The sequence below is a fragment of the Ruminococcus sp. RTP21198st1_G1_RTP21198_201120 genome (genome assembly GCF_040924265.1).
Classification (GTDB): domain Bacteria; phylum Bacillota; class Clostridia; order Oscillospirales; family Ruminococcaceae; genus Hominimerdicola; species Hominimerdicola aceti.
The window spans coordinates 1-57,671 of record NZ_JBCOMH010000018.1; the positions used below are offsets into that span (position 1 = coordinate 1).

General features: G+C 44.3%; 49 protein-coding genes, 1 tRNA gene and 1 other annotated feature (1 of these 51 running past the window's edge). Of the genes, 15 read left to right on the forward strand and 35 right to left on the reverse strand.

Translation table 11 applies throughout. The annotated features are described in order from the left end of the window. Nucleotides 1-206: 206 nt before the first annotated feature. Together AB5627_RS11535 and AB5627_RS11540 are read right to left on the reverse strand one after the other, a co-directional pair. Nucleotides 207-2,540: a heavy metal translocating P-type ATPase gene (locus AB5627_RS11535; protein ID WP_022287120.1), complete on the reverse strand. Its 2,334-nt coding sequence runs from the start codon at nucleotides 2,538-2,540 to the stop codon at nucleotides 207-209. Between the two features lie 39 nt (nucleotides 2,541-2,579). Beyond that, nucleotides 2,580-2,945, reverse strand: a complete 366-nt coding sequence (locus AB5627_RS11540) for a metalloregulator ArsR/SmtB family transcription factor (RefSeq protein WP_022287119.1) — start codon at nucleotides 2,943-2,945, stop codon at nucleotides 2,580-2,582. 687 nt (nucleotides 2,946-3,632) lie between these two features. Here AB5627_RS11540 and AB5627_RS11545 point away from each other — a divergent pair. The 5 genes from AB5627_RS11545 (at nucleotide 3,633) to AB5627_RS11565 (ending at nucleotide 10,718) form a co-directional block, all read left to right on the forward strand. Then, nucleotides 3,633-4,304, forward strand: coding sequence for a hemolysin III family protein (locus tag AB5627_RS11545; RefSeq protein WP_138336294.1), 672 nt, complete (start codon nucleotides 3,633-3,635; stop codon nucleotides 4,302-4,304). A 186-nt stretch (nucleotides 4,305-4,490) separates the two neighbouring features. Continuing rightward, nucleotides 4,491-5,969: a 4-alpha-glucanotransferase gene (malQ, locus tag AB5627_RS11550; RefSeq protein ID WP_038672283.1), complete on the forward strand. Its 1,479-nt coding sequence runs from the start codon at nucleotides 4,491-4,493 to the stop codon at nucleotides 5,967-5,969. 675 nt (nucleotides 5,970-6,644) lie between these two features. After that, nucleotides 6,645-9,026: a glycogen/starch/alpha-glucan phosphorylase gene (locus AB5627_RS11555; RefSeq protein ID WP_368369849.1), complete on the forward strand. Its 2,382-nt coding sequence runs from the start codon at nucleotides 6,645-6,647 to the stop codon at nucleotides 9,024-9,026. 216 nt (nucleotides 9,027-9,242) lie between these two features. Further along, a complete protein-coding gene (locus AB5627_RS11560) occupies nucleotides 9,243-9,797 on the forward strand; it encodes a phosphatase PAP2 family protein (protein WP_022287647.1) in 555 nt (184 codons plus the stop codon). 120 nt (nucleotides 9,798-9,917) lie between these two features. Beyond that, nucleotides 9,918-10,718 (forward strand): polysaccharide deacetylase family protein, encoded by an 801-nt coding sequence (locus AB5627_RS11565; protein ID WP_242989146.1) that lies wholly within the window; start codon nucleotides 9,918-9,920, stop codon nucleotides 10,716-10,718. A 55-nt stretch (nucleotides 10,719-10,773) separates the two neighbouring features. On the opposite strand, the gene AB5627_RS11570 is transcribed toward AB5627_RS11565, so the two are convergent. From AB5627_RS11570 to AB5627_RS11620, 11 genes are all read right to left on the reverse strand, one after another. Further along, entirely contained in the window at nucleotides 10,774-11,763 is a 990-nt protein-coding gene (locus AB5627_RS11570; protein WP_118054330.1) for a TPM domain-containing protein, read from the reverse strand. A gap of 18 nt (nucleotides 11,764-11,781) precedes the next feature. After that, the gene (locus tag AB5627_RS11575; protein WP_302837699.1) at nucleotides 11,782-12,777 is read right to left on the reverse strand and encodes a hypothetical protein; all 996 of its coding nucleotides are present in this window, start codon (nucleotides 12,775-12,777) and stop codon (nucleotides 11,782-11,784) included. A 41-nt stretch (nucleotides 12,778-12,818) separates the two neighbouring features. Beyond that, nucleotides 12,819-13,922 carry a TraB/GumN family protein gene (locus tag AB5627_RS11580; RefSeq protein WP_022287643.1) on the reverse strand — a complete coding sequence of 368 codons (1,104 nt, stop codon included), beginning with the start codon at nucleotides 13,920-13,922 and terminating at the stop codon, nucleotides 12,819-12,821. A gap of 86 nt (nucleotides 13,923-14,008) precedes the next feature. Continuing rightward, a complete protein-coding gene (locus AB5627_RS11585) occupies nucleotides 14,009-15,718 on the reverse strand; it encodes a mismatch repair ATPase (MutS family) (protein ID WP_022287642.1) in 1,710 nt (569 codons plus the stop codon). Between the two features lie 10 nt (nucleotides 15,719-15,728). Then, a complete protein-coding gene (locus AB5627_RS11590) occupies nucleotides 15,729-16,103 on the reverse strand; it encodes a hypothetical protein (RefSeq protein WP_022287641.1) in 375 nt (124 codons plus the stop codon). Between the two features lie 2 nt (nucleotides 16,104-16,105). Next, complete coding sequence (locus tag AB5627_RS11595; protein WP_022287640.1) at nucleotides 16,106-16,846, reverse strand: type 1 glutamine amidotransferase; 741 nt, start codon at nucleotides 16,844-16,846, stop codon at nucleotides 16,106-16,108. 1 nt (nucleotide 16,847) lies between these two features. After that, a complete protein-coding gene (locus AB5627_RS11600) occupies nucleotides 16,848-18,197 on the reverse strand; it encodes a MurT ligase domain-containing protein (protein WP_022287639.1) in 1,350 nt (449 codons plus the stop codon). Between the two features lie 137 nt (nucleotides 18,198-18,334). Beyond that, nucleotides 18,335-19,060 (reverse strand): amino acid ABC transporter ATP-binding protein, encoded by a 726-nt coding sequence (locus AB5627_RS11605; protein WP_022287638.1) that lies wholly within the window; start codon nucleotides 19,058-19,060, stop codon nucleotides 18,335-18,337. After that, nucleotides 19,047-19,739 (reverse strand): amino acid ABC transporter permease, encoded by a 693-nt coding sequence (locus AB5627_RS11610; protein ID WP_022287637.1) that lies wholly within the window; start codon nucleotides 19,737-19,739, stop codon nucleotides 19,047-19,049. Before AB5627_RS11610 ends, AB5627_RS11605 begins: the two co-directional genes overlap by 14 nt. A gap of 68 nt (nucleotides 19,740-19,807) precedes the next feature. Then, the gene (locus AB5627_RS11615) at nucleotides 19,808-20,587 is read right to left on the reverse strand and encodes a transporter substrate-binding domain-containing protein (protein WP_022287636.1); all 780 of its coding nucleotides are present in this window, start codon (nucleotides 20,585-20,587) and stop codon (nucleotides 19,808-19,810) included. A gap of 214 nt (nucleotides 20,588-20,801) precedes the next feature. Continuing rightward, nucleotides 20,802-21,437: a peptidylprolyl isomerase gene (locus AB5627_RS11620; RefSeq protein ID WP_302837700.1), complete on the reverse strand. Its 636-nt coding sequence runs from the start codon at nucleotides 21,435-21,437 to the stop codon at nucleotides 20,802-20,804. Between the two features lie 231 nt (nucleotides 21,438-21,668). On the opposite strand from AB5627_RS11620, the gene AB5627_RS11625 reads away from it, so the two are divergent. Continuing rightward, on the forward strand, nucleotides 21,669-24,344 hold the full coding sequence (locus AB5627_RS11625; protein WP_368369850.1) for a YfhO family protein: 2,676 nt from the start codon (nucleotides 21,669-21,671) through the stop codon (nucleotides 24,342-24,344). A gap of 126 nt (nucleotides 24,345-24,470) precedes the next feature. Here the strand turns inward: AB5627_RS11625 and AB5627_RS11630 are convergent, their stop codons facing one another. From AB5627_RS11630 to rpsT, 3 genes are all read right to left on the reverse strand, one after another. Continuing rightward, nucleotides 24,471-26,123, reverse strand: a complete 1,653-nt coding sequence (locus tag AB5627_RS11630; RefSeq protein WP_333635131.1) for a glycosyl hydrolase — start codon at nucleotides 26,121-26,123, stop codon at nucleotides 24,471-24,473. 238 nt (nucleotides 26,124-26,361) lie between these two features. Beyond that, nucleotides 26,362-27,207, reverse strand: coding sequence for a glycosyltransferase (locus AB5627_RS11635; RefSeq protein ID WP_022287632.1), 846 nt, complete (start codon nucleotides 27,205-27,207; stop codon nucleotides 26,362-26,364). 170 nt (nucleotides 27,208-27,377) lie between these two features. After that, nucleotides 27,378-27,629 (reverse strand): 30S ribosomal protein S20, encoded by a 252-nt coding sequence (gene rpsT / locus AB5627_RS11640; protein ID WP_022287631.1) that lies wholly within the window; start codon nucleotides 27,627-27,629, stop codon nucleotides 27,378-27,380. A gap of 221 nt (nucleotides 27,630-27,850) precedes the next feature. Between rpsT and gpr the strand changes: the two genes are divergently transcribed. From gpr to ybaK, 5 genes are all read left to right on the forward strand, one after another. Then, entirely contained in the window at nucleotides 27,851-28,720 is an 870-nt protein-coding gene (gene gpr, locus AB5627_RS11645) for a GPR endopeptidase (RefSeq protein ID WP_368369851.1), read from the forward strand. 321 nt (nucleotides 28,721-29,041) lie between these two features. After that, complete coding sequence (locus tag AB5627_RS11650; RefSeq protein ID WP_368369852.1) at nucleotides 29,042-30,457, forward strand: extracellular solute-binding protein; 1,416 nt, start codon at nucleotides 29,042-29,044, stop codon at nucleotides 30,455-30,457. A gap of 215 nt (nucleotides 30,458-30,672) precedes the next feature. Next, the gene (locus tag AB5627_RS11655; protein WP_022287628.1) at nucleotides 30,673-31,302 is read left to right on the forward strand and encodes an AAA family ATPase; all 630 of its coding nucleotides are present in this window, start codon (nucleotides 30,673-30,675) and stop codon (nucleotides 31,300-31,302) included. Between the two features lie 216 nt (nucleotides 31,303-31,518). Then, complete coding sequence (locus AB5627_RS11660) at nucleotides 31,519-32,121, forward strand: AAA family ATPase (protein ID WP_117863873.1); 603 nt, start codon at nucleotides 31,519-31,521, stop codon at nucleotides 32,119-32,121. 29 nt (nucleotides 32,122-32,150) lie between these two features. After that, the gene (gene ybaK / locus AB5627_RS11665; protein WP_022287626.1) at nucleotides 32,151-32,639 is read left to right on the forward strand and encodes a Cys-tRNA(Pro) deacylase; all 489 of its coding nucleotides are present in this window, start codon (nucleotides 32,151-32,153) and stop codon (nucleotides 32,637-32,639) included. 29 nt (nucleotides 32,640-32,668) lie between these two features. On the opposite strand, the gene AB5627_RS11670 is transcribed toward ybaK, so the two are convergent. The 5 genes from AB5627_RS11670 to AB5627_RS11690 all read right to left on the reverse strand — a co-directional run bounded on the left by AB5627_RS11670 (nucleotide 32,669) and on the right by AB5627_RS11690 (nucleotide 36,938). Then, complete coding sequence (locus AB5627_RS11670) at nucleotides 32,669-33,907, reverse strand: chloride channel protein (protein ID WP_368369853.1); 1,239 nt, start codon at nucleotides 33,905-33,907, stop codon at nucleotides 32,669-32,671. 166 nt (nucleotides 33,908-34,073) lie between these two features. Beyond that, the gene (locus AB5627_RS11675; RefSeq protein ID WP_117863874.1) at nucleotides 34,074-34,448 is read right to left on the reverse strand and encodes a RidA family protein; all 375 of its coding nucleotides are present in this window, start codon (nucleotides 34,446-34,448) and stop codon (nucleotides 34,074-34,076) included. A gap of 23 nt (nucleotides 34,449-34,471) precedes the next feature. Next, entirely contained in the window at nucleotides 34,472-35,674 is a 1,203-nt protein-coding gene (ilvA, locus tag AB5627_RS11680; protein ID WP_022287623.1) for a threonine ammonia-lyase, read from the reverse strand. 46 nt (nucleotides 35,675-35,720) lie between these two features. Then, nucleotides 35,721-35,945, reverse strand: a binding site (T-box leader). Nucleotides 35,946-36,378: 433 nt separating this feature from the next. Then, nucleotides 36,379-36,684: a hypothetical protein gene (locus tag AB5627_RS11685; protein ID WP_022287622.1), complete on the reverse strand. Its 306-nt coding sequence runs from the start codon at nucleotides 36,682-36,684 to the stop codon at nucleotides 36,379-36,381. Nucleotides 36,685-36,698: 14 nt separating this feature from the next. Next, on the reverse strand, nucleotides 36,699-36,938 hold the full coding sequence (locus tag AB5627_RS11690) for a hypothetical protein (protein ID WP_022287621.1): 240 nt from the start codon (nucleotides 36,936-36,938) through the stop codon (nucleotides 36,699-36,701). A 73-nt stretch (nucleotides 36,939-37,011) separates the two neighbouring features. On the opposite strand from AB5627_RS11690, the gene AB5627_RS11695 reads away from it, so the two are divergent. Beyond that, nucleotides 37,012-37,722 (forward strand): DUF421 domain-containing protein, encoded by a 711-nt coding sequence (locus AB5627_RS11695; RefSeq protein ID WP_022287620.1) that lies wholly within the window; start codon nucleotides 37,012-37,014, stop codon nucleotides 37,720-37,722. Here the strand turns inward: AB5627_RS11695 and AB5627_RS11700 are convergent. The 10 genes from AB5627_RS11700 to ypeB all read right to left on the reverse strand — a co-directional run bounded on the left by AB5627_RS11700 (nucleotide 37,710) and on the right by ypeB (nucleotide 48,494). Then, nucleotides 37,710-38,315, reverse strand: coding sequence for a nucleoside triphosphate pyrophosphatase (locus AB5627_RS11700; RefSeq protein ID WP_181982644.1), 606 nt, complete (start codon nucleotides 38,313-38,315; stop codon nucleotides 37,710-37,712). The two genes, AB5627_RS11695 and AB5627_RS11700, sit on opposite strands and share 13 nt — an antisense overlap. A 79-nt stretch (nucleotides 38,316-38,394) precedes the next feature. After that, nucleotides 38,395-39,090, reverse strand: coding sequence for a zinc-ribbon domain-containing protein (locus AB5627_RS11705; RefSeq protein ID WP_022287618.1), 696 nt, complete (start codon nucleotides 39,088-39,090; stop codon nucleotides 38,395-38,397). A gap of 18 nt (nucleotides 39,091-39,108) precedes the next feature. After that, nucleotides 39,109-40,542, reverse strand: coding sequence for a SpoIID/LytB domain-containing protein (locus tag AB5627_RS11710; protein ID WP_302837703.1), 1,434 nt, complete (start codon nucleotides 40,540-40,542; stop codon nucleotides 39,109-39,111). A 201-nt stretch (nucleotides 40,543-40,743) separates the two neighbouring features. Continuing rightward, entirely contained in the window at nucleotides 40,744-41,844 is a 1,101-nt protein-coding gene (locus tag AB5627_RS11715) for a cell wall hydrolase (protein ID WP_265290846.1), read from the reverse strand. A 109-nt stretch (nucleotides 41,845-41,953) separates the two neighbouring features. Further along, nucleotides 41,954-43,024 (reverse strand): class B sortase, encoded by a 1,071-nt coding sequence (locus AB5627_RS11720; protein ID WP_022287615.1) that lies wholly within the window; start codon nucleotides 43,022-43,024, stop codon nucleotides 41,954-41,956. A gap of 5 nt (nucleotides 43,025-43,029) precedes the next feature. Beyond that, nucleotides 43,030-43,569 carry a CinA family protein gene (locus AB5627_RS11725; RefSeq protein ID WP_368369854.1) on the reverse strand — a complete coding sequence of 180 codons (540 nt, stop codon included), beginning with the start codon at nucleotides 43,567-43,569 and terminating at the stop codon, nucleotides 43,030-43,032. 352 nt (nucleotides 43,570-43,921) lie between these two features. After that, nucleotides 43,922-45,097: a tRNA uracil 4-sulfurtransferase ThiI gene (gene thiI, locus AB5627_RS11730; RefSeq protein WP_022287613.1), complete on the reverse strand. Its 1,176-nt coding sequence runs from the start codon at nucleotides 45,095-45,097 to the stop codon at nucleotides 43,922-43,924. Between the two features lie 118 nt (nucleotides 45,098-45,215). Continuing rightward, complete coding sequence (locus AB5627_RS11735; RefSeq protein WP_022287612.1) at nucleotides 45,216-46,346, reverse strand: cysteine desulfurase family protein; 1,131 nt, start codon at nucleotides 46,344-46,346, stop codon at nucleotides 45,216-45,218. Nucleotides 46,347-46,533: 187 nt separating this feature from the next. Next, entirely contained in the window at nucleotides 46,534-47,145 is a 612-nt protein-coding gene (gene rbr, locus AB5627_RS11740) for a rubrerythrin (RefSeq protein ID WP_022287611.1), read from the reverse strand. A gap of 17 nt (nucleotides 47,146-47,162) precedes the next feature. Next, nucleotides 47,163-48,494 (reverse strand): germination protein YpeB, encoded by a 1,332-nt coding sequence (gene ypeB / locus AB5627_RS11745; RefSeq protein WP_265290835.1) that lies wholly within the window; start codon nucleotides 48,492-48,494, stop codon nucleotides 47,163-47,165. A gap of 339 nt (nucleotides 48,495-48,833) precedes the next feature. On the opposite strand from ypeB, the gene AB5627_RS11750 reads away from it, so the two are divergent. Further along, complete coding sequence (locus AB5627_RS11750; RefSeq protein ID WP_265290834.1) at nucleotides 48,834-51,374, forward strand: GH25 family lysozyme; 2,541 nt, start codon at nucleotides 48,834-48,836, stop codon at nucleotides 51,372-51,374. A gap of 314 nt (nucleotides 51,375-51,688) precedes the next feature. Here AB5627_RS11750 and AB5627_RS11755 read toward each other — a convergent pair whose 3' ends face one another. The 3 genes from AB5627_RS11755 to AB5627_RS11765 form a co-directional block, all read right to left on the reverse strand. Beyond that, nucleotides 51,689-52,345: an HD domain-containing protein gene (locus AB5627_RS11755; RefSeq protein WP_022287608.1), complete on the reverse strand. Its 657-nt coding sequence runs from the start codon at nucleotides 52,343-52,345 to the stop codon at nucleotides 51,689-51,691. 345 nt (nucleotides 52,346-52,690) lie between these two features. Beyond that, entirely contained in the window at nucleotides 52,691-53,644 is a 954-nt protein-coding gene (locus AB5627_RS11760) for a GTP-binding protein (RefSeq protein ID WP_022287607.1), read from the reverse strand. A gap of 206 nt (nucleotides 53,645-53,850) precedes the next feature. Further along, nucleotides 53,851-53,927, reverse strand: a tRNA-Arg gene (locus AB5627_RS11765). A gap of 357 nt (nucleotides 53,928-54,284) precedes the next feature. Between AB5627_RS11765 and nrdD the strand changes: the two genes are divergently transcribed. Both nrdD and nrdG read left to right on the forward strand, forming a co-directional pair. Continuing rightward, the gene (gene nrdD / locus AB5627_RS11770; RefSeq protein WP_195550835.1) at nucleotides 54,285-56,459 is read left to right on the forward strand and encodes an anaerobic ribonucleoside-triphosphate reductase; all 2,175 of its coding nucleotides are present in this window, start codon (nucleotides 54,285-54,287) and stop codon (nucleotides 56,457-56,459) included. A 256-nt stretch (nucleotides 56,460-56,715) separates the two neighbouring features. Continuing rightward, nucleotides 56,716-57,234: an anaerobic ribonucleoside-triphosphate reductase activating protein gene (gene nrdG / locus AB5627_RS11775; RefSeq protein WP_022287605.1), complete on the forward strand. Its 519-nt coding sequence runs from the start codon at nucleotides 56,716-56,718 to the stop codon at nucleotides 57,232-57,234. Nucleotides 57,235-57,342: 108 nt separating this feature from the next. Here nrdG and AB5627_RS11780 read toward each other — a convergent pair whose 3' ends face one another. Beyond that, nucleotides 57,343-57,671 carry the 3' portion of a cation-translocating P-type ATPase gene (locus AB5627_RS11780; RefSeq protein WP_022287604.1) on the reverse strand. The gene runs 2,245 nt beyond the window's last position, so the window shows 329 of its 2,574 coding nt (coding positions 2,246-2,574); the start codon falls outside the window, past its right edge; the stop codon is at nucleotides 57,343-57,345.

Sequence of the window (57,671 nt, forward strand, 5' to 3'; positions counted from 1 at the left end):
CACTTGTAAGTGATTTCTTCTTTGACATAAAATAACCCCCTTTAGAGTTACACCATTTTATTATTTCATGTGTCTACCCTAAGGGGATTATATCATTCCAGCGTCCGCCTTGTTATTTTTACGTTGTTGTGGATAAGCGGGCGAACACTGTTCGCCCCTACAAGCAAATGCCGTATTTATGCGCATTTGCAGGTCTAAACATAGTTTTATTTTATTCTGCTGCTTCTTAGAGCGTTGAGGATAGCTATTACGGCTACACCTACGTCTGCGAATACCGCAAGCCACATTCCTGCAAGTCCCAATGCACCGAATATAAGCACAAGAGCTTTTACTCCAAGGGCAAAAATTATATTCTCTCTTACTATTGTCATAGTCTTTCGGGATATCTTTACTGCATCTGCTATGCTTGACGGATCGTCGTTCATAAGCACAACGTCTGCGGCTTCAATGGCGATATCTGAGCCTAAGCCACCCATTGCGATACCGATATCGGCTCTTGCGATAACAGGTGCGTCATTTATTCCGTCCCCTGCGAATGCAACAAGTCTGCGGTCGGGGTCTTTTATAAGCTGTTCGACCTTTTCAACCTTGTTTTCAGGGAGAAGCTCACTGAAGAATGTTTTTATGCCCACTTTCTTTGCCACCTTTTCGGCGGTATCTTTCTTATCGCCTGTGAGGAGGACAGTTTCAACGCCAAGATCTCTCAGTCTTGAAACGGCTGTGGCAGAGGTTTCTTTTATCTCGTCGCCAAGGAGTATCTCGCCTATGAACTTGCCGTCAAGGGCAACATAAACTGCCGTTGCGGAGTCTTCTGAGCTTTGTGCGGCAATGCCGTTTGTTTCAAGAAGCGCTTTCTTTCCGCAAAGTATCTCCTTGCCGTCAAGCTTTGCTCTTACACCGTTTCCTGCAATCTCTTCAACATCTGAAAGTCTTGCACCGTCTATTTCCTTGCCGTATCTCTGCACTATGGAGATACCGATAGGGTGAGTTGACATACTTTCTGCATATGCGGCGGCTTCAAGGAGGATATCCTGTGAAACGCCCTGTGGGTTTACGCTGAGGACAGTGAACTTGCCCTTTGTGAGCGTACCCGTTTTATCAACTGCGAGAGTTTTGCACTTCGCCATTGTTTCGAGATTTTTTGCGCCTTTGATAAGGATACCCTTTTTAGAAGCTCCGCCTATTCCTGCGAAGAACGAGAGAGGCACTGAGATAACAAGTGCGCATGGGCAGGATATTACAAGGAACAGAAGTCCTCTATAGAGCCATTTTGAGAACTGGTCAAAGCCCAGAATGAAGCTTGGTATAAACACGAGTGCAAGTGCAGCAATTACTACCGCAGGGGTATAAACTCTTGCAAAACGTGTGATGAACTTTTCGGTCTTGGCTTTTCTTTCGCTGGAGTTTTGCACCATATCGAGAATTTTCGACACCGCAGACTCGTGGAAGGTATTTGTGACCCGAACTTTGAGAAGTCCTCTCAGGTTTGTTGAGCCGCTGAGGACGCTGTCCCCTGCTTTGACCTCGACCGGAAGAAACTCACCAGTAAGTGCTGATGTATCAAGCTCTGATTCTCCTTCTGTTACGATACCGTCAAGAGGTATTCTCTCGCCTGTTTTTACTGCAATCATCTCGTCTTTGAGGATATCCTCAGGAGGAAGCTCGTATGTTTTGCCGTTTCTTACAACTGTTACAGACTCAGGCTTAAGCTCCATAAGCTTTGTGATAGATTTTCTTGACTTCTCTACTGCGACAGTCTGGAAAAGCTCGCCCACCTGGAAGAACAGCATAACGGCTGCACCCTCACGGAAGTCTTTAAGTGCAAATGCGCCAACTGTTGCGATAGTCATGAGCAGAGATTCGTCAAAAGCCTCGCCTTTAACAAGGTTTCTTACGGCGGCGATGACAACGTCAAGACCTGCGATAAGGTAAGCAACTATTGCAAGGCCTGCACTGAGATACTCACACACAGTGCCGTTTCCAAGCTTATCCAAGAGCATTGATGCGATAAAGAACACGATAGCCACAGAAAGCTTGACTATCTCGCCATTATGGTCATTCACAGGCTCCTCCTCTGCTGTCTGGACACCATAATCCTTAACAGTAACGTCAGGCTCAAGCTGATGGACGGTATCTTCTATCATGATACGCAGGTCAGGATTAGAACCGTCTGTTTTGACAGTTAGCTTTTTGCTGATAAAATCAACGTTTGATGAAATAACGCCTGCAAGCTCACCCACACGGTTTGCTATCTTTTCACCGCAGTTAGGGCAATCGAGATCCTCCAGCTTCAGATAGAGAGTTTTCTCAGCACAATCGCCAAGCTCTTTCACGCTAACGTCAGGTTCAAGCTTATGGACGACATTTTCTATCTCGGTAAAGAGGGCGTTTTTATCGCCGTCAAAATCAACTGTGAGCTTTTTATTGATAAAGTCAAGGTTAGAGCTTTTAACGCCTGAAAGCTCGCCCACACGTTTCTCGATCTTTTCCGCACAATGCGGACAATCGAGTTCCTTAAGAAGCAAAGTCATTTTACTCATTTCACATTCTCCTATACTACAAAAAACAGATCATTTTCTTTACTCGCTGATATGCTCGATACCCATATTGAGTATGACAGCGACGTGTTCATCGGAAACTGAATAATAGACTGTTTTTCCCTCACGTCTATACTTCACAAGTCTGGCCTGTTTCAGCACTCTGAGCTGATGCGATATAGCGGACTGTGACATTTCCAACAGCTCTGCAATATCGCACACGCACATTTCGTCCTTTATAAGGGTAAAGAGTATTTTCACTCTTGTTTGGTCGCCAAGGACTTTGAAAAGCTCTGCCACGTCATATATCTCCTCCTCAACGGGCATTGTTTTCCCTATTTCCTCCATTTTCTCTATATTCTTTCCTCCGCACTGTTTATGCTCATGCTTTACTGTATTCTCGCTCATTTATTTTCGCTCTCCTTTTCTTATTATTGTTTTAGTATATTCGATATGGGTCATTTCAATTCATCATATGAATAACTGTTCATATGTTTATTATATCATATATTCATGTTTTGTCAAGGGGGGGGTGAAAATTTTTTTGATTTAAGTTATTGGGGGTATTTTGTTTACATGGTACCGGTTGCATACCATGCGGGCGAACGATGTTCGCCCCTACGGATTATTCGGGCGAGTTTGCTGTGCCGCAAAATCGCTTCGCTCTTTGCGGATTTACGTTGTGCTAAGGGATAGAAAAGCGGTGCAGGTTTATGCTTCGATGTTGGTTTTATTTGATGTTTGGGTTCTATGTGCTTTTTGGATTTGTTCTGCACCGCTTAGTAGGCTTACGCCTATTGAGGCTCTGCCTCAAACTCCGCTAGGGGCTTTGCCCCCAGACCCCCACAATGGGTTTCACCCCTTGACCCTGACCAGGGGCGTGCCCCTGGACCTTTTGCTCGCTTCGCTCGGTGTTGGGGCACAACTCTGGTCAGCTTTGCCCATTCCTAATTCCTCATTCCTAATTCCTCATTCCTCACTCCTCACTTTTTACACCTGTATTTAAACTTGACAAGTGTCTAAAAAAATGTTACTATACTATAGTAATAAAACTTATATGCAAATTCTCGGTCCTATCGGAAAGGAAATGATACTATGTCAAAATCTGTCGAGATCCAATCTCAGGATCTAACCAAAAGATACACCCTCGGCGAGGAGATCTTCAACTCCGTTTCACACGGTGCAGGCGGTCTGCTATCCATTGCCGGCACTGCCGTTCTTATCGTTCTCGCTGCCATTTACTCCAACGCTTGGGGCGTTGTAAGCTCCGCTATTTTCGGAGCTTCTCTTATCATACTTTACACCATGTCAACCCTTTATCACGCTATCACCAATCCAAAAGCTAAAAAATTCTTCAGAATAATGGATCACAACACCATTTTCTTCCTCATCGCAGGCACCTACACCCCTATCACCCTTGTGCCTTTGAGAGGTGCGTTTGGCTGGGTTCTTTTCGGAATCGTTTGGGGTGCGGCTATTCTTGGCATTGTGCTGAACTCCATTGACCTTGAAAAGTTCCGCAAGCCTTCTGTTGTATGCTATATCGCAATGGGCTGGGTAGTTATAATCGCTGTCAAGCCTATGATAGAAAAAGTTTATCCTCTGTCCTTATGGTTTATTCTTATAGGCGGACTTTTCTACACTGTGGGCGTTATTTTCTATGTTAAAAAGAGCAAGAAATATTTTCACTCAATATGGCATTTGTTCACCATTGCGGGAAGTGTTTTCCACTACTTTGCGGTGCTTATGATGATAACACATGACTAAAAGATCATCCCGAGGGTTTGCGTCCTCGGGATTTTTCTGTTTAGAGAAAATATTTCTAAAATGAAATATATGGCGGTTTTTCTATTGCAAAAATGGCTGAAAAGTAGTATAATCATAATGATGTATTATATGTGACTGCACTGAAATTTTCACATGGGTGCGGTTTTGACATGAAAGGAGCATTTTATGCGTAGATCGGGTATTTTAATGCACATATCCTCTCTGCCTAACGATTATGGTATCGGCAAGCTTGGCAAGGAGGCTTATGCTTTTGTGGATTTTCTTGAAAAGGCTCACCAAAAATGTTGGCAGATACTTCCTATATCTCCTACAAGCTATGGTGATTCGCCATATCAGAGCTTTTCTGTTCACGCAGGAAATCCGTATTTCATCGACCTTGAGGCACTTGAGAAAGATGGTTATCTGAAAGCTGCGGAATACAAGAATATTGAGTGGGGCGATGACAAAGGGTCTGTTGACTACGGCAAGATATACGAGGTCATTTTCAAGGTGCTTAGGACGGCACACAAGCGTTTTCGCAAGAAGCCTGAAAAGGCATACTCAAAATTCGTGGTGGAAAACAAAGACTGGATATACGATTACGCTTTGTTTATGTCACTGAAATTTGCCAACAAGGGCAAGGCTTGGTATGAATGGGACGAACCGCTGAGAATGTACAAGCCTAAGGCGATAAAAAGTGCAAGAAAAGAATATGCAAATGATATAGACTTCTGGTGCTTTGTGCAGTATAAATACTTCCAGCAGTGGAAAAAGCTAAAGGCTTATGCCAACGAAAAGGGCATCGAGATAATAGGCGATATCCCCATATATGTGGCATATGACAGTGTTGAGGTGTGGAGTACACCGCAGTATTTCAGCCTTGACAAGGAGAAAAAGCCTGTTGAGGTGGCAGGATGTCCGCCTGACGCATTCACAGCAGACGGTCAGCTTTGGGGCAATCCTCTTTACAACTGGGAATACATAGCAAGAGATAAATTCCGCTGGTGGGTAGAGCGTATAAAGGCGGCTTCTGACACCTATGACGTGGTGAGAATAGACCATTTCAGGGGCTTTGAAAGCTATTACTGCATACCATACGGTGCAAAGAACGCCAAAAAGGGCAAGTGGAGAAAAGGTCCTGACATGAGGCTTTTCAAAGAAGTGAGAAAACAGCTTGGGGACGTGAAGATAATCGCAGAGGACTTGGGCTTCCTTACAAAGCACGTTGTAAAAATGCTCAACGCAAGCGGATACCCTGGCATGAAGGTGCTGGAGTTCGGCTTTGATTCTGACAACACAAACGGCTATCTGCCCCACAATTATAAGACCACAAACAGCATTTGCTATACAGGAACGCACGATAACGAAACCATACTTGGCTGGATAAAGAGCTGTGACGAAAAGACCAGAAGCTACTGCAAGGACTATCTTGGAGTTACAAAAGACGAGTTCGTGCCTTGGGCAATGGTAAGACTTTGTTGGTCCAGCGTGTGTGATACAGCTATCGCACAAATGCAGGATATACTTTGCCTTGACGATAAAGCCAGAATGAATACACCGTCAACAGTGGGAGCAAATTGGAAGTGGAGATTGGAAAGCTTTGATAAGCTTGATGATACTTTGGCGGAGAGATTGGCGAAGATAACAGCGGTGTATGGCAGATAGAGCAGGGATAAATGAGGAATGAGGAATGAGGAGTGAGGAATGTGCATAGCTTATCAGAGTTGTGCACAAGCACCGAGCGTAGCGAGCAATAAAGCGCAGGCTCAAGCCCGACGCTAGAGGGCTTGTGGGGTCAAGGGGCAAAGCCCCTGCGGAGTTTGAGGCAGAGCCTCAATAGGCGTAAGCCTACAAGCGGTGCAGAATAAAACCAAAAAGCACATGAAAGTTTGATATCAGATAAAAGTAATATCGGAGAATTAAATCTGCACCGCTTTTTTATTCCTTAGCGCAACGTAGATCCGCAAAGAGCGACAGCGATTTTGCGGCAGAAGAAAGTTGACCAAAACATTGTAGGGAAACGGCTCAATTTCTGTTTCACAGAAATGCGACGTCCCACTCGAAGTGACAAGGTTTAAATTATCCAGAATTTGTGCAGAGCAACATTGTACGGATAACACAAATAAGATCGCAGTCGAATCGTCGAGGGGTGCGGGACGCCGAGGGCGTCATCCCCTACAGGTGTGATAGGGAAGGTTTTAGTTCTATCCCATAATGTTGTTGCCGTGGGTTTGTTTCTTCGACGGGCGAACAATGTTCGCCCCTACCATACGTTGTGCGGATAATTACAAAGTACAAAATACAATAGAATACATAAAATGCCAGAAAGGATAAAAACCAATGAACAAAGAACTGTTTTACAGCGAACTTAGTAAAGACCTGAAAAAGAAGTTTGGCACGAGCGTTGAAAAAGCTCTGCCTTGGCAGCTTCACGAAAGCCTGTCGGCTACTGTTATGGAGCTTATTGACAGCGATTGGGAGAACAGCAAAAAGGCTCACCTTGACAGCCGCAGAGCCTGCTATCTCTCTATGGAGTTCCTTATGGGCAGAGCCGTTTATAACAATCTCCTTTGCCTTGGTATCACTGACGAGGTGGACGAGCTTTTGAAGGCTCACGGCAGAAGTCTTAATGACCTTGAAGAAATAGAGGACGCTGCCCTCGGCAACGGTGGTCTTGGCAGACTTGCCGCTTGCTTCCTCGATTCCGCTGCCGCTCATGACCTGCCTTTGGACGGCTACGGAATAAGATACAAGTATGGTCTTTTCAAGCAGAAGATAGTTGACGGCTTCCAAAAGGAAGAAGCTGACAACTGGACTAAGTACGGCGACCCTTGGTCTAAGAGATGCGAAAATGACAAGGTAGTCGTTAAATACGGCGACCAGACTGTTTACGCTGTGCCTTATGATATGCCTGTTATCGGCTTTGGCACTAAGAACGTTGGCACACTCAGACTTTGGCAGGCTGAGAGCGTGGAGGATTTCGACTTCGCTCAGTTTGACTGCGGTAATTATGACGGTGCCGTAAAGGCTAAAAATGACGCTGAGAACATTTCAAAGGTGCTTTACCCTAACGATAACTGTGAAGAGGGCAAGATACTCAGACTTAAACAGGAATATTTCTTCTCCTCCGCTTCTGTGACGGATATTCTCAAAAAGCATTTGGCTAAGTTCGGCACTCTTGACAACCTTGGCGACTATATTACTATCCAGCTCAATGATACTCACCCTGTTATCGCTGTGCCAGAGCTTATAAGACAGCTTTGTGCTGAGCATAGCTATGACTTTGACAAGGCTTTTGAGATTGCCCACAAGGTCTTTAACTACACAAACCACACTATCATGGCTGAGGCTCTTGAAAAGTGGGATTGCAGACTTGTGGAAAAGGTAGTGCCTGAGGTCTACACATATATCCTTATGATAAACGAGCGTTTTATAAAGGATATGTACGCTCTCAAAAAGGACAGAGAATATATTTCAAAGCTCTCCCCTGTTGGCGACGGCATGGTAAAAATGGCATTTATGGCTATCTATGTTTCAAGCTATATAAACGGCGTTGCGGCTATCCACACTGAGATACTGAAAAAGGACGCTCTCAAAGACTGGTATGAGCTTTATCCTAAGAGATTTCAGAACAAGACCAATGGTATCACACAAAGACGTTGGCTCGCACTTTGCAACCCTGAGCTTTCCGCACTTATCACAAAGCTTCTTGGCAATGCAGATTGGGTGAAGGACTTGGACGAGCTTAAAAAGCTTGAAAAATATGCTGATGATGAGGCTGTGCTCAACGAGTTCATGGCTGTTAAGGAGGCGCAGAAAAACCGCCTTGCCGCTTTTGTAAAGGAGCATGACGGTGTTGATATCGACCCGAACACTATTTTTGACATTCAGATCAAGCGTCTGCACGAATACAAGAGGCAGTTCTTGAACGCTTTGTCTATACTTTACATTTACTATGGTATCAAGGACGGCTCTATAAAGGACTTCACACCGACAACATTTATTTTCGGTGCCAAGTCTGCACCGGGATATCGCAGAGCTAAAGCTATCATCAAGCTTATTGGCGAGATAAGCAAGCTTGTGAACGCTGACCCTGACACAAAGGATCTTATTAAGGTGGTTTTCGTACAGAACTACAACGTTTCCTATGCGGAAAAGCTTGTTACTGCGGCTGATGTTTCCGAGCAGATATCTACGGCAGGCACTGAAGCAAGCGGTACAGGCAACATGAAACTTATGCTCAACGGTGCTGTTACGCTGGGAACTTATGACGGAGCTAACGTTGAGATAGTTCAGGAGGCAGGCGAAGAGAACAACTACATCTTTGGTGCAAGAGTAGAGGAGCTGGCTGAGATAATGCCAAAGTATGACCCTAGGGAGATACTTTTCTCAAACGACAAGATAAAGCGTGTTCTTGACAAGCTTATTGACGGCAGTCTTTCAGATGGCGGCGTTCCGTCCAACGAGGAGGGCAGCTTCAAGGAGCTTTACAAGGCGCTCACTGACGGTGCAAGCTGGCACGTTCCTGACCACTATTACGTTCTGGGCGACCTTGAAAGCTATGTTCAGGCAAAGCTCAAGGTCAACGCAGACTACAAGGACAAGCTTGCATTCGCTAAGAAGTGCTGGCTGAACATTGCAAATGCAGGAAAGTTCTCTTCTGACAGAACTATCAAGGACTATGCAGAAAACATCTGGAAGATAGAGCCTGTTAAGTTGTAATTGGAAATCAAATTTCTATGCAAATTGAATTTGTTAAGGGTATGACACATGATTTTAAGCTTTTTATACACGAAAATGAACTTATCATAATATTAATTTGCGAAAATATGAACTAAAGCATTAATACACAAAGGACAGGCTCGTTTTTTGACGGGCTTGTCAGTTTTGATGTAAATATATTCAAGGGATAGATTTACATAAATGGCAGGAGGATAAATGTTAGACACCTTACTTAAACTAGACGGCGACATACTGTTATGGATACAGGACAACCTGCGTGCAGGGTGGCTCGACCCCATAATGAAGTTCATAACATATCTTGCAAACGGAGGTGCGTTATGGATAGGCATATGCGTTTTACTTCTCATACTGAAAAAGACTAGAACAACAGGCATCGTGTGTTCATGCTCCCTTGCGGTGACTTTTCTTATAAACAACATCATTCTCAAAAACATTATTGCCAGAACAAGACCTTACGAGGTGGTCGAGGGGCTTAACAGGATAATAGGTGCACAATCGGACTTCTCCTTTCCCTCGGGACATTCGGGAGCTTCCTTTGCAGTGGCGGTGGTAATGTTCATGGAGATGCCGAAAAAATATGGCGTGCCTGCACTTATAGTGGCAACACTCATTGCGTTCTCACGGCTGTATGTTGGCGTACACTATCCATTCGACGTTATCGCAGGCGTTCTAACGGGAACGATATATGCTGTTATCACAGTGGCAATATACAGAAAATTCTTCAAGGACAAGAAACATTCTGAAAAATAAAAGACATTTGACGGGCGGTTTTTGACCGCTCGTTTTTTTGTTGCTTTATCATCAAATTCTATTGAAAATCAAGTGGGAATATGCTATCATAGAGATAATAAATATGAAGGAGAAAATCTTATGAAAAAGGTGATTAAAACTATTCTTATGGGTGCTGTGGCTTTCAGCCTTGCTATGGGAGTGGGCTGTGGGACTGGCGAAAACAGCAGTCTGGAAAAAGAAAGCTCAAAGGCTGAGGACAGTAGTTCACAGAATAAGCGCAGACAGCTTCGTGACAAGTCTGACTACGGAAAAGTGATAGCCCTCACTTTTGATGACGGCCCTAACACTGACACAACTCCCCTTGTTCTTGACAAGCTTGAAGAACACGGCATTGTGGCTTCGTTTTTCGTTATCGGAAACAACATCACAGACGAGAGTGCAGAGGTCATGAAGCGTGCTTACAACATGGGCTGTGACATTGAAAACCACTCTCAGAGCCACCCTGACATGACAAAAATGACCGCAGAGGAAATAAAGGCGGAGATAGACTTTACCTCTGACAAGGTGGAAGAGGCTGTTGGCGAACGTCCACAGTTTTTCCGTCCGCCATATATTGCGGTAAATCAGACAATGTTTGACGTTATAGATATGCCGTTTATATGCGGATACGGTGCAGAGGACTATAACAATGCCATAGGCGTTGAGGAGCGTGTTGAAAAGGTGCTTGCGCAGGCTAAGGACGGGGGAATTATCCTGCTTCACGATATGAACGGAAACGTTCAGACAGTTGCAGCCCTTGATAAGATAATCCCTGCGCTCAAAGAACAGGGCTACGAGTTCGTTACCATAACAGAGCTTTTCCACGCAAAGGGAGTTGCCATTGACCCTGACTCCGAGATAATTTACAGCTATGCTGAGCAGACAGAGATGTACGGCTAAAAATGACAAACAAAACCGCCTGAGAGAAATAGCTTCTCAGGCGGTGATTTTTTTATCAAGTAAATCGTGCCCCAGGCTGATCCTCTGGTGGGATAGGCGCTCCGCAATGAGGACATTCTGTACAAGTGTCTACGACATAGGTATAGCCGCAATATTCGCAGGCTTTTTCCTGAGCTGCGTCAGAACATGGCTTTGCTTTGGCATATTTTCTCGCCTTTGGATTTATACCTATCATAAGGCAGGCGTGCAGACACACAAATGCCAGAATGGCGATCGAAGTAAATAGCATAGTCCAATTTACTTTACTCTTCATTACGGTAGGCGTCAGGTCGTCAAATGATGTGCTGATGGCCGAGGACACTGTATAGCGTGTTCTCGCTGTGAGATTTTTCTGAAGCTCGTCATTGAAGCTGTTCGTTACTGATTTTGTCAGAACATCATCTGTATCATTGCCCTGCATACCCTCCCAATACCAATCCTCAAAGCCGTCAGAGGAAGAATAGCCGTCAGGAGTAGAGTAAACTATGAGCCAATGGCTCTCGTCCGCAAAGTGGTTCACATACAGATCATAGGCATAATTTTCAAGATCTGAATAAACTCCCTGCCAATCTGAATTTTCCACTGTTATGACCGCAGGTGAGATACCGGTGCGGTTATAAAATGCCACCAGCGAGTTTCTAAGCTCTGCGGTGTTGCCAAGGACGTTTGCTTTATCCTCCACAACTATTTTATAATCATAGTTTTGGGGAAGCTTATGAGGGTGATGATAAGCCTCGGCAAACATAGAAAATGTGAATAAAATAAACGGCAGATAGAAAAGCAGCATAAGAAATCTCAAAGGACTTCTTTTTTCGGTTATGTCATAATCTGCATAGACATAGACAGGTTTGTGATGATTATAATATACAAATCTTCTTGCGTCCGGAAAATAGGTGCTTCTTACGTGGCGTGAGCTTCTTCCTGAGCCTCCGTGCGAATGGCTGCTGTGATGCGAGCCTCCGTGTGATCCTCCTCCGTGAGAGCCGCCTCCCGATGAATGTGGCATTTATTATTTACCCCCTTCTTATTTTTTTTCAGCATCTGCGACAGGCTGTTCTGTTTCCACGTTATGTGGTCTGAGCGGTGCTCCGCAGTGTGGGCACTCATGACAAGTGCCGATAACATAGACATTTCCGCAGTATTCGCAGGTGTCCTCTTTTGCATCATTTGCACATTTCACTGCGCTTCGGTAAGCCTTTTTATTCGTGATAAGCGTCTGATATATCTCATAAGCCCCGATACCTGACAAGAGAAGTCCCCATATCACGAACAGCCACTCTACATGACCGTCCATAACGTTTGGCGTAGTTTCATCAAAAGCCGCTGCTATAGCAGAGCTGACATCATAACGGCTGTTGGCGGTAAGATATTTCTGCATAAGATCTTTGAAATCGTCTGCTACATCTACAGTTATGATATTGTCGGTATCATCGCCCTGCATACCCTCCCAGTACCAATCGTTAAAATCAGGGTCGGGAGATGTAGGTTCAGAATAAACCACCAGCCAATGCTCCTCGTCGTCAAATTCCGTCACATACATATCATAGGCAAAGTCCTCTAGCTTTGAATAGCTTCCCTGCCAATCCTCGTTGTTCACTGTCATTACCTCAACAGGTATACCCGTTTCGTCATAGAAATCATCTATTGCGCTTTGCACCATATCGGCATCGTCAATTACCCCTGCACAGTCCACTATCTCACAGCTATAAGAAGGACTTGTATCCATTTTTTGTGGCTTATCATAGCACATGGCAAGAAGCATGATACCAAAGAGCAGGCTGACAGCACTGCCAAGTATACTGAAAAACTTACCTGAAGCGGTCCCCTTGCGAATATCATAGTCAGCATAGACATAGACAGGACGGTAGTTCTCATAGTATACGTATCTTCTTGCCCCAGGAAAGCTTGTGTGCTTTATGTGTTTAGCACTCGACCCTCCCGAGCTTGATGAAGAGCTGGAAAAGCCTGAGCCGCTGTGTGACCCTCCGCTGTGAGAGCCTCCCCCTGATGAATGTGGCATTTATTTTTTACCCCTTTCCCCTATACAAATCTATAAATCCATCAATACTGCACACGCTCGGCTGTGTAGCCGTCTTTTTCAAGCAGGTCGATTATTCCTCCCTCGCCTGCATAGTGTGCCGCACCAACAACATAGAACACGTTCTTGCCCTGAGACATAAGATCCTCGGCAGCTTTTGCCATGTTCTTGTTTCTGTCATAGAGCATTTGGTTATTATAATCCTCGGCGATCTTTTTGTCCTCCTCGGTATAGCCTGCAAGCTCCTCCTCGTTATCTTCCTCAAGGAAGGTTTCGATATCTCCCGACTTCCATGCGGTATAGAGGTCTTCAAGAGCCTGCTTTTGGCTCTCCTTGGTTTCACCCTCGTAGCTTCTGAACATAAGGTCATAGATATCGTCAGAGAAGTTTATGAGCATATTCATCTGGAAATCCACCGACTCAACTTCGTATATCTCCTTGCCGTCTGCGTGGGCAGTGGTAAGAAGGAAGTTATCAAGACCCTTTTCCGTGTCAAAGTCGGAATCCTGAATAAGCAGGGTATCAAGAGTGCTTGAAACAGCCCATGGTCTGTAGACCTCCAGGGCGGAGATATCCATGCCCCAATAGCCGAGATATGTTTGCAGTGCTGAATATGCTTCCTCGGAAATATGCTGGCTGAGCTTTGTGTTATCATTATAAAGCATTTGTTTCATAAGATTTTTCATATACTCGCCGTCCTCGCTTGTGGAGGTTATATCGCACTCCACCGCAAGTATATCAGCATTGTTATACGCATTCGTTACTGCCTCAGGGAGCGGATAGCACTCGTCTTTCAGTGCATGGAAAGAGCCGAGCATCACCATTGTGTTGCCCTCAGGTGAAGTCACTTTCCACATAGCAGGTGTGATACCGTTCGTCTTTGTATCGTCCGTTACCGCTGATGAGCTGTCTGAAACACTGCTGTCAGGTGCAGAAGTGGCAGAAGCTGTACTGCTCGCCTCCCCTGTGGTGGTTGTATCAGCCGTTGTATCGGCTGTTGTAGTTGTGGCTGCCTTTGAGCTGCTGTCGGTCTGTGAACTGTCAGGCACCTCTCCGCATGAGCAGAGAAGTGCGGCGCACATTGCAGCGACTGTAAAAAGGCTCAATGTTCTATGTATCTTTTTCATGGTTTTATCTCCTGTCTTCATAGTTGTATGTTTCAGTATATCACACATCAAAGAAATTTTCAAGTATGGTTACAATTTTGTAATAGTCAGGCTTTATTCTCTCTTATACGCTTTTCTATCGTTTCCATATCTATGCCGTATTGTTTAAGGATAGTCTGAGCGAAGCTGTTGTCACGGGGCATTCCACGGACTATCTTATACTTTCGCTCTCCTGTTTCATCATCTGCGTCGGCGACAATGCTTGCAAGCTTTGTTCTGAGCGTACTGTCTTTATTAAGCTTCACGGTCTTGTATGCGATATCCACAAGATGTGTTGCAAAAACTCCTCTTACGCCCATTTTGCAGAATATCCTCAAAAGCTCGCAGGCGACCTCAACACACTCCCTTGGGGTTGTGCTTTGGATAGACTCGTTCATAAGAAGCAGGCTGTTTGCTGTGATAGTGTCGCTTATTTCACGGAACTCTTTTATCTCTGTGGTGAAACGGCTTGTGTCGATACCTGTTTTTTCCTCTTGTGGGAACTGAGTGTAGATATAGTCCACAAGGGATATTTCACAGTATGAAGCAGGCACATAAAGCCCTGTCTGCGCCATTATCTGACACAGACCGACCGCACGGAGAAATGTGGTCTTTCCGCCATTGTTTGCGCCCGTAAGCACATAAAAGCCCTCGCTGTCACCTCCCATGGTGATATCGTTTGTGACAACGGATTTTTTCTCCTTGTGGTCAAGATTATATATTCTGGCTTCACGGAAATAAACAGGGTCAAAGATATCCTTTATGACGGCTTTTCTCTCACCTGCAGGAAGAATTTTCGGACGGCACATTTTAAGCCCCTGATCTTCGCAGGCTTCTATCATAGCCACTGCGCCCATGTAATATTCAAGCTGATAGTCTATATAGCGCATATCGGCAATGCCTGCTTTCTGATACTCAGCAAGCACCTTGTCTATCATTTTCACAAAAGTATCAGTAAGATCGCTAAGCTCGTCAAAAAGGGTCTTATCCACAGTGTTGATAAGCTTATCGTCAGACACCTCGCTGTCATTATACTTTTTTCTGAGATTTTTCACAACAGCCTTATCGTTGAACTTTGCCCCATGATAAAGTATCCTGTCAACAAGGGACGGTTTTATATCGTAACGCTCTTTTGAAAGCTCTATAATGCCTGCTGAAACAGGAACTAGCCTTTCATCGAGGTTTATGGCGACTGTAACGCTTCGTATGCGGTCATAGAGTGCCTTTTTAAGCTTCTCTATCTCACCCTTCAGGGATATATAATGCTTGTCGCCGTAATGCTCCTCAAAGAACGCAAAAAGCTTTTTTACGCCCTCTGAGCGTATCTTATCTTTCATTTTTCCATAAAAATCGTGCATTATCTCCATGCACCGTATGTAAGCGTCAAAGCCGCTTATGGCATCATCAAGCTGTGAAAAGCTGTCGGGAGTAGTAAGATTATAGATGTTCTTTCTGTCATTTTCCACCATGACGTTTATCACCTTGCGTATGGTGGCAGACAAGGACGGAAGCCTTATGAAATCATCAAGGATATCAAGGCGGTAGTTTATTACCTCCTCATCGTCGCAAACCTCACAAAAAAGCCTCATTACACGATACTGGTAATGGGGCGTGATAAAATCAGCCACCTTTTCAAGCTCCAGATTGTCAACAAACGCTCTGGGGAGCTTTTCAAGGGCGGCAGCTCTTTTTTTCATTGCGTTGTGCTTTTCCACAGAGGGATAAAGCAGGTCAGCCACAGGGGCTTTAATATCAAATTCGTCAAGTTTTGAAGCCATTTTCGTTTCCTCACTGGTCTTTGGCAAGGGCTTTCAGGTCTATTATTATGCCCACCTTTGCAAGAGCCTTTGACATAAGCTCCGCACTTAGGGGGTAGATATCAGTTTTTCCGCACTCGTGGTCATACTCGTATCTGAAAAACTGCACATAATTCTCCTGATAATCCTCAGACGTATAAACTTTTCCCATGATATATTTATTTTTTATGGCATAATAGTTCACAGGCTTGAGCCTGAGAATAGCTTTCGGATCGGCAGACATTTCCGATGCGAGGGTATCAAAGCCCTCGTCAACGTAGTTTATTTTTCTGCACTTCATATCCTTTATTTTCTTTTTCAGAGGCGGCTCGCTCTGAGCCTGCTTCTTTTTGAACAGTGAAAACATTTTTACACACCAAGCCTCTCAAAAAGCTGTTTGCGGCAATCCTCTTCAAGCTTATCGTTTATAGGTGCGGGGATATACTTTTCGCCAAACTTACGGCTCATGCAATATGAAATAACATAGTCGCTGACCTTTGGATTTTTTGACAGAAGCGGACCATGGAGATAGGTTGCGATAACGCTTTTTTCCATATAGCCCTCGGTACTGCTCTCAAACTCGTTGCCGTTGCCTGAGAGGACTTTTCCGAAGGGTGACTTGACGTTGGTGGTCTGTCCGCCGTGGTTTTCAAAGCCTATGACCTTATACTTCTCGCCGTCAAGCTGAGCTTCTATAACGATATTTCCGATACATCTGCATCTTTTATCGGTAGACGCCACAGTATAGTAATCAAAAAGTCCCAATCCCGGCACTTTCTCACCGTTTGAGTCCTTATAATACTGACCCATAAGCTGATAGCCACCGCATATCATCAGGAAAAATGTTCCTGCCTTATAAGCTTCCATGATACTGTCCTTGCAGGAAACAAGGTCATCTGCAAGTATCTGCTGTTCAAAGTCAGCACCGCCGCCAAGATAGATGATATCATACTGGGTGAAATCAGTTTCCTTGTCACCAATAAGATGCTTTGAAACTTCCAGCTCTATGCCACGCATTTTACAGCGGTAAGAAAGCACTTCAACGTTGCCGCTGTCGCCATAGAGGTCAAGCATATTTGGATACATATGAAGAATTTTCAGCTTTTCCATTTTACTTTTCCTCCCCGTTTTCTTTCAGGCTCTTGTATCTTTTTATTGCGGCTCTTGTCGGCTGGATAGCAGTATAATTGGCTATGGCGAACTTATCACCCTTTGTGGAGAAGAGTGACGCTGTTGCTTCGTCAAGGTCAGGATAAACGAATATCTTGTCAGGGTCATAGCCTGAGCATTTTATTCTTATGGCAATATCATATGCCCTCGTACCAGAAGTCACAACTCTGTCAACATTATTGAACACAGAGAAGTTTATATCCCATATCCAAGAAACGTCATGGCCGTCTGCAAGGTTATCGTTAAGGACAAAAAGCAGTTCCTTTGAGCCTGCCTGCTCGTTCATCACACGCAGGGTCATATTTGCGCCAACAGGGTTTTTGGCAAGGTTCACAAGAAGGCTTGAGCCGTCAACCTCAAAGCGTTCAAGTCTGCCGTTATTCACCTCGAAATGCTCGAAAGTGTCATGCAATATAGCCTTATCAAAATTATAGAGCTTTGCGGCGGTATAGACAGCCGCCATGTTATACATATAATAGATACTGTTATGAGCGGTCTTATATGTTTCCCCGTCTGCTTCAAAGGACGGAACAGTCAGGTCAACGTTCTTTATCTCCACCTCAGGCTCGATATTGCCGAAACCACACTTTGGACAATGGAACTTGCCGATATGTGAATACTGATAATAGTCATAGACAAGCTCAGTATCGCAGAAAGGACAGAACTTGCCCTCGCCCACCTCATAAGGCTTATCCGTTGCGCCCTGATATCTGTCAACGCTGAAATAGTGGATATTCTTATTATTGGGGTTAGCAAGTCCAAGTCTTGCCACGTTTGGGTCATCGGCATTGAGAACAACGTTGCCCTCAAATGTTTCAAGGAACTTTTTCACCTTGAGAATGAGTGTTTCCACCTCGCCGTTTCTGTCAAGCTGGTCACGGAAGAAATTCAGCAGAACAAGGGTCTGCAAATTGAGCTTTGAATAGACCACAGGAACGTGTGACTCGTCAGTTTCAAGCACAAGATAATCGGCACGGACTCTTCCCCTCATATCGCAGTGATTGAGCAGGAGGGAGCATATGCCCGTATCAAGGTTATTTCCCTCAGGGTTTGTGATTATCTTCTTTCCACCGCTTGCAAAAATGTGGCTGAGATAGTTTGTAACAGAGGTCTTGCCGTTGGTGCCTGTGACAGCAACGATAGGGCAATCCACCTTGAAAGCCTTAAGGCAGTCTTTATTTATAGTCCACAGCACAAGCCCAGGAAAGTTGCCTGCGTCCCTGCCAAGCAGGTGCAGAGTTTTTACCATAAGCTTGCCGAAAATAATGGTGAAAGCGTTTTTTAAACTCATTTATGTATCTCCTATTAAAATAAAGTCGTATAAAATAATAATAGACCATAACGCCCATAATGTCAAGCATTTTAGACCTTTGCAAACAAAAAAACACCGCACAAAGACGATAGACGCCCCTTGTGCGGTGTTGGCTTCTATATGATTTTTGAGAGAAAATCTTTCAAACGCTGATTTTCAGGGTGTGCAAAGAACTCTGACGGCTTGTTCTGCTCGAGTATTTTTCCGTCTGCCATAAACAGAACTCTTGAAGCAACTTCCCTTGCAAAGCCCATTTCGTGGGTAACGACAACCATTGTCATTCCGTCGTTTGCAAGCTGTTTCATAAGCTCCAGCACCTCGCCCACCATTTCAGGGTCAAGTGCAGAAGTAGGCTCGTCAAAAAGCATTACTTCAGGGTTCATCGCCAGTGAACGTGCAATGGCTATTCTCTGCTTCTGACCGCCTGAGAGCCTTGAAGGATACTCGTCAGCCTTATCAGGCAGACCAACTCTTTCCAAAAGCTCCTCCGCCTTTTTGTCGGCTTCATCGGCTGTCATAAGGCCAAGCTTCACAGGGGCAAGAGTGATATTCTTTTTTATTGTAAGATGTGGGAATAGGTTGAAATGCTGAAAAACCATGCCCATTCTCTGTCTGAGTTTGTTCATTTCATGCTCGTTCGCCTGAGTGATGTTCTCGCCCTCGAAGAAAATATCTCCAGAAGTAGGTCTTTCCATAAGGTTAAGACAGCGGAGAAAGGTGGATTTTCCTGAGCCTGACGGACCAACGATAACGACCTTTTCGCCCTTGTCGATAGTTTCGTTTATATCTTTCAGCACTTCGACCTCGCCGAAAGACTTGCTGAGATGTTTAACGTCTATCACTTTGCGACAGCCTCCTTTCAAGCTTTCCTACCAGATGAGTAAGCACAACTACCATTATAAGGTAGATAAGTGCAACTGTTATAAGCGGCATGAATGCCGAGAACGTCTGAGAACGGATTATATCTCCGCCCTTTGTAAGGTCCTGAATTGCGATATATCCTGCAACAGAGGTTTCTTTAAGCAAAACTATGCACTCGTTTGCAAGGGCAGGCAGAACAGTTTTAAAAGCCTGCGGAAGAACTATTGATATCATTGTCTGACGATAGCTAAGGCCAAGGCTTCTTCCTGCTTCAAACTGACCGTTGTCAACTGACATGATACCTGAACGGACTATCTCAGCCACATATGCGCCTGAGTTCACGCCGAATGCAAGCACAGCCACAAGAGTCTTGTCTATGTTCACACTTCCGAAAATAACAAAATATGTTATAAGGAGCTGAACTACCATAGGAGTTCCTCTTATCACTGTAAGATACACTCTGCAAAGGGCGTTGAGTATCTTCATTTTGCCTGTCTTATCATGAGTAGAGCGGACTATAGCCACAAGAAATCCCAACACAAAGCCAAGTATGACCGCAAAGAAGGTTATGATAAGTGTTGTTTTAAGACCATTGGTAAGATAATGCCAACGGCTCTCGTCCAAAAAATTTTGCTGGAAATCGTCGATCAATTTGTTCAATTCAGCACTTCCTGTTCTTTATCAAAATAATTTCGGCTGCCGCTCTACGACAGCCGAAGTGTGAAAAATTATTTCTTTCTTACGATTATTACCTGACTTGATGATGTGTAAGTGTCAGAGAAAAGAACGTTTTTCTCTCTGTCAGGTGTAACTGTCATACCTGCAACGCCAACGTCTGCCTTGCCTGACTGAACGGCTGAGATGATAGAATCAAATGCCATATCGTCTATCTTAAGCTCATAACCAAGCTTGTCGCAAACTGCCTGCATCATATCAGCGTCGATACCAACGACCTTATCGTTCTCTTTGCTCTCGTATGGAGGGAACTCAGCGTTTGTTGCCATTACAAGCGTACCCTTATCTCTGCTAACATTATCAGGGGACTTGTATGGGTTCTTGCCAGCGTTCTCGCCAACGTAGTTTGCCTTGATAGCGTCAAGTGTTCCGTCAGCCTTAAGCTCCTTGAGCGCACCGTTGACAGCTGTCTGAAGCTCAGTGTTGTCAAGCTTCATAGCGATAGCGTATTCTTCCTCAGCAAAAGGCTCGTCAAGTATTTCAAGATCGTCATTCTTCTCAACGAATACCTTAGCAGGCTCAGCGTCGATTATAACAGCGTCTATCTTGCCCTGCTTCAGAGCCTGAACAGCATCAGCGCCCTTGTTGTATTTTTCTACCTTAGCGTCCTTAACGTCCTCGGCATAGATGTCGCCTGTTGTTCCAAGCTGAACACCGATAGTCTTGCCCTCCAGATCGTCAACGCTGTGAACTGTATTAGCAGGCACTCCGCAGCCTGCAAGCATTGTAACGCTCATTGCCACTGCAATAAGTCCTGCTGCAAATTTCTTCATAACATACATTCCTTTCAAAAATTGATAGCGACAGTCCTCCAATACCGACTGTGCATAAACCTATACCATATATTATAACTGAACACACGGCTTTTTGCAATAGCTTTTATCAGTGATTTGATATATAAATTATGAATTTTTTGTTTTGCCAAACCATTTTAGTAAACAAAAAAAGGTATCCACCCAACGGGGACACCTCTTTGTGAAAATCAGCTTAGAAATTCATTGTGAACTGAACTCTGTGGTTGCCGTCTGCGTCATCATCTATCATTTCAGCCTTTACGATAGTGATAGGCGTAACAGGCTTTGACTGTGCGTTGTCTGAACCTGTTGTTCTCTCAACTTTAAGAAAGTCATCAACAACGTCCATGCCCTCTGTTACCATGCCGAAAGCCGCATACTGTCCGTCAAGGAAGGTATCCTTATCGCTGTAGCAGATAAAGAACTGGCTTGAGGCACTGTCCATATCATTGGCTCTTGCCATTGAAACAACGCCTCTTGTATGGCTCAGGCTGTTTTCAACGCCATTTGCTGAGAACTCGCCCTTGATAGTTTCCTTGCTTCCGCCTGTGCCGTCACCGTTAGGGTCACCGCCCTGTGCCATAAAGCCGTCTACAACTCTATGGAAAGTAAGTCCGTCATAGAACTTTTTCTTTACCAACTTCTCGAAGTTCTCGCAGGTGATAGGTGCGTCATTGGCATAAAGCGTGATAACGAACTTCTTGTCAGTGTCAGCTGCAGAGGTCTGTGATGAGCTGTCACCCTTATCTCCGCAGGCTGTAAGAATTGCGCAGGCAAGCACGCCTGCTGTGCAAAGAGCCAATGCTCTGAATAGCTTTTTAAGTTTCATTTTTATCGTCCTTTCGATCATCATTATGGCATTTCTGCCTTTTCACTAGCCTATTATAGCACCTCCCTGCAAAAAAATCAACATCAGACCATGTTTTTCACATAATTTTCATCATACGAAGCCTAAAGTTGGCTTATTTAATATTGATTTTTGGCTCTTAATGGAGTATAATTATAATGTTTTTTTAAAGAAAAATATAAAAACTATGTTATGTATGGAGGACTGAACAAAATGGATAAGCTGAAAAAAGCCCTGCCCTTTATCTTCCCACCTCTGGCTGTATTGCTCATAATGGGATTTGCTTTTTATCGGCATGGGCTTTACCCTTTTGGTGACGGCACTGTATCATGGTGTGATATGTCACAGCAGGTGATACCTCTGCTCACCGACTTCAAGGATATTTTCACAGGCAAGGACGGAATGTTCCTTAACTTCCACAACGCAGGAGGAATGGACCTGTGGGGCGTTTTCTTCTTCTTTATCGCAAGCCCCTACACCTTGCTTGTGCTTTTTGTTGACAAGGCTGACATCATCTACCTTGTGAACATTCTCACAGTGCTTAAAATGATGACGGCGGCTGTCACGGCGCAGATATATTTCCGCTCCTGTCAGAAAAAGCTCGACCCTTATATCAGTGCTGTACTCAGCGTCATATACGCATTCTGCGGCTATGGAATGTTATATTATCAGAACAACATATGGCTCGACATGATGTATCTTTTCCCTCTCCTTATGGTGGCATTCAGGGAGCTTTTCGAGAAAAAGCGCATTATCCCATACACTGTCATGCTCACACTTATGATGATAGTGAACTACTACATCAGCTACATGATAGTTGTTTTCATAATGATTTTCATGGCTCTTTGCTGCTGGCGTTACCGCAAGGAAGAAAAATACAAGGACGTTCCATGCAGATTTGTTATAGGCTCGCTCCTTGGTGCATTGCTTTCAGCGGTGGTATGGATGCCATGCTTCCTGCAGTTTTTGTCAAGCGGACGTTCTAAATCAGTTATCCAACAGATCGAAACCGCCTCATTCATTACAAACTACAACACCACATTCTGCCTGCTGTTGTCAACGGCTTCGGTGATAGTGATAGTTGCGGTGTTTCTTCTTGACGGCAAAAAGAGAAGCAAGCGTCTTAACACCGACCTTATAATGCTCTTTTTGATGCTCGTACCTATTTTAATAGAGCCTGCGAACCTTATGTGGCACACGGGAAGCTATATGTCGTTCCCATGCAGATACGCTTTCATCACAATATTCTTTGCACTTATCTGCGCAGGATATTTTCTCTCATCGGAAAACTCAGTGGCAAAAAGAAAGAAACACTGCGACCACTTTGTTATTTTCCTGATACTTGCGGCACTTATCTACGGCTTTTATAACTTCTCTGAGGGCTTTGTTGAGAACAATCGTGACGGAATGTCAAAATACACTAAAAGCCTTTGGCAGGACAGCACCGCCTTTGAGCTTTGCCTTGAATTTTTCATTGTGTCGGCGGCTTTCTATACTGTTATCGTTCTGCTGCACAAAAAGGGCTGGATATCAAAGAAGATATTTGCTGTCTTCCTCGCAATGTTCGTTGCGGCTGAGTCATACGCAAACGTGAACATTTATATGGTATCCCCAAGCATGAACAATACTCTCCGTGCGGCTAATCATCAGAAGATAATGGATCTTTCAGACAGGCTTGACGAAACAGAGGGCTTTTACAGAGTAAAGACCGCAAGCAAGCTTTTCGAGGTCAATCTGGTCGGCTCAATGGGCTACAATTCTCTGAGCCACTACACCTCCCTCACAAGCCGTGATTATATGTACATGATGAAGCAGCTTGGTTACTCCTCCTACTGGATGGAGGTAGGCTCATATGGCGGAACGGAGCTTACTGACGCTTTGCTGTCAGTAAAATATCTTATTGAAAAAAGCACAGGCTCGGCTGACGCTGTATATTCAAACGATACCTACGAGATAGTGCCGACAGAATACTATCTCCCCCTTGGCATTGTGACCGACGCTGACCTGAGCGGCAGTGAGGAGCTTTCCACAGGCACAAGAAGCAACGTTCAGAAGAAGCTTTTTGAACAGCTTTTCGGTGGCAACGGTAACGAGCTTATCACAGACTACGAATACTCCACGATCTATGGTGTGCAGGACGACAGTAACTTTAATCCGAACTACACCCTCACTACTACTAGCGATGTAGCCTACATGGACTACAGCATAGATGTGACAGACAAGCAGACACTTTATTTTGACTGCTTCGACAAGCTTTCAAACAGCCTCAGCGAGGATATAAACGGAAGCTTCATGGTAACAGTGAACGGTCAGGTAAAGCAGATGGATTATCCGTCACAATCGAGCAACGGGCTTTTGAAACTTGGGGAATTTGAAAATGAACACGTCAACGTGCGTGTGACCTTGAAGAAAGACATCATAAGCTGCCGTTCCTATGGCGTTTTCGGGCTTCACCACAATGTTCTTGAAAAGGCACTTGAGCAGGCACAGACCGCCGGTCTTACAGACAGTGACGGCAAGCTTTCAGGAAGCGTGAACGCAAAGGCAGGACAGAAATGTGTGCTTCAGATACCATATCAGGAGGGTCTGAAAATAAAGGTCAACGGCAAAGCTGTTTCATATGACAAGGTTTTCGGTGACCTTGTAAGCTTTGACTTGCAGGAGGGCGAGAACACAATAACTGTAACAAGCGTGCCAAAGGGCTTTTATGCAGGTCTTGCACTGACTATCGCAGGCATTGCGCTGACAGCAGGATATTTCTTCATAAGAAAGAAACTGAAATTCGGAGAAACTATGGAAGCCGCTGCACTTGTGGCTGTTATCGGTGCGGGAGCTATAGTGATCATAGTGGTTTATGTTGCACCTTGCATACTGAATATTTATAGCTGATAATAAAATAGGACAGAACAATAATTCGGAACGTCGCATTTCTGTGAAACAGAAATTGAGCCGTTCCCCTACATAACAAAACTGCGGATAGCATTTTGCCGTCCGCAGTTTTTATTTTATCCGAATTTACTTATGCTCCTCCAGATACTTTTCAGTATCCATTGGATAACATTTCAGGTTTGGAAGCTCGTCAAGGGTGAGAACTCTTTCGCTGTTGTAGATCTTGTTCCACTCGTCAAATGTGGTGTACTGATCTGAAAGCTGTTTATCCTTGATACAGAACTCGCCGTTCCATGTACTGAACCACGCCCAGCGTGTGCCGTCGTTGAATGCTCCGTCAGGGTCGAACATCGAGCCGTTCTCTGTCATTGCGATTATCTTTTTTGTGGATGTGCTTGACTTCACAAGGTCATAATACCACTTCTGTGAAGAGCTGTCCTGCTCTGCAGGATAACAGTCATAGCCCATGATGTCAACATACTCATCACCCGGATACCAGTCAGGATTCTGTGCGTTCCATACCCAGATCAGGTTGTTAAGACCATACTCGTTTGTGAACTTGTCATACATAAGTTTCCAAAGCTGGATATAAGCGTCTTTTCCTGCCGAGCCCCACCAGAACCATGCGTTGCCAGGATATTTAGGGTCGCCTGCTGCCTCGTGGAGCGGTCGCCAAAGTATAGGCACGTTTGCGTCTGCAAGCTCTTTAAGTACCCCTGCCATATGGTCAAGGTCGGCTATGATAGAATCGTAGCCCTCTTTGTCCTCGCCACTGAGAGCCTTTGCAAGGTCGAAATCTGTGTATTCAGAATAGAAGCCCTGCCACCATGCTCCGCCGTTCTTTTCCAGGTTTTTCTCAGGGGCATACCAATGCCAGCAAAGTGAAACTATTCCGTTTTCATTGTTGTACCAATCCATAGCCTGCAAAGGTACCATATCTCCGCCGCCTGCGCCATGTGAAAGTGCGCTGTTTGAAAGGTTTGAAACGTCAAGACCAAGTATAGCAGGCGTCTTGCCTGTGTGCTTCTTTATCTCCTTGAACTCACGGCAGTCCTTGCCCTCGTTATCTCCTGAGAACTGACCTGAGATAGTATACTTGCCATAAACGTCCGTAAGGAAGTTATAAAGTCTTTTTGCCTCGTCAGAAGCGTTAGGATTTGAAAGCTGATTTGATACCTCATACTGTGAAAGGTCGATAGCAGGAGCTGGGGTTATCTTTATCTTGTCAATATAGATATGACCATTGTCGCCCTTTATGCCTACCTTATGAGTACCCTCGTCGATAAGCACGTTTTCAGCCACAGTGTCGCCAAACTCTGTTGTGGTTGATGTGAAGTTTGTGAGTGCCGCACCGTCGACAGTGATAAGATTCGACTGACCCTCGCCGTCTGCCGCCATTGTGAGAGTAATATTATAGCTTCCCTTTGCAGGAAAATCTATCTCGAACTCCGCCATATCTCCTGATGAGCCTATAGAAACGAAGCCATCGCCAGAAAACTTACCAAGAAAATTCTTATCAAGCACTGCCGCACCTCCCGAAAGAGTTCCCTCCTCCGCCTCGGATTCGTAGCTGAAATCCTCAGGAACGTCATACTCTGTTGTTACGTCTGAAAGGTCGATGTTGCCCATATCCTCAACGACAGGGGCTGTTGTGGTGGTAGTTTCGCCTGCTGACGAACTGCCTGAGCTGCTGTTTCCTGTGCTGCTGCAGCCTGCCGCCGCACAAGCGATAAGCACTGCCATAACAGCAGCAACTGTTCTTTTCATTATTTCACGCATAATGTTCTCCTTATCATTAATATTTAAAATATTCAAATTTTTATAAAGCCAAGCTTTGCGAAGCTCTCGCCTTTAGGCTTTATATTCCATACTTTTAAATATATCATATAAAAAATCATTGTCAATAGCCATTTTTAATGTTTAACATCATGTTCAAAATTGATAACGTTTACTTTGATTTGAGCTAAAAAATATGAACCCAAATGGCATCGGGTTCATATTTTCATATAGAAATATATTATTTTCTGAGAAACGTTCTGTATACCCAACGGGTGAATTTTCTGGGAAATATAAACAAGCCAAGCTGCAGAGCGCATGGCATGAAAAAGTCACGGAAGCCCGTATACCCTGAACGGTGTATTATCCACCTCACACGAATGAAAGCCTTTGTATGCTCCCAGCTTTTGCGTGTATCCACAGTATTTTCATCTATGCGGTAGCGCACAAGCACCTCGGGTATATTCTGCCCCTTTGCACCATGCTGTAACATTCGTGCGATAAACTCATAGTCCTCGCACATTTTAAGGTCACTGTAACCGCCTATCTTTTCCGCAAAGGACTTGCGAAAAGCCACAGACTGCCTGTTGAAAGGGTTGCGTCGTTTGGAATATGAAGCGATATCCTTATGCATGACAGGCACTTTTTTCACCGAAACTACCTCGTCAGTGTCAGTGTCGAACTCCTCCACATATGTGCCGATGATATCAAGCTTAGGTTTCACCGCAAAAAGGGTCATCTGCTTCAAGCAGCGGTTAGGGAGAGATATATCGTCGCTGTCCATTTTCACGATATAATCGCATTTACACGCCTTTATGCCCTCGTTGTATGCCTTTCCAACGCCCACGTTCTCGTCTATCTGAACGATATGGAAAATATGCTTGAACTCGTCCTGAAATGACTTTACGATAATATTAAGCTCGCAGGTGAGCTTGCCATCGCACACAAGCACGAAGTCAGAGGGAGGATATGACTGCATGAGCATAGACTCAAGACTCTCGTTAAGGTTTTCAGGAAGCTCACGGTCATACACCGACATAAGCACACTGTATTCAGGCAGCGTATATTTTCCAACTCGATACGTCATAAGATCCCTCCCCTGCATTATTATCAACTCAATTATACTATAACAGCTCCAAAAAGTCAACTACGACCAACAAAGTATACTATTTATAAAGTATACCATTTATATAGTACAGACCAACACACAAAAAAGACCGCCCCATTCGGAACGGTCTTGTAAGCTACTTTGAAAAATTAGCCAAGCTTCTTAGCAAGCTGTGATACCTTTCTTGCAGCAGCATTCTTATGCATAATGCCCTTTGTGCAAGCCATATCTACCTTCTTGATAGCAGCTCTTACTACTTCTTCCTTGTTTTCTGCATTCTCAGCTACAGCAGCGTCAGCCTTCTTGAGTGCAGTTTTAAGATCAGACTTTACAGCCTTGTTTCTCATTGTCTTAGTGTTGATAACCTTGACTCTCTTCTTAGCGGATTTAATGTTTGGCATACCGACACCTCCCTCATTCTGTATAAATTTGCACTTATTTGCACAAGCTATCCGCAGACTGAGAGGAAATGCGGAAAGCCCTTTAAACAAGCCTTGTAAAATATTTTACCACATTTCAAAAGAAATTGCAAGGGGGTTTACTGAAAAAAATATAGAAATTTTGCGGTCTAAATTGTAGGAACACACAAAAACTTACACGAAGTCACAGAAAGGTGAATAAAATGAGCATTAGAACGGATATAGCGGCGGAGAGCTTTTCTCAGGCAGGCGGTGCGGAAAAGCTTCAGGGAGTGAAAGTCAAAAACAAGGTTATCGAAAACGCTAGGCTTGAGGTAACGGACATCACCATAGAAACACAGGAAGCCGCCGAAAAGCTTGGCAGACCTATCGGCAGATACATCACCCTTACCGCCACAGATTCAACATTCGATATGTACAGCGACAGTTTTCGTGAGCGTGCAGAAGTCATAGCAAAAGCCATAGGGGAGCTTTGCGGTGAATGTGAACGTTTTTTGGCAGTAGGGCTTGGGAACTATGCCCTGACTTCCGACGCTGTTGGCCCTCTTACCGCTGAAAAGATCTTCGCTACCCGCCACATAAAAAGCCTTGCAAAAGAGATTGATACTGACGATCTGGGCGAGGTCACAGTGATACAGCCAGGAGTGCTTGGAAACACGGGAATAGAATCCTCAGAGCAGGTAAAAGCAATTGCGGAGCGTGTAACACCGCAGGCTATCATTGCCGTTGACGCACTGGCTTGCAGCGAGCTTTCAAATCTTGGCAGGACAATACAGCTTTGCAACACCGGCATTTCTCCGGGAAGCGGAGTCGAAAACGCACGAAAAGAGCTTTCGCTTTCGACCCTCGGGGTAAAGTGCATTGCCATAGGCGTGCCAACGGTCATAGACCTTTGCACTGCCGCACAGCACATTTTCGGTCAGACCGCACCTGAAAGCTCCGAAAACATCATGGTCGCTCCGAAAACTGCTGACAAACTTTCGGAAAACTGCGCAAAGCTCATTGCAATGGGCATAAACCGCGCCGTTCACCCTGCCCTGTCGCAAGAGGACATTCAAGCTCTCACCTGCTGACAAAAGGCAGGTGGTACAGTAATGTAAAACCTGTATACAACAATTGTAAACTTTTTATTAATATGTATGAGTGAAATTGCGAAAACGTTTTCTGAAAACGAATACTCACACAAATTCAACACGCCTTTGTCATAATCAACAAAAACGCTTGAGCTTTATATTGCAAAATGCTGATTGACTAAATTTAAACTTTTTGTTATCATTAGTAAGGACGAAAAATAAGCGTTATGGCAAGCGTTGTCGGGTAACAATGCTTGTCGATCGTAACAGATGAACGTTTTGGGTAAGGAACATTCGTCTATTATCAAGGAGGTTACTATAATGAAAATGGCAAAGAGAATTTTCGCTGCTGCTTGTGCGCTTTCACTGGCTTGCAGCATGGCTGCTTGCGGCAGCTCATCAAGTGACAGCTCATCTTCCAAGAAGGAAGCTAAGGCTATGACAGAAGATCAGAAGGAGCAGGTAAATGCACTTCAGGATAAGCTCCCTGACATCGAGCTTTCAAACAAGACTATCAAGTGGATGGCTCACTATGACATCAACCCTACTGATGGTAAGTCAGAATCACCTGCTATCTCACTTTTCCAGACTAAGTACGGTGGAAAGATCGAGTACGTTCAGACAACTTGGGATAACAGATATACTGATCTTGCTAAGGCAGTTATGGCTAACGACTCACCTGACTTCTTCCCTGCTGACGACATGGACGCATTCCCTAAGGGTGCTATCAAGGCCATGTTCGAGCCTATCGACGATGTAGTTGATTTCAGCTCAGACATCTGGTCATCATCACAGACACTTAACGATTCATTCGTATTCAACGGCAAGCACTATGTAGCTGCTATCGACGTAAAACCACAGTATGTTTGTACATACAACACAAAGACAATATCAGACTTTGGCTATGACGATCCTGCTGAGCTTTACGCTAATGACGAGTGGACATGGAGCAAGTTCACAGAGATGTGCCTTGACTTTGCAGACTCTGAAGCTGACAGATGTGCTCTTGATGGTTACTGGTACGGCGAGGCTCTTAACGATACTTGCGGTTATCCACTTATCGGTCTTGAGGACGGCAAGCTTGTAAACAACATGGGCAAGGCTGAAGTTGGTACAGTTCAGGATCTTATGTACAACCTTGAGAAGAACAACGTTGTATTCGACATGTCAAGCAACAACTGGAAGACAAGAGGTGACGGAGCTAACGGTGAAGGTCTTGGTTCACAGCTCACACTGTTCATTCCTATCGGCACATGGGCTCTCGAGGATACTCCTGAAAAGACTAAGACATTCGGAAGCGTCAAGGACGGCGAGGTTATGTTCGTTCCAATGCCAAGAATGGACGATTCTGACAAGTACTATGTATCTACAGGTGTAAACGGCTATCTCCTCTGCAAGAACGCTCCAAACCCAGACGGCTTCAATGCGTTCGTAAACTGCTGCAAGGTTGCAAACTCTGAGGTACAGAACATCACAGAAGAACAGCTCAAGAACGACTACGGCTGGACAGACGATATGATCGAGATGCGTAAGACAATTTACGATCTGGCTAGACAGAATCCTGTATTTGACTTCCAGAACGGCGTATCTGCTGAGCTTTCAACACTTATGCAGACAGTAAACCAGGCTACAATGATAACAGGCGGCGGAGCTACTACATGGACAGAGTGCGTTGCTGAGAACCAGAAGGCTGTTGATTACATCATCAAGGAAGCAAACGCTAACGTTGCTGAATAATTCAGTATTTCCAAGCGGGACGTTCATTCGTCCCGCTTTTTTTGTTGCCTTTGTATTTGTCACGAATTTGTTAAATATATTTGTACGCAAAATGCACAATATAAAATACATAAATTTGTGCAAGAATTTTACGAATTTTTATGTACAAATCACAAAAAATATGCTATAATAAATACACGTTAAAAAGAATATATCAAAGAAGGGAGATATGTTTTATGAGATCGATTATTACTATCAGCCGTGAATTTGGCAGCGGAGGACGTGAAATAGGCAAGAAGCTTGCTGATGATCTGGGCATACCTTTCTATGATAAAGAGCTTTTGGAAATGGCTTCAAAAGAGAGCGGTATATGTCAGGAGCTTTTTGTTAAGAACGATGAGTCCTATACTAACAGCTTTCTTTTCTCACTGGTCATGGGTAATTACCCTGTAAGTGCAGACGGCAGGATCAATCCTGATATGCCACTGAATCACAAGATATTCTTGGCTCAGTTTGAAACTATCAAGAACATTGCAAAGAAGGGTCCTTGTGTTATTGTAGGACGTTGTGCTGACTATGTTCTGAAAAATGAGCCTAATATTATCGACTTCTTCATTTCCGGCAACACTGCCGAAAAGAAAAAGCGTATCCTTGAGAGATACGATATTGAAAAAAACAAAGCTGAGGACTTTATCCGCAAGACTGATAAGCGGAGAGCTTCATACTATAATTATTACACCGACATGAAATGGGGCGAAGCAAAGAACTATGACCTTTGTATCAACTCGTCCAAAACAGGCGTTGACGGTGCTATCAAGCTTATGAAGGCTTATATCGAAATAAAAGAAGCCAACGCTGATAAATAGGAATTTTTCGTTTTAATTCATTTTACTTTCCTTACTACGAAAGAGGGCTGACCATAGGGTCGGTCCTTTTCCGTTTTATGAGGAGTTTTATTACTCCAGCTTAAACAAAGTGTAACCAATATGTTATTGACAATAACAAGCAAATATATTATACTGTATAAAAGGGCAGAAGTCCGACAAAAAAAATAAAAAACACTGCAAAAGGAGAAACAGAAAATGGCTGAAATAAAAGTTATCACTATCGGCAGACATTATTGCGCAGGCGGTTCGACTATCGGTAAGCTTGTGGCTGAAAAGCTTGGTATCCCATGCTATGACAGAGAGATAATCGACATGGCGGCACAAAAAAGTGGCATTGCAATGAGCGAGATACAAAAATACGAGGAAGCCGCTCTGAGCATTCTCAAAACACCTATAAATCTGTTTTCAAAGGAGAAAGAGTATCCTATAACAGAGAAGATATTCGCCGCTGAAACAGAGGTAATAATGGAGCTTGTTTCAAAGGGAAACTGCGTTATCGTGGGCAGATGTGCAGATTTTATACTGAAAAACAAAGTCAAGACGCTGAATGTCTTCATTAATGCAAGCTTTGAGAAGCGTCAGGAGTGCGCAATTGAGAAGCACAACATCTCCGAGGACGAGGTGGAAGCAAGGCTCAAAAAGTATGACAGAAAACGTGCCGACTATTACAACTCCAACACCAACAAAAAGTGGGGAGATATTTCAAGCTATGATATGTGCCTTGACAGCGGCAGGCTTGGCTACGAAATGTGCGCCGAGATAATTGCTGACACTGTGAAGCTTTCAAGGGAGAAATAGGGGCAATATTTTATTGGGAGCGATAAAAAATGTCAAAGGATAAGGAAGTCAAGACCAACGCCATGCGTATTCTTGACAGAAATAAGGTAAAATACAAGGTCAACACATATGAGTGCGACGAATTTATCGACGGCATACACATTGCAGATATGCTCGGTCAGCCGTATGAAAGCTCGTTCAAGACCCTTGTGACAGTGGGTAAAAGCGGAAATTACTATGTTTTCGCTATCCCTATCGCAGAGGAGCTTGACATGAAAAAGGCGGCAAAGTCTGTGGGCGAAAAGTCGGTCGAGATGCTCCATGTGAAGGATATAAACTCTGTTACGGGCTACATTCGTGGTGGCTGTACACCCCTTGGCATGAAAAAACAGTACATGACGGTAGTTGACAGCTCTGCGGAGCAGTTTGAGGAGATAATCATAAGCGGCGGACGTATCGGGTCGCAGATAATGCTTTCTCCGAAAGACCTTATCAAGGTCACAAGGGGTAAATTCGAGAGCATAACAATGAGTGAATAAACAAAAAAAGAGAGCCGCTTGGCTCTCTTTTATTTTGCATTTATGTTGATATATTCGGGCTTTGTCTTTGAGTACATTATTTTCTGGCTGGAATAAAGTCCGTAATAGCCCGAAAGCATATAGCTTACTCCGCAGGCAACCGCAAAAAGCACAAGCCCACTTCCGCCGAAAAGCTCATAGCTGAGAAGTATGGAAGCCACAGGGCAGTTCACAACGCCACAGAAAAGTGCCACAAGACCTATAGCCGCACCGAATGATGGGTCAAGCCCCAAAAAGCCTGCGGCTGTACAGCCGAAAGTTGCTCCGATAAAGAAGGTCGGGACTATCTCACCGCCCTTGAAGCCTGTATTTATAGTTATGGCGGTGAAAAGCATTTTCAGAGCAAAGGCTTCTGGGTGCGCCTTACCTTTCTCTAAAGCCGCCACGATAACGTCTACGCCTGCTCCGTTGTAATCCCTTGTACCTACAAGCAAAGTCAATGCAATGATCACAACGCCACCGACAGCTATCCTGAGATAGGTGTTAGGCAGATACATCTGAAATCTTGAATGTGAAAACTCCATTACCATGCAAAGGAGTATGGATATTACCGCACAAAGAGCCGCAAGCGCCGCTATCTGGGTCACAGACACAAGGGAAAGCCTTGGTATGCCTGTTATGTTGAACTTTGTTGGCGCAAGCCCTGCCAACAGCGATATTTTATATGCGATAAGAGAGGAAGCTATGCAAGGCACAAGACCCACATAGTATATAACGCCCACGCTTATTACTTCCATAGCGAAAAAAGTCGCAGTCAAAGGCGTGCCGAAAAGTGCGGCAAACACTGCGCTCATTCCGCACATTATCACAAGGCTGGAGTCTTTTTCGTCAAGCTTTAAAAGCTCGCCTGCCTTTGCGCCAATGCTTCCGCCAAGCTGCAAAGCCGCACCCTCACGTCCTGCCGAACCGCCCGTAAGGTGGGTGAGTACGGTGCCTAGAAAGATGAGAGGCGCCATAAGCAGCGGCACTTTGATGTTTCCACGAACAGAGCTTATGATAAGATTTGTACCGGTCTCCTCGTCCACCTTGCAGACACGATAGCTGAAAATGATAAACAGACCTGCCAACGGCATAAGATACAATGTCCAGCTATGACACTCACGAAAGCCTGTGGCAAAGTTTACCGCCATATGGAACAGCGAGCCGACTACTCCCCCTATTACGCCCACTGCGCAGGCGATAAAGACCCACTTTGCAAAGGCTATGGAGAATTTTTTCACCGTCCGCATTTTGCTTTTTATAAACTCACTGCTTATTTTCCTCACCCCTTTTTACAGAAAAACAACGGGCGACATATGCCGCCCGAAATATTTGAAATACAGCTCCACAATAATGGGACGTCGCATTTCTGTGAAACAGAAATTCAGCCGTTCCACTACAAAATAATATGCTAAATTATACCTCAGCGATTACCTCTACCTCAACGAGAACGTCCTTTGGAAGCTCTTTTGCGGCAACGCATGAACGTGCAGGCTTTGATGTGAAATACTCACCGTAAACTCCGTTAAATGCACCGAAATCTGACATATTCTTAAGGAAGCATACTGTCTTTACAGCCTTGCCGATAGATGTTCCTGCGGCTTCAAGAACGTTTGTGAGGTTCTTGCAAACCTGATGTGTCTGCTCCTCGATAGTTGTTGCCTCAACGTTGCCTGTTGCAGGGTCAATTGCTATCTGACCTGATGTGAAAACAAGGTTTCCTACCTTCATTGCCTGTGAATATGGACCGATTGCGTCCGGTGCGTTCTTTGTGTAAACAACTTCTGCCATTTTTATCTACTCCTGTCTTAAAATTACTTATTGACTATCTTAAAGCCTGCGGCTGTAAGAGCCTGTCTTATCTCTCTGATATGATCAAAGTTTCTTGTTTCAAGAACAAGTCTGAGCAGGCAATCTGTGATATCGCTGTCCTCACTTGCTCTCTCGTGGTGAACAGAAACAACGTTTCCGCCAAGCTTTGAGATTATCTCTGAAACATCTCTCAGCTGACCAGGTCTGTCCTCAAGCTGGATAGTAAGAGTATCAGACCTGCCAGACTTGAGCAGACCTCTCTTGATAACTCTAGAAAGGATAGTTACGTCTATATTTCCGCCTGAAACAAGACATACAACCTTTTTGCCCTTGATGTCAGGTATCTTATTAAACATTACTGCGGCAACAGGTGTTGCGCCTGCGCCCTCTGAAACGAGCTTTTGCTTCTCGATAAGGTGGAGGATAGCTGATGATATCTCGTCGTCTGAAACTGTAACAACACCGTCAACATACTTACTGCAATACTCAAAGGTATGCTCGCCAGGCTCTTTTACCTTGATTCCGTCTGCGATAGTGTGAACGCTTTCAAGGCACTCTATCTTGCCGTCTTTAAGTGAATTTACCATTGAAGGTGCGCCTTCAGCCTGAACGCCGTATACTCTAACGCTTGGCTTGAGCTGTTTTACAGTGAATGCAACACCTGAGATAAGTCCGCCGCCGCCGACCGGAACAACGATAACGTCTGCGTCAGCCACCTGACTTAGTATCTCCAGACCGATAGTTCCCTGACCTGCGATAACATTCTCGTCATCGAACGGGTGAATAAATGTATAGCCGTTAGCGTCACGAAGCTCGATAGCCTTTGCATAAGCGTCATCATAAACGCCAGGCACAAGACATACCTCAGCGCCATAGCCCTTGGTTGCCTCTACCTTTGAGATAGGTGCGCCGTCAGGAAGACAGATGATAGACTTTATACCGTTCTTTGTTGCGGCGAGAGCAACGCCCTGTGCGTGGTTTCCTGCTGAGCAGGCGATAACACCGTGTGACTTTTCCTCGTCTGAAAGCTGTGATATCTTATAATAAGCTCCTCTTACCTTGAAAGAACCTGTTACCTGAAGATTTTCTGTTTTCAGATAAACGTCACAATCAGGGTTTACCTTTGGCGCATGGATACACGCTGTTGGTCTGATGACCTCTTTAAGCACGTTTGAAGCGTCAAAAACCTTATCCAATGTAAGCATAAAAAACAACCTCTTTTTTCTATGTAATAAAAAAAGCCCTCGCCTGACTAGAGGCGAAGACATAATATCTCCGTGTTACCACTCTGATTGCAGACCATAAGCCTGCCACTCATATCTCTTTCTAACGGTGAGAAACCGTATCCGCTTAACACATCTGCTTAGGCGGATCAGCTCAGAGATGATCCTGACGGCGTTATCCCTGCGGACTTTCACCAAACGTCCGCTCTCTGCGAAGTATTCGCACCGTCACCTTTCTCGTCACAGCCTTTACGATATTCAATACAATCATTATATCACCATAAATATGAATTGTCAACAGCAATAAAATGAATTTTTCTCTAAGACATTATACAAAAAATAAAAACCCACACGCTCGTGCAGGTTTTAAGGCAACACCACACAAGGATCGTGCGTAAGATGCGTAGTCAGATTTTTTGCCAGATCGTATAGAAACGACGCAGGCTAGCTGACGCTAGTCAAGGAGTTTCTGTGCGATATGGCGGAAAATCTGCAAGCAGATTGCGTACGAAGCCGCTAGGCGTTCCTTGTGTGGTGTTGCCTTTAATTAAGGAAGTATAGAAAAAATATATGAAGAAAACAATCATGAAGTCTTTTTAACTGTCGGTCTTTCCTTTCCGACTGTAATAATATTACCACTGCAATGTGATAGAATTATGTGCAAAGAGAGTGCATTTGCAAAAATATCACCTTTTGTTTGCGTAATGCACAACGATATGACGAAGCTTCCCTGTGGTCATATCCCTGCCCTTTATATCCGCTCCGTTGTGGCTCATAAGCTCAGCGCAGACTATGCCGTCGGTACTGCACCTGAAAACCTCGTGTCCGTCACACACCACCACAAGCTTTTCACTATCAACAGATATTCCGCCTGTTCTTCCGATAACATTTTCCTCTGCGCCCTCACGCTCAACCACATAGGAAACTCGTTTCCCATGATAGCGTTCAAGCTCTTTCAAGGGCGTACCTTTATTTTTTCTGAAAAGTCCCATTTTACGCTCCTGTATCAATTATCTGCTATATTATTATCATTTCCTGCACAAAGCTGCCTTGCGGAGGCGATAACGTCAAGCGACTCGCCCACCGACTGCAAAAAGGCTGACAGCAGCCCAAGCTGGTCAACGCTCAAACCCTCGCCAAGATAATTTGCAAATGCCGCAGCCATTATATTAAGCTGCTGACCGCAGCACGATCCCCTGTTTTCCACTGATACCGCCCTTTCCTGCTCACAACGTTTCTCTGTCATAATATGCGTCAGAAGAATAATACGTTCGCATATGCAGATAATAAGGGCATATTCTGAAAGGGGTCAAACGCCTATGAACATCACTCACACCATACTTGCCACAGTTGGCTCTATAATCGTTATGTTCGCCATATCAAAGCTTCTTGGCAACAAGCAGATATCACAGCTCACGCTTTTTGACTACATCAACGGCATCACCATAGGCTCTATCGCCTCTGAAATGGCTGTTTCACAGGAAATGGACGAGCTTATCGTGCCTGTTATCGCAATGGTGCTTTACGGACTGACAGGCTTTCTGTTGTCTGTGCTTACGATGAAGTCTATCCACTGCCGACATTTTCTTTCGGGCAAGCCTATCCTGCTTATTGAAAAAGGCAAAATATATCCCGAAAATCTTAAGACCGCCAAGCTTGATGTGAACGATCTGCTTTCAAGGGCGAGAACGTCAGGCTATTTCGACATCTCAAAGATATACTACGCTATTCTGGAAACCAACGGCACTATCTCTTTCATGGAACGTGCCACAGAAGCACCTCTCACTCCAAAAGACTTAGGATATGAGAAGCAGGACGAAAAGCTTTGCACCGACCTTATCCTTGACGGCGTTATTATGGAGGACAACCTGAAATACGCAGGCAAGGAGATAAAATGGCTCACCAACGAAATAAAAAAGCAAGGCTGTTCATCACCTGACAAGGTCTTTCTCTGCATAGTTGACGGAAACGACAAGGTGACAGTGTTCCCGAAAACTCAGGAGAGCAACAAGAAGATCTACTTCGACTGAACCTTCTTCAAAAACTCGTGGAGTTCCTCTGCAAGCCTGCTCACAGGCAGACCAACAACGTTATAAAAGTCCCCGTCTATCTTTTCCACAAGAAGTGCTCCAAGCCCTTGTATGCCGTAAGCCCCCGCCTTATCCATAGGCTCGCCGCTTTTCACATAGGCTTTTATCTCCTGGTCGGAAAGCTCTCTGAAAGTCACTGCGGTGGTGGCGGAAAAGCTACTGTAACGACAGCCTCTGCCAAGGGTAACGCCTGTTACAACATGATGAGTCTTGCCTGACAGCATTTTTAACATTCTTATGGCATCAGCTTCGTCCACAGGCTTACCGAGAACTTCCCCATCGCATATTACAACAGTGTCACAGCCGATAACAACGCTCAGGTCATAGACCGAAGCGATACATCTGCATTTTATCCCTGAAAGATACTCAGGGGCAAGTTCTGGTGTAACGTCCTCTGGTATTTTTTCGTCACAATCAGAGGGGATAACCCTGAAATTCTCACACATCAATGACAGCAGTTCTTTTCTTCTTGGCGACGCTGAAGCAAGTATAACATCATAATCCATAAGCTCGCTTGAAATATTCACTGACATAAAGATCTTCCTTTACTTCTTTTACTTCTTACTCAAAAAGGCAACGCACTTATTATCCTGCGCTGCCTTAATTTTTTTATTACAACTTCATTCCGCACTCTGAGCAGAACTTAACGCCTGCAGGCTCTTTGTGGCCGCACTGAGAGCAGAATACAAAACTGCTGTTTGCAGGCTCTTGCACCGGAGCTTCTGCTATCACCGGAGCAGGCTGTGGCATTGGTGCAGGCTGAGGTGCTGTTTCAGGCTGTGGGATAGGTGCAGCAGTCTGTGCCACAGCAGGCTCAGGGATAGGAGCGGCTGTCTGAACATTCTGCTGAGCAGGATTGCCATAAACAGGATTAGCCTGTGGCTGATTATAAGCAGGTGAAACAGGGTGATTATGATAGCCCTGACTGTTTTGTATAACAGGCTGTGCGCCCATTGGAACTGCACCGCCCTGAGCAGGCTGCTGATAAACAGGCTGAGCCATTTCAGGCTGTTTTGTTCCGCAGTTAGGGCAGAACGCCATATTCACTGGTATCTCGTGGCCACAGCCGGAACAAAGTTTCATTCCTCTGATGGTAAGAAGCTGTTCATTAAGATTTTTCAGTTCTTCAAGAGTTGCGTCTATCTGAGCAATAAGGTTTTTCACCTCCGGCTCTTCTATCTTGTCAGCCATTCTGAGCTTGACATATCTGCCTATCTCGGTATACTTATCGTTTATAAAGGCAAGCTTTGCGTCTATCTGTGCCTTTACTGCATTTTCAGGTGTATTCTTAGGTGAAAAAAATCCCATTTTTATTCTCCCTTTCGGTTATAATATTTCTTCTGTTTTTTGCTCTGTGGCGGTATTATCCTCAGGCTGAACGTCAGGCGAAGTTGTTGTAGTATCAGGTGCTTCTGTAGCAGGAGCAGTGGTAACAGTGCCGTTCTCGGTCGGCTGAGTCTGTGCAGGCTCACTGTTCTCTTTGCTGTCCCCTGAAGCGTTTCCGCCCTCGTCAACTATCTCTGAATCCTTTATCTCCTTATCTATCTCGTCCTGCGACATCTGACCTCTCTTTACAGCTTTGTCATTTACAGCCGACAGACCAAGATAGCAATTCACATAATAGTGAGTAAGTATCTGATCGTATGTATAGCCAGCCTCGGCATAATAGCAAGCGCCCCACTGCGACATTCCAACACCGTGACCCCAGCCATAGGACTTGAAAGTGAACACACCGTCCTTATAGCTTATCTCCATGGCGTTCGATTTCACATCAAAGAGGTTGCAGAGCGTGATACCTGTTATCCTAGCTTCACTGCCATCATAGGTACAGCTCGTATGACCGTCGATAGTCACTCCGCTTATATACTTTCCGCTGAAAGCAGAGTCTATTTTAAACCAGTTCTTCACGTCGTCGGAAAGCTTTATATCAGTTTGGCTCTCGATACGCTCCTTGACCTCGTCTTTTGTATATGTAGCTTCAATGCCCCAGTTAGGATCTTTATCGTCAAACTCACTCTTTACACGCTTGAGATACGGGTAAGAAACGCCCCATATATCCTCGCTGGTGGTAGAATAACCTGCTGTTGAAGCAGAATAAACTGCATTTATGATATTGCCGTTATACATAACGGTCTGACCCTCAACGGCATTTACACATCTTTCTATCTTTGAAGAATATCCGCTTTTAAGCCCCACCGTAGGTATAGCACCGATAGAATCGTTAAATCTGACCCATGTATAAGCCGCCACGGCCTGCGCCTTTATGGCTTCCTCGCCCCACTCACCGCCTATCTCACTGTTGACTATCTGACAGAGCAGTTCATGACCATTAAGAGTGACGATATTTCCTGAGATTATATCGTTGACAGTATAATACTCATCAGCGACGCTTCTTGTATCTGTAAAGTTAGCAGGGTCGTTCTTTATATCGTAATACTCGCCCTTATCCTCAGGCATTTCCACAGTAAACTCACTGGCTGAAGCCTTTTTCTTTGTGGTCTTTGCCTGCTTTTTCTGCTGAACATAAGACATATCATACTTATCCACAGAGGACTTTTTGAACTTCACAAAGTCATAGACCTCAGTAGCGGCAGTGGTCTTAACGCTTTGAGCTTCAACGTTTTTGACCTGCACCGCAGGGGCTTTTTCTGCGCCCACGCTTTTATTATCCAGCAGCAGCTCACCGCATATACCAACGGCAGTTATGCTCATTACCGCTGCGCAGACATTTGCACATATCTTTTTTGTCATCAAATTCATCGTCAAGACACTGTCCTTACCTTCAAGCGGTCACACCGCAAAACATTCCCAATGGCAGCAAAATACTCACTGCATACCTAAATAATAGTTTATCAAATACTGAAAAAAAGTCAAGACAAAGCTAAGTTTCGTCCTGACTTTTCAGCATAATATACAATTTTACATCTACAATATCGGCGTTTTAGCCAAAAACTTCAAATATTACTTGAAGTATCTCTGACCATCAAGCTCCATGCAGAATGTGAGTGATTCAAACCAAGACGCTGTACTTCCACCGCAATACTGTGGAGCGTAGTAATAAACTGCACCGTTTGAATTATCCTCGCCGTTCAGCGCTCTCTTTGCACAATCAATAGTGTTCTGAGTTGGCTTGTTTCTGCCACTGTAATAGCCGTTTATTGCAGTGAACTGATTTGGCGCTGTAAGAACGTCGCTTATAGAGCTTCCAAATCTGCCTGTTTTCACTCTGTTGATAATAACATTTGCAACAGCGATCTTGCTCTGCTCTGAGCAGTTTCCTACCTCGCCCTGAAGAACGTAGCAAAGCATATCAAATTCTTCATCTGTATAGCTTATAACAGAACTGTTCGAGCTTGATGTTGTTGCTTTCTTTGTTTCTGTCTTTTTTGTTTCAGACTTTGTTGTCTTAGCCTTTGTTGTCGTAGTCTTTTTTGTTTCAAACTTCTTAGCTGCTGTTGTAGTTTCGGACTTCGCAGCGGAAGTTGTTGTTACTTCTGCCTTTTTAAGATAGTCCTTCATTACATATCCGCTGTAGTCGCCGTATGTAACCTTATACCAACCGTCGCTTGTTTCAGCCGTAACGATAACTTCCTCGTCTGCTGCAACGATAGCTTCTATCTCTGAGTTCTTGTCAGCCTTTTCTCTGACGTTCACGATCTCAGTTGCGACCATTGTTACGTTATTGACCTTTGTTTCTTTTGCTGCATTTTTAGTAGTTTCTGTCTTTTTTGTTGTAGTGGCTTTGGCGGAAGTTGTTGTCTCAGACTCTGCCTGTGCCATTTTATACTCGCTGATACCCGCTTTTCTCCATGTAACGGTGTTCATTGAAGTATAGGTCTCATCTCTCTCAGTTTCTGCTTCTGTCACAGAAGTGGTCTTAGTGTTGGTTATTGCAGCTTTTGTGTCCTTCTGAGCCTCGTTGTTGCCGCTTGTAAGTGCAAAGATACTTACTGTACCTATCATCAGCACTGCCAGCGCACCGCTGCCCAGCATTGTTCCTACTTTCCTGACCGACGGCTTAGCTGTTCGCTTTATGCTGTCTTCAGTTTTTTTCTGCTTCATTTTAATCACATTACCCTTTCCGACCGTCTGCACGCAAACCGTCTTCACTGCCGTCCGTGAGCTTGACGTCAGCTAAAATTTATTTTACACCGATTTGGTGTAATAAACATCAATAATCCCAGCCGAAATACTTCTTATTGTTTCCGTATACGTTTCTCCAGCATTTAGGAAAATAAATATCCTTATTTGCCTTGTCCTTATAGGAATCTATTATAAGATCCAGGTTATCGTCAGCCGTCATTTTCTTTGCCACGATCACCCACCTGAGATTTGAAGTTTCGTTTGTACAAGTTGAGAGCGATATATACTTATCGTCTGCTGTACACTCGATATCGTTTGAATACCACGAACGCTTTCTCACTTCTGAGATCCAATCGTCAAACTTATAGTCAGCGTCGTCAAAATATCTGGTAGTCCAGTATTTGAAGAGCTTTCCGTCGTCCTGATTTTCAAGTATTCCCGTCACGAACGCACCCACGATAACATACTTACAGTTGCTGTCATAGATAGTATTGAACTCGATAACAGGATATTTCTTAAGAAAATCAACGCCCTTTTTATACTCAGTAAGGTGAGTAAAGGAAGTTCCCACATATCTCATGTTATGACCATATATCGTGATATTGTCAGACTGCCCGTCCTTATTTATGGTAGACCAGGCGTCTGCATAAATGCTTCCCGATTCGTAATACTGCTTGTCTATATTCTTGTAAAGATAATATTCATTATCCTTGCCTTTAAGAACAGGGAAGTTTATATATTCATCACCTGCGGAATTTTTAAAGCCGGGGATCTTTATCCAGCCTACGACGTCCTTGTTCCTTTTCAGAAGCTTCTTAGCCCAACCCTGAACTTCTCTGTCCTTCGTTGAAGCCTCAGGGTCAGAAACGTCAATATCGTCTGAGCCGTTATTCTTGCTCAGGTCAACGTCATCGCTAAAGTCAGGCTCGTAATTTACGATCTCCTGCATATAGTTCTGATCCTGCTCGTCGGCTTTCAGAAAATCTGAAAGCTCATTAAGAGAAACACAGAAAAGCACGATAGAGAACATGAACACTATCTTTCTGAACACTTCTCCTGCTCCGTCGCCCTTCCACGGGATAAAATATCTTACTACTCTTACAAAAAAGTTTGTATCGTCCTTTTCGGACAGATTCATTGTTTCATTAGCCATTGACATTTATTTCAAGCCTCCGCCTTTTGTTCATACAGTTCAAGCACCATTCTCAGTGCTGTTTCTGTTGTAAGCATACGGATCTTTCTTCTGTCCAAATTCTCATATTCTTTATAAAGCTCAAGCCGTCTGACTATTTCTTTCTGACGACTTCTCACTGAAACATACACAGTTCCCACAGGCTTTTCCTGAGAGCCGCCGCTTGGTCCTGCTATACCAGTAACAGCCACTGCACAATCTGCACCGAAAAGCTCCAGCGCACCCTTGCTCATCTCACTGGCTGTCTGCTCAGAATAAACAGTATACTGCTCCAGCGTTTCCTTTTTCACGTTCAGAAGCTTCATCTTTATTTCCTCCGTATAGGTGCAGGCACCGCCGAGGAACATTTCCGACGCTCCCGAAACGGAAGTGATCGTCTGGCTTATCATTCCGCCTGTACAGCTTTCCGCAGTACACAGATTCCGACCGCTCTTTATCATATATTTTACTACACTTTTTGTAACTATGTCAATACTATCTGTAACCACTTTGTCACCTTCAGCAAATTTCATAGTAATAATCACCCCTTTTAGTTATATATTGCACATAAAAAATCGGCTCTTTTTGTCCATTTTGTTAATTCGACGTTTTTCAAAAACCAATGCTAATGGCAAGTTTTGTAAGCAGATGTTACACTTTTGTTACCAAATTACTGATTTTTCATTATTAACAAGCCCGTTCAACACCCTTTTGAACGCAAAGAAAAGCCCTGAAAATTCGGGGCTTTTCGGCATTTTTCACCATGGAAAGACACAATATTCGGGTACAAAAAAGCGTACAATTAAGCTACAAGCTGTTACAGTTTTAACCCGTTTGTAACCTTTTCACAGACACCATGCAACGGGTGTACGCCATGAAAATACGCTATGCGTTTCTGATAAGATAAGGCTTTGTTCCCTCGATAGCTTTCTGGATATAAGGCTCCCAATCGAAAGCGTTCTGAGCGGCTTCAACGTCTGCAAGATTTGGTCTTGTCTTAGGGTGCTTTGGCGTGAAAACTGTACAGCAATCCTCATAAGGGAGGATAGAGGTATCAAAAGTATCTATCTTTCTTGCTATCTCCACTATCTCAGATTTGTCCATACCAACGCATGGTCTGAATACAGGCATACGGCAAGCGGCGTCTGTGCAGACCATTGCATACATAGTCTGGCTCGCCACCTGACCAAGGCTCTCGCCTGTGACAAGTGCCTGAATGTCCTCCTTTTCGCATATCCTCTGAGCTATCTCCATCATAAGTCTTCTCATCAGGATAGTGAAAAGCTCCTCAGGGCAGTTATCTCTCAGAAGCTCCTGGATCTCCGTAAAAGGCACGCAGAAGAAGTTGATATCACCGCAGTAAGCAGTGATTATCTTGGCAAGCTTTTCAACTTTCATCTTCGCTCTGTCGGAAGTATATGGTGGAGCTTCAAAGTGGATAGCGGATATTATCGCACCACGCTTTGCCATCATATAGCCTGCAACAGGCGAATCTATACCGCCTGAGAGAAGAAGCATTGCCTTTCCGCTTGAGCCGACAGGTATTCCGCCAGCACCCTCGATAGAGCCTGCGTGAACATAGGCGTTCGTTTCTCTTATCTCCACTGTTACTACAACGTCAGGATCGTGAACGTCAACTTTAAGGTGTGGAAATCTTTCAAGTATCTTTCCGCCCATTTCTATACATATCTCAGGGGACTTGAATGGGAACTTCTTATCTGAACGCTTTGCGTCGACCTTGAAAGTTCTCGCAGTTTCCATTTCGTCCTCGATATAGTCAAGTGACTTTGTGAGTATCTCGTCCATATCCTTTTCCAAAACGCAGCAGCGACAGAGCTTAACAATACCGAAAATTTTCGACAGCTTTTCCACCGCCATGTCAACATCGCTGTCATCATTGAGTGGCTCAACATACAATGTAGACTGCGCCTTTGATACGCTGAACTGTCCGCAGCTTTTAAGTCTTCTTTTTACGCTCTTTGTCATCATGCTCTCGAAGCTTGATTTGTTAAGACCTTTCAGAGCTATCTCGCCATATTTGCAGAGAATGATTTCTTTCATAAATTTTATCCTTTCTTTACGAAAACTGCACAAAAAAAGTCCTCGTCAAAAACCTGTCAAAAGCGACCTTTTTCGCCGTTTCCCTTTATAAATAGTACAAAACATTTGTTTGCGTGTTTTACCTTACCTTGCACAGGTCATTCTGCGCAGACTTTATGCCCTCCATAAGAGCGTCGATATCGGCCTTTGTGGTGTCGATGCTAAAGCTTATCCTGATAGTGGAGTCAAGGCTCTGCTCGGGATATCTGAACTCTTTTAGCACGGAGCTTTTCTTGCCCTTTGAGCAGGCTGAGCCGCTTGAAACATATATCTCACGCTTTTCAAGATAGTGGAGAAGTACTTCGGACTTTAATCCATTGACGGCAATGCTTGTGACATAAGGCGAGCCGCCTTTTCGTGAATTTACGAAAACATCGCCGTTTTCGTTACACTTTTCTATGAGATAGGCTTGGATATCAGCCGCCTTTTCAAAGTTCGCAGAAACATTCGGCGCAAGCTTTTTCACCGCCGCACCGAAACCGCATATGAGCGGCACTGACTCAGTACCCGAACGAAAGCCTTTTTCCTGTCCTCCCCCAAGCATAAAAGGCGGTATATGAATGCCCTTTTTCACATACAGCGCACCGATGCCCTTTGGAGCATATATTTTATGACCGCTGAGGGATATCATATCGGCATTCAGCTTTTTGGCTTTCACAGGAATTTTCATAAATCCCTGAACGCAGTCGCAGTGAGTAATCACCTGGGGATACTTTTTCTTTATCATAGAAAAAGCCTTTTCCACAGGGAGTATGTAGCCGTTTTCGTTGTTCACAAGCATACAGCTAACAAGGAACGTATCCTCGTTCACAGCGGCAAAGATATCACGGGCGTTTATCTCGCCGTTCTCGTCAGGTGATATCCTTATGACCTCACAGCCCATATCTTCAAGCTCCTGGGCAGGATTTTTCACAGCAGGGTGTTCAACAGAGGATATGACAACACGCTTTTTACGTTTTCCGTGAGCCTTGTAAGCCCCGAAAATAGCGGTATTGTTGCTTTCAGTAGCGCCTGAAGTGAAATAGACCTCATCAGGGGTAACACCGAGAGCGTCGGCAATGATCTCACGAGCGTCAGAAACAAGAAGCTCAGCGTCAAGACCTGCTCTGTGCAGAGAAGAGGGGTTTCCGAAGACCTCCAAGCCTTTCATTACAGCCGCTTTAGCTTCATCACAAGGTTTTGTGGTGGCTGCATTATCAAGATATATCAATTATCACAAGTCCTTTCATGTTTTATCGCAGTTATTTTTATTATAACATATAATTGTGAATAATGCAAACAAATCGGGAAAGTGAGGAATGAGGAGTGAGGAGTGAGGAATTATGGTATCGCCTGCGGCGATGTATTTTTATAAAGCACAATGCGGCACGGCATTTTCAGCCGCACCGCACAGAGCACTATTTATCACAGTTACAATTACTTCCCCATGAAGCCATTGACAGTCTGATATAATATCCCTGCGCTTCTCCGCAAACAGGACACCTCTCAGGGGCTTGCGTGCCCTCCACGATATAACCGCAGTTCAAGCATACCCACGTTTCAGACTGGGAGGAAGAGAACAGCTTTCCCTCTTTCATAAGCTTGCCAAATGCCGCAAAACGCTTGCCGTGAACATTCTCTATCTTGGCGATATTGGTGAAGTCCTGAGCTATCTTTCCATAGCCCTCCTGCCTTGCGACATCCGCAAATGCAGGATAAACGTCGTCTGATTCCTGACGCTCGTTGTGGTCTGCCATACCAAGCAAGGTACACATATCCTCCGAAATATCCACAGGATAACCGCCGTCAACAAACACGCTCTCTCCTGACAGCTCTTTGAGATGTTCGTAAAATATCTTTGCGTGAACTTTCTCCTGATCGGCTGTGAACTTGAACAGGTCGGCAAGCACATAAAGCTTTTGCTGTCTTGCCTTTTCCTCCGCCATTGTGTAGCGGTTTCGTGCCTGACTTTCCCCTGCAAAGGCTCTCATAAGGTTATCCTTTGTCTTTGAATTTCTGAAATCTGACATTTTTTTATCCTCCTACTTTATACAGTCAGTGTTCCTGACTTGCTTTCCACAAGAATGAGTATCTGCTCCTCCTCAGCGGTCTGTGCATTTATATATACAAGCACGTTCCTGCCGTTTTCCGCCCTGCACCTGAACTCATAACACAGCTTCTCCTCCAAACCGTCGGTAGGGATAAGTGCAAGCCTGCCGGATACTATTTCAAGGCGTGGGGACACGCTCTCTTTCGCTCGGCTTTGGGATATATCCGCTTCGGGAATATCTCTGTCATAATGGTTCACCAAAAAGCCCTTTGCGTCAAAGCCTAATATCTCACCGTCGTCCATTGCTACTGATACCTTTATAAGGTCGGTGTAACAGCACACGTCAAGGTCGTTGTAGGCGAAATTCACTGTGAGAACGTTGTCGATATTCTCATAGTAGGTGGTTTTCATGGACAGTATGCCGAGGTCATCGAGAAAATCCTCTGCTGCCTTTACTCCCTGCTCGTTTGTAAGCTCTGTGCTTTCGCTGATACGGCTTTTGAGGAAATATGAGATATATCCACCCTGCTTTGTCACCTCGCAAGCCACCGTCTTATCCTCGTTTGAAAATCTCCAGCATGGCATTTTGCCCTCTACCTCTGAGATATCTGTGAACACTGTGGAGTTCATGTTAAGCCCCAGGGAACAGCGTTCAAGGGCTTTGGTCTGTGAAACGTTCTCTGCCTCAGATGTCATGCGTGGGGTACGCTCCATGATATTGTCTGAGAATGGGCCGTCATAAATAAGGCTTGGATAGCTTTCAAAGCTTCCCTCAAAGTCTGAGAAGCCCTCTGTCACTGTGGGCGGATCGCTCTGCTGTGAGCCTGTTTGGGTGAGTGCTATCTCACCGCTGTTCACTGAGCTTTCAAGCTCCCACATATCCTCGGAAAGTTCTTTGGAAAAGTCATAGAGCGAGGATATGTTCTCATACTCCTCGTCTGTTATCTCCTCGCCGTTCATGAGCCTCTCGCTCACTGCCATGGAGTAGTTTCCTACCTGTGAGAGAAATTTGTAGGTGTTTTCAAGCTGCAGCTCTTCTATGGGAAGCTGTGACAGAGCCGCCTTTGCCGAGGACGCTTCTCTGTAAAGCTTCACCGCAAGTGACTGGTGCATTTTTCCTGAGCCTGCATAAAGTTCCTTTTCAAGAGTGTCGCTCACGTTCTCTACTGCGTCGCACAGATCGCCCATGGCTCTTGAATAGGTGTAGTTCACACTACGCAACGCCCTTTTTTCGCTGCTCATAAGTTGTATATTTCTCACCGCAAGCACACCCACGACAGCCACTGTGAAAGACACTATCCTAACTGCGTTTCGCTTTGATATATCCATTTTTTATGCTCTCCTTTTCTTTTTTCTCCATTATTATGCCAGCTAAAATGCTGATTATTCTCATTAACTGTGCCTTGCAGTGCCATTTAAGGCATATCATGATACACAAAATTTCTTTCCTAATCTTGTGTATCATGAACATCTTTACTTACTTATTATTACATAAATCTCAAAATAAGTGTAATGATTTAACTTTAAAATTACTGAATTGTATTTATTTGTATAAATGCGAATTTGACAACGTGCTGAAAAAGGGCTATAATAAAGGGTGTGTAAAAATTATCGTGTAAAATGGCAGGAAAAATGTTAACTCTGCCTACAATTCTACGGGAGGAAATTATGAAATTTATTCCAAAGCTGACTGGTGTGGTTTTGTCAGCGGCAATAATGGCTCAGTCTGTTCCATTCGTGTATGCGGCAGAGAAAAGCATTGCGTCAAGTGAGCTTTCAAATGATATCCAGATATCAAAGCCTGAATATGCTACAGGCAATATGGAGGCTGATGGTCTTTTAGAGCCTGTCACTGAGGACGACCCTGAGTATCATAAATATCTTGAAAACAACGATCCATACGGCATTATGACAATGTCTGCTCTGTGGGGGGCTGACAGCCTTACTCATCAAAACAGATTCAGCGGTGTTTCAAAGGTCTATGGCATTGACGTTTCCTATTATCAAGGCAACATAGATTGGAAAAAGGTCAAAAACAGCGGTGTGGAATTTGTTATCATAAGAGTAGGCTACCGTGGCTATGGCAGTGCAGGAACGCTTGTGGAAGACCCTAAGTTCAAGACCTATCTTGACGGAGCTACCAAGGCAGGGCTTAAAGTTGGCGTATACTTCTACACGCAGGCGATAACCACAGCCGAGGCTAAGGCAGAGGCTAAGTTCGTTCTTGACAGGATAAAGGGATATTCTCTGCAAATGCCTGTTTATTACGATATCGAGTCTGTTGACTATGACACTGGCAGACTTGACAGCGCAGGGCTTTCCAAGGCTCAAAAGACCGCTCTTTGCACAGCTTTTTGCGACACTATCATAAAGTCTGGCTACAGCGCAGGTGTTTATGCAAACTACACATGGCTAAACTACTACATTGACGGAGCAGGGCTTGGCAAGAAATATCCTATATGGCTGGCTCACTACACAAGCAACACCAATTATGACCAACGCATGGATATGTGGCAATATTCAGGAAGCGGTACTGTTTCAGGCATTTCAGCCTACACTGACGTGAACGTATGGTATTCGGGCAAGCTTCCACTTTATGTGTCCGACCTTATCTCAGTGGCAAACACCTCCACCTCCAACAAATTTGCCTGGAACGGCGCTCCTGACGCAACAGGATATGAGGTATATCAGGGAACAAGCCCTAGCGACCCTCACAAGAAAAAAATAGGGGATACAAAAAATACATATTTTACAAACTCCAATAAGTCCACAGGCACTATGTACAAATACATGGTGAGAGCCTACAGTGACGCTTCAGGCAAGCGTGTTTACGGCGATTACTCTGATGTTTTCACCACCTGCACGCTTCCTGCGAACATCTCAAAGATATCCGCTTCTGCAAGGGGAACTTCTGTTACCATTAGTTGGGACAAAGTTTCAAAGGCGACCGACTACATCGTGGAGCATTATGTGAACGGTGCATGGAAGCAGGTCGGCACAACTTCAAGCCTTTCATACAAGGTGAATGGTATCACACAGAACGGTGTTAATAAGTTCAGGGTAAAAGCAAGAAGAAATTACAGTGGCGTATACTACAATGGTGGTTACACATATGTAAACGCTGAGGTCACTGACATACCAAGTACAGTAACAGGCATAAGAAGCACTTCAAACACTTCTACATCAAACACCATAACATGGAACGCTTCCAAAAAAGCGGAAGGCTATGAGATCTATCAGTGGATAGGTACTAACGACAGCTACAAGCTCATAGGCACGACCACGTCCACAAAGTTCACAAACTCAAAGAAAAGCTCAGGCACGATGTACAGATACAAGGTAAGGGCATTCAACACTGTTGACGGACAGCGTATCGAGGGTGCATATTCCTCTGAGCTTACCACCTGCACTCTTCCTGCAAACGTATCATTCTCCCTTTGCTCCACTGACGTTGATTCCATAACACTCAACTGGAACAAGGTATCAAAGGCTACAGGCTATCAGGTAGAGATGTACACAAACGGAACATGGAAAACTCTCTCCACCCTTTCGGGAACGAGCTACACTGCAAGCGATCTTTCACAGAAAACAGCTTATCGTTTCAGAGTGAGAGCCATAAGAAATTATAACTACATAAACTACTACGGTGACTACACTGAAAAGGACATCACCATTCGTCCTGCAAACACACCAAAGGGGCTTTCCTCATCAGTGAACACATCAAGTTCCAACACTATCACATGGGAAAGCGTGAATGGAGTATCCGGCTACAGCGTTTATCAGTGGATAGGAACGTCAGACAGCTACAAAGAGCTTGGTGACACTGCTTATCCATACTACACCAACTCAGGCAAGTCATCAGGCACTATGTACACATACAGAGTAAAGGCATATTATGTAAGCGACAATGTTATGCAATACAGCAAGCCTGCACAACTTGTCACCTGCACACTTCCTGCAAACGTCACTGTCAAAACGGCAAAGCGTTCGGGAAGCAACATCTCACTTGCATGGAACAAGGTATCAAAAGCCACAGGATATGAGATATATGTGAAGTCAGGAAGCAGTTGGAAGAAGCTCACCACAACATCAGGCAAAAGCTACACTGCAAAAAATCTGTCAGGCACTAAAACATTCAGAATAAGGGCATACAGAAAATACAATGGTGTGAACTATTATGGTGCTTATACTGAAAAGACGGTTAAATAGTCACTTGCCGTGACGGGCATTTTACGCCACACATTGTGATATGATACAAATTTGCACCGCTGAATAAAAATGAGGGGCGACCTTAGGTCGTCCCTTTTTTGCACAATTTTCAATATCCGCACAACATTATTGTAGGGGCTGGCGCCCTTGACAGCCCGTCCCCTCGACGTTTCGTCTGCAATCTCATTTGTATTATCCGCACAATGTTGCTCTACACAAATTCTGGATAATCCAAACCATATCGCCCCGAGTGGGACGTCGTATTTCTGCAAAGCAGAAATTGCGCCGCTCCCCTACATAGTTTGTGCGTTAAATCACAATACTTTGCTTCCATTTGCTGTAAGCTTGAACTTTGCTCCCAGAACACCTGCCGCACCTCTGCACATAAGCATACGCTGCAGGAAAATGTCAAAATAGTCATACATGGTGCAGATACTTTCGTCTATCTGCAAATTAAGGGATATGACCTTTTTATCAGCATTTATCTTTAAGCTCGCTTCTGTTACCGCATAGTTCACCCTGTCATGGATATCAAAAGAGGACTTATCCTTATTTGACACACGATTTCTTCGCACGTCTGTTTTATCACCTATTATCACTGCGGCTGACACCGGGTCTGTTGCGCCCCCTGTTGATTCGTCATGGCTTCCAATGCAGGAAACTATCGTCACCCTATCTTCCAATGGCATATCAGTGTCTTTGAGAATATCGTTTGCAAGTATTGCACCATACTCTGCATGGTGTGTACGATTGACAGCGTTGCCGATATCGTGCATATACCCTGCTATCTTTGCAAGCTCTATGGTATGCTCATCATAGCCGAACTCTTTAAGTATTGCGGCGGCTCTGTCTGCCACAAGAGTGGTATGCACCTCTGAATGGTCTGTAAAACCCAGAGATGTAAGATTTATCCCTGCCCTTTTTATAAATGCTTTTATTTCCTTGTTTTTTCTTATCTCTTTGTATGTCATTGATTTCTCCTGTTGGTTTATGATTATATTTATCTACGCAAGGCTTTTTACGTCCACATAATGTATTGTAGGGGCGAACAGTGTTCGCCCGCATTTGCTCGCCTGCATGAATTTGCGATTATACAAACCATGTCGCTCTCCGAACGGGACGTCGTATTTCTGCAAAGCAGAAATTGCGCCGCTCCCCTACAGTCACTCGCCGTGACGGGCATTTTACGCCATACATTGCAGCATGAGATACACTTGCACCGATCTTTAAAATGTGTAATTATAACCTGCAATTATCATATCACTATCCAAGCTTATATACAATACATTCCGCATTTATTTTACAATATTTTGACACTATACAGGCACAAAATAACCGTCAATATGCTCTTTGTCAAGCCCCTCGCCAATGACGATAAACACCGCCTGACCTCGCTCTATAGGCTTAACAGTGATGTTCTTGTGGGTGGCGTTAAGCTCAAGCCACTTGCCCTCAGCGTTTTGCATAAAGCCTTTTACACGGAATATCCTTCCGCACTTGCTGTCGCTCATAAGCCTGCTCACAGCATCTTCCATAGCATTGTCAGGAAGCTTCATATTCATAAAATACAAAGAGGTATAAGCTTTATCTTGGTCGAACCACAGCTTTTCGTGGGAATCAGGCTCATACCCACTGTTGGCTATCCTTTCCATATCCTCATCTGTAAGCTCCGACCAATCTTTCATTATTATCTCAGGCTTTGTCATTCTGTGGCAATGGAACTTTTTCTGCACAGCTTCAAGGTGTTTTAGAGTATCCTCAAGCTCCTGTTTTGTGGCTTCCTGACATCTGCTCATGAGAACTATGCCTGCTTCCGAAAGCTGAGAAGCAAGAAGATAATCAGAAGCTTCCGACAAGTTGGTATCAAGGCAGGCATCTGCAATAGTTATAACGCTTCCTATCTCATACCAATTATCAAGAGGTTCTTCTCTGAGCACGTCAAAGAACTCGTCAGCTTCATAGATACCTGACGGCTCCACAATGACCCTGTCAAGACCACGCATACCCATAGCGATAAGCTTAGTCTTAAAACGCCGTCTGTGGCAATCCTTATCAGCCGCCGAGACCATTTCAAGGTCGCAATTCTCGTCCAAAAGCTCCTGCAAAATAAGCATATCCACATTCACTGCACCGAAATCATTCTCCAACACGCCAATTTTACAGCCCTTATCCAAAAGATAACGGGCATATTTTTTTATAAAAGTAGTCTTCCCTGCTCCGAGAAACCCCGTCACAAGGTCTACCTTGGTTTTCTTTTTCTCTGTGTTCATAGTTAATGCCTCCTAATGGTCATATTATACCACATTGACAGTGCTTTGGCAATGACAGAAATAAAAAAAACGCCTTACACTAAGTAAAGCGTATTTTGTACAGGGACTCGCCCTACATTACAAAGTTGGCAGCAAAGCTTATTGAGCGGTGCAAAGCTTGGCAACAAAAAACGCACCCTGCAAGCCCGCAAAGTGCGTAAATACGCTGGTGCGCCAGAAGGGACTCGAACCCCCGACCTACTGGTTCGTAGCCAGTCACTCTATCCAGCTGAGCTACTGGCGCATTCAACTCTAATATTATATCATATGCAAGCACCCTTGTCAACAAGTTAATTGAATTTCTCCACTTATTTTACAGAATGTTCACATCGTTTCTTGTAGCTTCACACCTTTATCCACCCTTTAAATGCCATTATTTTTCACACTTTTTGTAAATCAAGTGTTTGTAATCATTTGTAATACTTTTTCGGCAAACTGCTCTGTTTTTAACCGGAATTTTTGTAGATTATTTATCATTCTATGCCCTTGACTTATATTCTGATTGTGGTATAATAGTAAATGTTCAATATTATGTTGTAATAAAAGAAGTCAACCACAATATATAGTGGTTGAGCAGGATAGAATGAAAGGAAGAGTATAGGTGAAGATAATAAAAAGAAGCGGCGCTGAGAATACGTTCGATAAGGAAAAGATAGAAAATGCCGTTGCAAAAGCTAATATCACTGTGGAGGAAAAGGATAGGCTCTCTGAGGGAGAAATAGGAGAGATAGCACAGAATATAGAGGACAAATGCTCTGAAATGAATAGGGCTATGGACGTTGAAACTATTCAGGACTGGGTGGAAGCCGATATCATGCGCCACGGCAAGTATACAGTGGCAAAGCATTATATCACTTACCGCTATGAGCGTTCTATCGTCAGACAGGCTAATACTACTGACAAGCAGATACTTTCTCTTCTTAACTTCGAGAACGAGGAAGTCAAGCAGGAAAATTCCAATAAAAATCCTACTGTCAATTCAGTTCAGAGGGATTATATGGCAGGTGAAGTGAGCAAGGATATCACAAGAAGATTTTTGCTTCCTGACGATATAGTCGAAGCTCACGAAAAAGGTCTGATACATTTCCACGACGCTGATTATTTCGCTCAGCATATGCACAACTGCTGTCTTGTAAATCTTGAGGATATGCTCCAGAACGGCACTGTCATAAGCGAGGTCATGATAGAAAAGCCACACAGCTTCTCTACAGCCTGCAATATCGCTACACAATCTATCGCTCAGATAGCTTCTTCACAGTATGGCGGACAGAGTATCACACTTTCCCACCTTGCTCCGTTCGTTCAGATATCCCGTGATAAATATCGCCGTGAGGTAAAAAAAGAGTTCGCAGAGCTTAATATCCCTGCCGACGAGGATACTATAAATAAGGTAGCCGAAATGAGAGTAAAGGCTGAGATAGTTCAGGGCGTTCAGATGATACAGTATCAGGTCATCACTCTTATGACAACAAATGGTCAAGCACCTTTCGTTACTGTTTTCATGTACCTTGACGAGGTGCCGGAGGGGCAGACAAGAGATGACCTTGCGGCTATCATAGAGGAAATGCTCAGACAGCGTATCCAAGGCGTAAAGAACGAAAAGGGTGTCTATATAACACCTGCGTTCCCTAAGCTAATATATGTCCTTGAAGAGGACAACATAAGAGAAGGCTCAAAATATTGGGAGCTTACAAAGCTTGCTGCAAAGTGTACCGCAAAGAGAATGGTGCCTGACTATATAAGCGAAAAGAAAATGAAAGAGCTTAAGGTAGACAAGAACGGCAATGGTCAGTGCTACCCTTGCATGGGCTGCAGAAGCTTCCTTACAACATATCTTGACGAAAACGGCAAGCCTAAATATTACGGCAGATTCAATCAGGGCGTTGTTACAATAAACCTTGTGGACGTTGCCTGCTCGTCATATAAGGATACGGATAAGTTCTGGAAGATATTTGATGAAAGACTTGAGCTTTGCAGACGTGCGCTTATGCTCCGTCACGAAAGACTTAAAGGCACTCCGTCAGACGTTGCGCCTATCCTTTGGCAGAACGGTGCATTGGCAAGGCTTAAAAAGGGCGAAACAATCGACAAGCTCCTGTTCGGCGGATATTCCACCATATCACTTGGCTATGCAGGTCTTTGCGAATGCGTAAGATACATGACTGGCAAGTCACACACAGACCCTTCAGCAACGCCTTTTGCACTTGAAGTTATGCAGCACCTTAATGATGCCTGCGCAAAGTGGAGAGCGGAAACAAACATAGATTTCAGCCTTTACGGCACGCCATTGGAGTCCACAACATACAAATTTGCAAGATGTTTGCAGAAGCGTTTCGGTGTTATCGAGGGTGTAACAGACAGAAACTACATCACAAACAGCTATCATATCCATGTTACCGAGAACATCGACGCATTTGACAAGCTCACCTTTGAGTCACAGTTCCAAGCTCTCTCACCAGGAGGAGCTATCAGCTATGTGGAAGTGCCGAATATGCAGAACAACATAGAGGCTGTTCTTGCAGTTATGCAGCATATTTACGACAACATCATGTATGCAGAGCTTAACACAAAGAGCGACTACTGTCAGAAGTGCGGTTTTGACGGTGAGATAAAGATAGTAGAAGATGACGGCAAGCTTGTATGGGAGTGTCCGAACTGCGGCAACAGAGATCAGAACACTCTGAACGTTGCAAGGCGCACCTGCGGCTACATCGGCACGCAGTTCTGGAATCAGGGCAGGACTCAGGAGATAAAGGAAAGAGTTTTGCATTTGTGATTTCTTTGAAAACCCATGTAAAATTACAATTCGATTTTCAAAAAAAGTGAACATTATAGCCGTTAAAACTCAAAAGTTTAAAAATCAAAACTCGTCAAAAAAATGAACATTATAGCAAGGAAAACTCAAAAACTCAAAACTGCAAAATCCGAAAATAATGAACATTATTATTGACATAAAACAGCAAACAGCATATAACTATCGGGGCAATACAAAATCGTATTGCCCTGCGTTGTATGTATGAAAGGAGCGGAAAATGAATTATTGTGAGATAAAGAAAACCGATATCGCCAATGGCTCAGGAGTGAGGGTCACGCTGTTCGTATCAGGCTGCAGACACCACTGCAAGGGCTGTTTTCAGCCTGACACTTGGAACTTTGACTACGGCAAGCCTTTCACAGATACCACCGCAGACGAGATACTTAACGCCCTCTCAAGGGGCTATATAAAAGGACTTACGCTCCTTGGTGGCGAGCCTATGGAGCCTGAGAACCAGCCTGAGCTTACAAAACTCCTCCGCCGTGTGAAAACCGAACTTCCCGACAAGGACGTGTGGTGCTACACAGGCTGTACCCTTGAAACTGACCTGCTTGCAGGCTCAAAGTCCCCATACAGAACGCAGTACACAGACGAAATGCTGAGCCTTATCGATTACCTCGTTGACGGCGAGTTCGTCCTTGAAAAGAAAAACATCTCCCTGAAATTCAGAGGATCTGAAAATCAGAGGATACTTCATAAAGAGGACGGCATTTGGCTGCCTTGCGAAGATATGTAAAACAAAACCGCTCCCCGTGTTATCACGAAGAGCGGTTTTTTTATACAAATTGTAGGGGGACGGCGTCCTAGACGTCCCATTTATTGACCATGTGTCATGCTCTTGACCTTACTTTTCAGACTTTGTAAAGAATATCGCCTTTATAAGCTGGATAACGAGCATAGAGCCAAAGCTTAGAATGTATATCCATGCAAACTGCATACCTGTCATGTCTGCTATCTTGAAAAGTCCCTTGAGTTGTGGAACGAGCAGAACGGAGTTTAAAAATACCATTCCAAGACCGAACGCCATAAGACCGAACTTGTTGTTGAAAAAGTCCTTTGAGAATATAACAGGACCTTTTTTCTTGCACGAGAATCCGTGGAACAATCTTGCAGAGCAAAGCACTGCGAATGCCATCGTCATACCAAGAGCTGCGCTTGTCTTGTTTCCCATAA

Bases quoted from the DNA above. Each gene is read 5' to 3' on its own strand.
- AB5627_RS11660 (WP_117863873.1), top strand. From the start codon at position 31,519: ATGGCTGAAATAAAAGTTATCACTATCGGCAGACATTATTGCGCAGGC.
- AB5627_RS11710 (WP_302837703.1), bottom strand. From the start codon at position 40,542: ATGAATTTGATGACAAAAAAGATATGTGCAAATGTCTGCGCAGCGGTA.
- AB5627_RS11755 (WP_022287608.1), bottom strand. From the start codon at position 52,345: ATGACATACAAAGAGATAAGAAAAAACAAGGAAATAAAAGCATTTATA.
- AB5627_RS11720 (WP_022287615.1), bottom strand. From the start codon at position 43,024: ATGTCAATGGCTAATGAAACAATGAATCTGTCCGAAAAGGACGATACA.
- rpsT (WP_022287631.1), bottom strand. From the start codon at position 27,629: ATGCCAAACATTAAATCCGCTAAGAAGAGAGTCAAGGTTATCAACACT.
- AB5627_RS11690 (WP_022287621.1), bottom strand. From the start codon at position 36,938: ATGACAGAGAAACGTTGTGAGCAGGAAAGGGCGGTATCAGTGGAAAAC.
- AB5627_RS11580 (WP_022287643.1), bottom strand. From the start codon at position 13,922: ATGAAAAAGATACATAGAACATTGAGCCTTTTTACAGTCGCTGCAATG.
- AB5627_RS11590 (WP_022287641.1), bottom strand. From the start codon at position 16,103: ATGTTTTCACTGTTCAAAAAGAAGCAGGCTCAGAGCGAGCCGCCTCTG.
- AB5627_RS11650 (WP_368369852.1), top strand. From the start codon at position 29,042: ATGAAAATGGCAAAGAGAATTTTCGCTGCTGCTTGTGCGCTTTCACTG.
- AB5627_RS11570 (WP_118054330.1), bottom strand. From the start codon at position 11,763: ATGCCACATTCATCGGGAGGCGGCTCTCACGGAGGAGGATCACACGGA.
- AB5627_RS11575 (WP_302837699.1), bottom strand. From the start codon at position 12,777: ATGCCACATTCATCAGGGGGAGGCTCTCACAGCGGAGGGTCACACAGC.
- AB5627_RS11655 (WP_022287628.1), top strand. From the start codon at position 30,673: ATGAGATCGATTATTACTATCAGCCGTGAATTTGGCAGCGGAGGACGT.
- AB5627_RS11560 (WP_022287647.1), top strand. From the start codon at position 9,243: ATGTTAGACACCTTACTTAAACTAGACGGCGACATACTGTTATGGATA.
- AB5627_RS11545 (WP_138336294.1), top strand. From the start codon at position 3,633: ATGTCAAAATCTGTCGAGATCCAATCTCAGGATCTAACCAAAAGATAC.
- ybaK (WP_022287626.1), top strand. From the start codon at position 32,151: ATGTCAAAGGATAAGGAAGTCAAGACCAACGCCATGCGTATTCTTGAC.
- AB5627_RS11695 (WP_022287620.1), top strand. From the start codon at position 37,012: ATGAACATCACTCACACCATACTTGCCACAGTTGGCTCTATAATCGTT.
- AB5627_RS11725 (WP_368369854.1), bottom strand. From the start codon at position 43,569: ATGAAATTTGCTGAAGGTGACAAAGTGGTTACAGATAGTATTGACATA.
- AB5627_RS11635 (WP_022287632.1), bottom strand. From the start codon at position 27,207: ATGACGTATCGAGTTGGAAAATATACGCTGCCTGAATACAGTGTGCTT.
- nrdG (WP_022287605.1), top strand. From the start codon at position 56,716: ATGAATTATTGTGAGATAAAGAAAACCGATATCGCCAATGGCTCAGGA.
- ilvA (WP_022287623.1), bottom strand. From the start codon at position 35,674: ATGCTTACATTGGATAAGGTTTTTGACGCTTCAAACGTGCTTAAAGAG.
- AB5627_RS11600 (WP_022287639.1), bottom strand. From the start codon at position 18,197: ATGAGTTTAAAAAACGCTTTCACCATTATTTTCGGCAAGCTTATGGTA.
- AB5627_RS11715 (WP_265290846.1), bottom strand. From the start codon at position 41,844: ATGAAGCAGAAAAAAACTGAAGACAGCATAAAGCGAACAGCTAAGCCG.
- AB5627_RS11535 (WP_022287120.1), bottom strand. From the start codon at position 2,540: ATGAGTAAAATGACTTTGCTTCTTAAGGAACTCGATTGTCCGCATTGT.
- AB5627_RS11585 (WP_022287642.1), bottom strand. From the start codon at position 15,718: ATGGCTTCAAAACTTGACGAATTTGATATTAAAGCCCCTGTGGCTGAC.
- rbr (WP_022287611.1), bottom strand. From the start codon at position 47,145: ATGTCAGATTTCAGAAATTCAAAGACAAAGGATAACCTTATGAGAGCC.
- thiI (WP_022287613.1), bottom strand. From the start codon at position 45,097: ATGAAAGAAATCATTCTCTGCAAATATGGCGAGATAGCTCTGAAAGGT.
- AB5627_RS11670 (WP_368369853.1), bottom strand. From the start codon at position 33,907: ATGCGGACGGTGAAAAAATTCTCCATAGCCTTTGCAAAGTGGGTCTTT.
- AB5627_RS11750 (WP_265290834.1), top strand. From the start codon at position 48,834: ATGAAATTTATTCCAAAGCTGACTGGTGTGGTTTTGTCAGCGGCAATA.
- AB5627_RS11630 (WP_333635131.1), bottom strand. From the start codon at position 26,123: ATGCGTGAAATAATGAAAAGAACAGTTGCTGCTGTTATGGCAGTGCTT.
- AB5627_RS11685 (WP_022287622.1), bottom strand. From the start codon at position 36,684: ATGGGACTTTTCAGAAAAAATAAAGGTACGCCCTTGAAAGAGCTTGAA.
- AB5627_RS11675 (WP_117863874.1), bottom strand. From the start codon at position 34,448: ATGGCAGAAGTTGTTTACACAAAGAACGCACCGGACGCAATCGGTCCA.
- AB5627_RS11555 (WP_368369849.1), top strand. From the start codon at position 6,645: ATGAACAAAGAACTGTTTTACAGCGAACTTAGTAAAGACCTGAAAAAG.
- gpr (WP_368369851.1), top strand. From the start codon at position 27,851: ATGAGCATTAGAACGGATATAGCGGCGGAGAGCTTTTCTCAGGCAGGC.
- AB5627_RS11595 (WP_022287640.1), bottom strand. From the start codon at position 16,846: ATGGAAAAGCTGAAAATTCTTCATATGTATCCAAATATGCTTGACCTC.
- ypeB (WP_265290835.1), bottom strand. From the start codon at position 48,494: ATGGATATATCAAAGCGAAACGCAGTTAGGATAGTGTCTTTCACAGTG.
- AB5627_RS11620 (WP_302837700.1), bottom strand. From the start codon at position 21,437: ATGAAACTTAAAAAGCTATTCAGAGCATTGGCTCTTTGCACAGCAGGC.
- AB5627_RS11625 (WP_368369850.1), top strand. From the start codon at position 21,669: ATGGATAAGCTGAAAAAAGCCCTGCCCTTTATCTTCCCACCTCTGGCT.
- AB5627_RS11705 (WP_022287618.1), bottom strand. From the start codon at position 39,090: ATGGGATTTTTTTCACCTAAGAATACACCTGAAAATGCAGTAAAGGCA.
- AB5627_RS11540 (WP_022287119.1), bottom strand. From the start codon at position 2,945: ATGAGCGAGAATACAGTAAAGCATGAGCATAAACAGTGCGGAGGAAAG.
- malQ (WP_038672283.1), top strand. From the start codon at position 4,491: ATGCGTAGATCGGGTATTTTAATGCACATATCCTCTCTGCCTAACGAT.
- AB5627_RS11760 (WP_022287607.1), bottom strand. From the start codon at position 53,644: ATGAACACAGAGAAAAAGAAAACCAAGGTAGACCTTGTGACGGGGTTT.
- AB5627_RS11700 (WP_181982644.1), bottom strand. From the start codon at position 38,315: ATGTCAGTGAATATTTCAAGCGAGCTTATGGATTATGATGTTATACTT.
- AB5627_RS11615 (WP_022287636.1), bottom strand. From the start codon at position 20,587: ATGAAGAAATTTGCAGCAGGACTTATTGCAGTGGCAATGAGCGTTACA.
- AB5627_RS11565 (WP_242989146.1), top strand. From the start codon at position 9,918: ATGAAAAAGGTGATTAAAACTATTCTTATGGGTGCTGTGGCTTTCAGC.